Here is a 57,671-nt window from a genome sequence, read left to right on the forward strand (position 1 = left end):
CTGGCTGGCTGGCTGGCTGGCTGGCTGGCTGGCTGGCTGGCTGGCTGGCTGGCTGGCTGGCTGGCTGGCTGGCTGGCTGGCTGGCTGGCTGGCTGAGTGATTGATTGATTTTTTTCGACCGTATACATTAATTGTTCTCCAAACGAATTACCTCGCGGCCCAGCGCTTTCATGCATTGCATAAAAAAAGCAAAACTGAAAGCGCCACGGTTGATTTTATTGGCAATGCCTTTATAACTCTCTTCTACATCGATCTCATTTAATCGACGTATCAATTCTTCGTAGCCGACACCCGATCGGGCCATTTCTGACTTCAGCAAATTGGTGGCAATCTGGTTCCATTGATCGTGCTGCATCGCAAACCTCCTGGCGCTCTATAACAACGAGGAACATTCTACATATAAATGGATTAATCCACAAATATACATTGCGTCATTCCACAAATAAGGTATAATTTCCACATTAATGTGGAATATTGGATGATCAACATGACCCAGCACTTCTTACTTTCAGCAAAAGCCCGTACCCTGTCGGTTCGCCGCGTCTTCGAGATGAACGACGAACAGGCATTCAAAGTCTTCAAGAAAGTACGTTGGGGCGACAGCAAAGCCGTCACTTGTCCTGCTTGCGGTATCGTCCATGAGCACTATTTCATCGCCACCCGCCGCCAATGGCGCTGCAAGGATTGCAGTCATACGTTTAGTGTGACATCGGGAACCATCTTTGCTTTTCACAAGCTGCCGCTCAAGATGTACCTGGCGGCAATTGCGATTTACACCAACGCCGTCAAAGGGATTTCAGCCCTGCAAATGGGGCGTGATTTAGATGTGCAATACAAAACCGCCTTCGTGCTCACCCATAAGATCCGCGAATCCTTGATGGAGCAGCGCGATACATCGCAACTCTCCGGTGAGATCCACATGGACGGTGCCTACGTCAACGGCCATGTCCGTCCAAAGAATAAGAAAGAAGATCGGGTTGATCGCCGCCTAGTTGAGAATCAACGCCCTGACAAGCGCTGCGTGTTCGTGATGCGCCAAAAGGTCAGCATCATTGGCGATACGATCCAGGGCGCGAACAAAACCATTTCATTTGTGATTAAGGCAGAGAACCAAGCCGATGTCGGTAAGCTGGCCGAGTTGTATGTACAGAAGGGTTCTGTCATTTGTGCCGATGAATCTACGGCCTACGATGGCCTGCATGCAAAATTCGATACGCGCCGGGTGAATCATGCCATTGAATACCGTAGCGACGCCGGAACCACGAACAATCTGGCAGAATCTTATTTCTCACGTTTCCGTCGCATGCAGTACGGCCAATGCCACAAGTTCGGCAATCTGTACCTGAACAACTATGCGAATGAAGCGGCGTACCGTGAGGACACCCGCCGCATGAGTAATGGCGATATTTTTGATGATATTTGCACGAAGTGCGTAGCGACACCGACCAGCCGGGACTGGTGCGGATATTGGCAAGGGAATAAGCGCGTGGCCGAACGGCTTGCGGCTTGAATCAAACGACTCAAACAATCATCCAGTTCATCACGCCGTGTTCGCCGCTGGTTTCGACCTGTTCCACCAATTGACCATCCTGGCGGTGCAGTACGGCGATGACGTTCTTTTGAATTCGTGCGATTAACTCGGCACTGGATGCAATACCTTTGCGTTTGAGTAGTCGGTCGGTAATTTCACGGCTATTTAACGGCTTACCAGCTTCGCGTATGGCGTCTAGTACCATACGCTGCGCTTCTCCCTTCGCGAAATACTGATTGCGCTTGTTGGTGCGCTTGGCCTTGACAGTGCGCAGGTCAAATTCCGGCGCAAATAGCTTGATGCTGCCATCGAGGTGCGACAATGCGCCTTGCAGTCGGAGGATTTCTGTTTTGAATGAGGCGATTTGTCCAGCGACTTCGGCACGCTTTGAGACCAGCCCGGATACAACCATTGATTCTGCCATTTGACGCTCCTAGAAAATGATGATTTACTAGGGCGATTGTAGGTTTTTAACTTAGAAAAAGCTTTGTGCGGTTGCTACATAATTCCGAAAAATAAGACTTATTCCTAATAAGTTTTGTGGATAACTAAGGGGATATCCAGTGAACAGGATGTGGCTAAATCACTTTAGTTAATCAAGTAAAAAACTTGTCCAATAACTGTCCTGTTTTAATACAAGCCTTTTTAATCTGCTTATCTTTTCTGTAAAGCATTGATTATGAAAATAAAAACCTAGTTATCCACAGAAAACACCTAACGTTAACTATTACTACTATTTATATATATAAACTTATTGTTGTAAACCAAGAAAGCACGTCAAATCAAAATTCGCTTAAAGACATTGCTGATTAAACAATCCAACCGTAAAATTCGAGCTCGTTTTTGCAGTAACCCACTTTCAATTTGCCTGGAACTTAAAATGATTAAATTTAAATCTCTGCTGCTGGTTTCTTTATTTACTGTTTTTGCTACGATTAATCCAGCCTCTGCTCAAGACAACAAACCTAGCGCAGAGTCAATCCGGCAGTTATTTGTGTTAACCAACACTCCATCCATGCTGAACAATTTGACCCAGCAGTTAGACGGCATGATGAAAAATGTTATGGAAGAGGCATTAAAAGGTCAGCCAGCAACAGAGGCGCAGCAAAAGCAACTAGATAAATTTAGAATGAAAATCGTAGCGATTCAAACCGAAGAAATGAAATGGGAGAAGTTGGAACCAGTGTTCATCAACATTTATAGCGAGAGCCTGACGCAAGATGACGTCAACGGAATTATTGCGTTTTATAAATCAGATGCTGGTCAGGCTTACATTAAAAAAATGCCTGTTATGATGCAAAACACGATGGCTGCCATGCAAAAAATGATAGTACCTATGATGGCAAAAATAAGTGAAGCTTCTAAGGAATTAGCAACAGATTTAGAAAAAACAAAAAAATGAGCTAAAAAAAGAATAAAAAAAAGCGGCTAAGTGTTTTAGCCGCTTTTTTTACATCTACTTTTTACTTAATTACTTAGCTTTGCAAAGTCATCAAACTGGCATTGCCACCCGCTGCCGTGGTATTCACACACAAGGCACGTTCAGCCACCAACCGCCATAAAGGTGCCTCGGTCTCTTCATGCATCTCGATTACAGAGACGATAGCGCCGCCCAGAGCTGCAAAAACAGACTTGTAGTGTGCCAACTGGTTACCTTCAACCAAAGCGAACTGAAGCTCATCCTGACCCGCCTCTGACTGTTTAATCAAATCACGCACGACTGCAGGCAAACCGGATGGCAATAAAGCAATTGTCTGTGCTGGCATGACCGGCGTATTACCCGTGGCGAGCAAAGCCGCGATTTGGTTTAACAGACAATTAACGGTGCTTGCTGCACAAAATACTTTACCGCGTGGCGCAAATGACAAAGTATTCCGTTCACCAGTCGGGCCTGGCAATACCAAAGTCATTTTGTAAGGACTGTTGTGAGCGTAACGATCTGCCAGTTCGGCAATTTTTTCATGACCATGTGTTTTTGCCCACACCAGCAAAGCTTCCAGTGCTTCTGGCGACTGGCGCTCATACACGGTATGCCCGCCCAAACTACCAGACGGATTTTTCTGCAGACGTTTTAAGTACAAAGGACCGCCAGCTTTAGGACCTGTGCCAGATTTACCCTCGCCACCAAATGGTTGTACTCCAACAACTGCGCCAACGATGTTGCGATTGACATAAATATTGCCGACGTGAGCACGACTGGTAATGAAATCAATGGTTTCATCAATCCGGGAGTGAATGCCCAAGGTCAAACCAAAACCAGACGCATTGATATTATCGATAATGCTTGCTAGCTGATCGCGCTGATAACGCAAAATATGCAAGACAGGACCAAAGACTTCTTTCGTCAACTCTGAGAGTGATTTGATTTCAATCACGGTAGGTGCAATAAAGGTACCGTTTTTGCAAGAATCACTTAAGGCTAATGAATAACTGGTAGTCGCCTTTTGTTTGATCTGATCAATATGCGTCTGTAAAGCTTTTTGCGCATCCGCATCAATCACAGGACCAATATCAATCGCCAGCTGATCGGGTTTGCCTATGCGTAATTCTTGCATGGCTCCTTTTAACATCTCTATTGTTTTGTCAGCGATGTCTTCTTGCAGGCATAAAACGCGTAAAGCAGAACAACGCTGACCTGCGCTGTCGAAAGCCGATGACAACACATCATTCACAACCTGTTCCGGCAAGGCGCTGCTATCAACGATCATGGCATTTTGACCGCCGGTTTCTGCGATTAAAGGAAGATCGATATTTTCTGTAACCGCACGCTGAGTCAAAGTACGATTGATGATTTGTGCGACTTCAGTAGAGCCGGTAAAAATCACACCTTTGACACGGTGATCAGCAACCAGTTGCGCGCCGACGATTTCACCGGTGCCTGGTAAAAATTGTAGGGCAGCGCGTGGCACGCCAGCTTCATGCAACAACTGAATCGCACGATAAGCGATGATTGGTGTTTGTTCTGCAGGCTTGGCCAAGACGACATTACCGACGGCTAAAGCAGCACTTACTTCACCGATAAAAATCGCGAGAGGAAAATTCCATGGACTAATACAAACCACGGGACCAAGCGCTAGCGTATTCGGTAAAAACTCAACTTGCGCGGCGTAGTAACGTAAAAAATCCACTGCTTCACGCACTTCAGCCAAGGCGTTTGGTAAAGATTTTCCTGCTTCACGAATCGCCAGAGCCATAAAATCTAAAGTTTGTGCTTCTAACAAATCGGCTGCTTTTTTCAATATGCCGGCGCGCTCTGACGGTGCTACTGTTTGCCAGTCAAGTGCATAGGCTTCCGCTTGCTCTAAGGCTGTTTGCACATCTTGCTGATTCGCTTCAATCACCTTACCTACTATATCGCTGTGATCCGCAGGATTATTAATTGATTTTGCCAAAGTGGCAGAAACTTGTCCGTGTAAAAGAGGTTGAGCAATCCATTCTTGTTGGCTGATTTCTGCAAAATACTGACTGATTTTTTGTAGCTCAATCTCGTTACTAAAATCCAGACCAGCAGAATTTTTTCTCTCAGTTCCAAATAAATCCTTAGGCAAAGCAATACCCGGATGTGGCGTGCCTGTGAGTTCTTTCGCTACCTGAACTGGATCAGCAATCAAAGATTCAATCGATACGGCTTCATCAACAATCTGATTAACGAAAGAAGAATTAGCGCCATTTTCCAACAGACGGCGCACCAGATAAGCTAGCAAAGTTTGATGTGAACCTACTGGCGCATAGATGCGGCAAGGTTTATTCAATTTATCTTTGCCGACCACTTGATCGTACAAAGTTTCACCCATACCGTGCAGACATTGAAACTCATAATCCGTGATATTGGCTTTTTGTGCCCAGGTATAAATAGCCGACAAGGTCAGCGCATTATGCGTCGCAAATTGCGGATAAATTACATCGGTCGCCAACAACAATTTTTGTGCGCAAAACAGATAAGAGACATCGGTATATACCTTGCGTGTATAGACCGGAAAGCCGCTCATACCATCGACTTGCGCACGCTTGATTTCTGCGTCCCAATACGCACCTTTGACCAGACGAACCATAAACTTGCGGCCACTGCGACGCGCCAGATCAATCAGATAATCGATTACAAACGGGCAGCGTTTTTGATAGGCTTGTACTACAAAACCCAAACCGTCAAAACCTGCCAGGTCAGGATCAAATGCCAATGCTTCCATCAAATCTAAAGACAGTTCTAAGCGATCGGTCTCTTCTGCATCAATATTCAAACCTATGTTGTATTGCTTTGCCAGTACCAGGAGATTTTTTAGAATTGGCAGCAATTCAGTCATCGTGCGGGTTTTTTGCGCACGCGAATAGCGTGGATGCAATGCCGATAATTTGACTGAAATACCCGGGCCATCTTTGATACCACGTCCGTTAGATGCTTTGCCTATGGCGTGGATTGCTGTCTCATACGACTTTAAATAATATGCAGCGTCATGCGCAGTCAGCGCTGCTTCACCTAACATATCGTAGGAATAACGATATCCGCGCTTTTCATTATCCTGACTATTCTTAATCGCCTCTTGTATCGTTTGTCCAGTCACAAACTGGTTACCCAACATACGCATCGCCAGATCAACACCTTTGCGTATCAGTGGCTCACCACCTTTGGCAATCAATCGGGTTAAAGCAGAACCTAAACCTTGTTCGCTGTTGGTCGACACTAATTTACCCGTTACCAGCAAGCCCCAGGTCGCCGCATTGACAAATAGTGATGGTGACTCGCCCAGATGTTTTGCCCAGTCACCTTTACTGATTTTGTCAGCGATCAGGCGATCTGCGGTCTGGTGATCTGGAATGCGCAGCAAGGCCTCGGCCAGACACATTAAAGCGACACCTTCTTCCGACGATAAAGAGAACTCATGCATCAGCGCATCAACACCAGATGCCCGGGTACGCTGCTGACGCACAGAACTCACCAATTGATGGGCTAATTGATGTACAGTCTGCTCCGAACCAGAATGTGGATTAATATTGGCGAGCAGCCATTGCACAGCGTCAGCTTCATCACGACGATATACTTCTGTAATCGCTGTTCTTAAAGCGGTTTGTTGAGGGACAATTTCGGCTTGAAGTTGAAGAAAAGGCATGGAAAAAGGCGTCGGGTTCATATAGTTTTTATCAGATTTGCATTGGAAGAGGTGTAAAGCGAATTTGATTTGATTGTATAGATGAAGCCAGATGATTAATTCTGGAAATATGCATCTATATCGGAATTTTCTATTTTGTGAGAAAATTACACCGAATTTTATTAACTTCACTTTGACTTCTTATGCTCGACAAAATCAGTAAAAGAATTCTGGCCGAATTACAAAACGATGGCCGTATCAGTAATGTAGAGTTAGCGACGAGAGTCAACCTCTCCCCCGCCGCTTGTCTGGAACGCGTACGCAAGTTACAAGAGTCCGGCTACATCCTGGGATACACAGCACAACTCAATCCGCATTTGCTTGATGTTGCCCTGCTGGTCTTCATTGAAGTCGTGCTGGATAGAACCACACCCGATGTGTTTGACGCCTTTAAACGCGGTGTACAAGCAATTCCGGAAGTATTGGAATGCCACATGGTCGCAGGCGGTTTTGATTATCTGGTCAAAGCCCGTGTCAAAGACATGAACGCCTATCGCGATTTTTTAGGTAAATCCCTGCTGCAATTAAACGGTGTGCGCGAAACCCACACCTATGCTGTGATGGAAGAAGTCAAAAATACGACTAGCTTACCGATACGCTAAACCTAAGTTCGCCAGGATTTTCGCGACTATTTAATTTTTGCATTTATGTGATTAACACTGCCGGCTTATTCCGGCAGTGTTGTATTTGCTTTGCTCAAAATAGCGTGTCAGCCATCTTAGATGGCAAGTAAATTCATTTAAAAATGAGTAAACTCAATGTCGTGCGGTCACGGGTAACACAAGAGCAACGGAAAAGCAGCCTATGACTTTTTTAGTTCAGCGTCGTCGCCGTCACCACCATCACCATTCACTACCTCTTGTTTCAGCAAAAATATCAGCCCAATTTTGATAGGAAAAACATGAAACTATATTATTCTCCCGGTACCTGCTCTCTGTCTGCTCACATCGCCTTGCGCGAAGCAGAAATCGACTTCGAGCCCGTATTTGCCAGCACTAAAACGCACAAGCTAAAAGATGGCACCGACTACTACACCATCAATCCTCTGGGCTACGTGCCCTTGCTAGAATTGGATGACGGCACACGTCTGACAGAGGGCGCCGCAATCGTCCAATACATCGCCGATCTCGCACCTGAAAAAAATTTAGCACCCGCCAATGGCAGCTTACCGCGCTATCAGATGCAATCATGGCTAAGCTTTATCACATCCGAAGTACACAAAAATTTTGCACCATTGTTTAACCCGGACGCTGCTGAAGAAGTGAAAGCCGCATCAAGAGCACGCATCTTAACTAACCTGAAATGGGTCGATGATCAGCTGGCAGGAAAACAGTTTTTGCTGGGTGATCAATTTAGCGTCGCCGATGGCTATTTATTTACCGTCACGAACTGGGCTAAGTTCGTTAAACTGGATATTTCGCACTTAGAGAATATCGCCGCCCTGCGCGGTCGCGTTGCCAGCCGCCCAGCAGTTCATGCAGCGCTAAAAGCAGAAGGCTTAGCTTAAAAACTTATTTTAAAAATTAACTAGCCTTGGGCTAATCATTTGTTAACTGTAAATGGCTAGAAAATGGACTGAGAAATCAGTCCATTTTTTTTGTCATTCAATAATCGATAGGAAGTAGCATCAATGCAGTAAAAGAGACTTTTATACGATATTGCTTAGTCAATTTTTATATGGCAGGATGATTCAAATTTTTGCTATGTTTAATCCGGCTTTAGGAATAAGTAATGAGCGTCAATCCAAAAAGAAAAGCAGCATTAAAACTCCTTAAATCTACCGGCATGTGGCCTAGTAACTACGCTCCGCCGATTTTCCGGATGCTCTGGAGTTTAGGACTCGACCTGCGCCCACCACATTTTGCTAATTTTTTTGTCAACACGATACTCATGGGAACATTTTTCGCGGCGACTTGGGGATTCTTTATGTGGGTGCTTATTTGGTCACACCGAACAATGTCGCCCACAAAGGCATTACTCGTAGCTGCTTGCGCAGGTTTATTTTTTGGCTTGGTCATGAGTGGGTATTACGCCTATGGTAAACGTAAGTACAAATTGCCTTCTTGGGGTGAATTTTAAACAGCAAGCTAGGTTTAGCGACTAATTTTTATCTGGCCTTACTTTTACATTATTCGCTTTTGTTCATTATGTCGATCACAAGCAGTTCAAATTACAAATAAGGAGCTTCGATGCCACAGAATTACCAGATAACCATTGAATCCGAACCCAAACCAGCTGAGATGGGTTTAGTCATCAAAGGACTTACCGCTTATAACGCATCGAAAGCCAATGGAGAGACGCCAAATTATCTCTTTATCAGTGTGCGTAGTGAAGATGGAAGCATTGAGGGAGGCGTCGTTGCTGCCACCTATCTTGGTTGGATGCAAGTGCAAGCGGTATGGGTTTCTGATGATCTGCGCGGTCTTGGTCTTGGGACGAAACTCATGCAAGAGGTAGAAGACGAAGCGATCCGCCGTGGATGCCCGCGTGTGTTTCTCGAAACACTTAGCTTTCAGGCTTTACCGTTTTACGAGAAACTCGGATATGTAATTTTCAGTCAGCTTACGGATTTTCCACCCGGCGGCGCTCGTTATGCTCTTACCAAACAACTTGAAGTTCATAATTAAAATTCTTATCCCGTTTGAGTACTATGGCTAAATTATCAATCAGAGTGTCCAATCATTCTGCGGCTTCTGGCATGATATGGGTCTGTAAGCCGCAGAATCATTGGACGTTTAATTTTAAGAATTTTAGTTTTTAACTAATCTTAATAAGATTTGTACGGTAAAAATTTACCACTCAAAACCACGTTCACCTGATCGCCTTTAGGATCGGCCTCACGCTGGATGTCCATTGAAAAATTGATCGCGCTCATGATGCCGTCGCCGAATTCTTCATGAATTAATTCTTTAATCGTCGTGCCATAGACGCTGACAATTTCGTACCAGCGGTAGATTAGTGGATCGGTTGGAACTAGCGTTGGTAGTGAGCCTTTATATGGAACAATTTGCAGCCATGCAGTTTCTTCATCGGTCAGGTCAAATAGATCTTTGGCGACAGTTGCTTGCGTTAGATTGAGCGTCATTTGCCCAAGCATGGCAGCGGTTGTCCATTCTTTGCTGCAACCGATTTTGCTAGCGATATCAGCCCAGGTCATTTTGTTTTTGACTTTGGCAGAAATGATTTTTTTAGTAACGTCGTTGCGGTCCATGTGCTTCTCCTGATTAAGTAAAAGGGCGAATTTCTGTATCGGTATTTGGACATCGTTTGAGTTGCACTGTTTAATGGCAACGACGATATTGAGCAAACTGGCAGCAAGCACTATGCCAGGCAACAAGGTGACTAATGAGCTAAGGAATGAGCTTACGAATACGCTGATGGTAGTAGCAATTATTTCGCTTTGCTTGACCTGTCACTATTTTTAATTTGTAATCAATAGCACTGACGCAAAACGTATCTTAAAAGAACAGGTTAATAAAATGAATCCGACCAAAGCCAAGGCAATCAATGTAGACGGTGTTACCGAGCCGTTTTTGATCAAAGATGTGGTGTGGGATGAGTACTCACACGGTAGTCGTTTTGGCACCCGATATCAGCAGCTTGCAGAGCATGGTGGCTGCCAGCGGATTGGTGTTTGTATAGAAGAACTAGCACCGGGCAAACAAGCTTGCCCTCATCATTATCATCATCTGGAAGAAGAACAATTAATGATGTTGGAAGGTAGCCTGACTTTACGTTTGGGTGATAAAACCTATGTCATGTCGGCGGGCAGTTACGTGGTTTTTCCAGCAGGGCAAAAGCAAGGCCACAGCATTTTTAATCATACCGAGTCGGTCTGTCGGTATTTACTGATTGGTGACCGCAGTCCGCATGATGTGATTGTATATCCAGACACCAATCGCGTCGGCGTGCGCCTCACTGGCGAGTCGTACAACAAAGGTGCGACGATGGAATATTGGGAGGGTGAAGCGGATTAAGTTGCTATTAAATATATAAAGCTGATATCGAAATTTCTAAATGAGAACTTCTAAAAACCGTAGCCTAGAAATATGGCATTGAGAGTAAAGCTATTTTTTTTCACTCCTGCGCAGGCAAGAATGACACGCGTGGACTTGTGCTTTATCAATAGCAATAGACTCGCTCATTAAAAAGAAATTTTTTAGAAATTCCCAAATAGAACGTCCAATCATTCTGCGGCTTCCAGGCTAAAAATGCTCTGGAAGCCGCAGAATGATTGGACGATGTTTTTAAAATTTCTTCCAGCGATTTATTTTTGAGTATTCGCAGGCTTGACCAAATCCTCCACCACAACGTCCTGTTGTTTGAGTAAAGCTTCCAGCGCTGGTAATAATGGCCCCAAGGTTTCTGCCAGCATATTGCGTACCGTATCGACCACCACTTGGGTTGCTCTTTCGATTTCTATGTTGAGCGTTGCGCCGGTTTTCTTTTCGGCGAAGACGGTCATGCGCAAGGTTTCCGGGATTAACCAGACTTCAAACCAGCCCTCTTGCCGGTTCACTTCTGCTACCGTCAGGCTGGCGCCGTTGATGGCGATATAGCCTTTGGCGAAGATGTAGCGCAGCCATTCTTGCGGTACCGCGATGCGGATGACGTAGTTATTTTCCAGCTCGCGGATTTGGGCGATGGTGGCTTTAAAATCAATATGCCCAGAGAGGGGATGTCCGCCAATTTCTGCACCATCTTTGGCGGCTCGTTCTACATTGATGCGTCCATCTTGCGCGTACTCACCAAGTGTGGTGATCGCCAGACTTTGCTGCATCACATCAAACTCGGCGCGGTGTTGGTCGTGCAAGCTGGTGACAGTCAGGCAAACACCGTCAACAGCGACGCTGGCGCCGATTTCTAAGCCTTCACAAAAACCATCCGGAAAATCCAGTGTAAAGGTGCGCAGACCGGGTTTGTCGGTGATGGATGCAATGCGGGCGATGCCTTGTACGATGCCAGTAAACATGGGAATAGTGTCGAAATAAAATGAGCTGAGGGTGGGGGCGGTATTATACGAGTACCGCTTTTAGTACTCAATATTGTAAGCGATCTGGCAATTACAGAATTGCTACCTCGTTGCCTTCGCTTTTACTCTTATCTATCAGCTTACGGTTACTGTGGTCTGCGGTTCATGGAAGACTATAAGTGGTAATCGAACCGTAAAACAGCAACCCTCACCGATCGCACTTTGACAATCGATGTCACCACCCATCGCCACGCTGAGTTTTTTGACGATAGAAAGTCCTAAACCACTAGAATGTTCACCCGCAGTTGGCTTGCTGGATAAGCGTGAGAATTTTTCAAACAAATGTTGCTGATCATCGACCGATAAACCTGGACCTTCGTCTTTAATCATGAAGCGACCAGCGCCATTCTCTGACGAAATATGTATCCAGATCTGTTTGCTTAAAGGAGAATATTTAATCGCGTTGGACAATAAATTATCCATAATCTGGCTCACCGCATCGGCGTCCGCTTTGACTAATACTGGCTGCTCGACAGACAGCACTAACTGCAAATCTTTAGCTTGCAGGCTGTCTTGATATCGCTGTGTGACCTCAGTTAAAACCTGCGCCAGATCCACCGCCTGCAAGTTAAAACGCGAGTGCCCGGTTTCTAAAGCATTGACATCCAGCAGGTTAGTGATGATGTGCATCATGCGTTGCCCGCTATTGCTAATGCGTTGTAAATAATCGTGTTTTTGGGCGACCGGCATCTGCTGATCTAGCCTGCGTAACAGGTCGCTCATCCCGATCACTGAGGTGAGCGGATTTTTTAAATCATGGGCAGCGATCCCCAGAAAATCATTTTTCTCTTGGTCGAGTTTTTGCAAGCGCGCCACGGCATCGGCTAATTCTGTCGTCCGTTGCTGAACCTTGATTTCTAATTCTTGCTCTGCACGTTGCGCCATTACCAGCAGTTGTTTTTGCGCTAGCGCGCGTTCTTGTTTAATAATATTGATACGATTAGTTTGTGCCACGGCGAGCAAAATTACTTCCAGCGCAGACCCGATCTGAAAGCCAAAATCAGATAGCCAGCTTGATTCGATTACCCCCAGATTCCGGAGCGACGTCATCATCGCTCCGGCCACCCAGGCGGCGGAAGCGATCAGTACAATCCAGCCCGGCCGATAACCACGCAGTGCACTCACCAAGCAGACCGGCAAAATCAAAAATACCTGAGTAAAGCCAACCAGTTGCACCAGCGGTGCAACTACATGGTTGTAGCCAGCCAGAACAATCACCGCCGTCGCTATCGCAAACACTTGAATCCCGCGGAATACCCAGGACACTTTGGGCATCTTTTTAGGCAGATGCAAAAAGTGGCTGATAAACAGTGAGTCCCACAAGATGATGAAGCACACTGTCAGCCCGGGCAAAATATCCACCAGCCAAGGCCAGTCACGCGCAAAATACAGACCTATATGGCCGTTCACGCTCATGCCAGCCAATAAAATACTAAACGATAGCAATAAGTAATACAGCATGGCTTTGTCGCGGAACGACATCATCAGCACCAGGTTGTACGCAATCATGGCAAACAGCAAACCGTAAAACAAACCCATTAGGCTAGACAATAAGTTGGAGGCTTCCGCAAACGCCTGTGGCGTCCATAATTTAGCGCGGAAAAAAAGCGAACTAGTGCTTTCTATCCGCACATAAAACACTTGTGGCGCGGTGTCCGACAAATGAAGACGGAATACCGGATAACGGTGCTGCATTTCTTGCGCAGAAAAAGGGTGACGATCACCAGCTTGATGCTCAATCAGTTGACCGTCGCTAGTGGTTTCGTACAGACGAATATCGTCCAGCATGACGGGTGTCATTTCTAACCACCAGTCTTGTGGGCTACGAATATCACTTCTTTGTAGGCTAAAACGTAGCCAGTAGGCTGAGCGCGTGTAAGCGGCATTCAAATTGCCCGCCAACGGCTTAAACTTGCCGGCGATGGTCGCTTGCTGAACGTCGTGGATAGACAGTCGCGCGCTTTTATCCTCAAAAACCTCAAACTCAGAATTGAGCGAACGTTGCGTGGTGGCAGAATCTAATTGCAGAGTGGCAGCGGCAGCGTGATTGAGCATGCCGGCTAGCAAGAGATAGCTGAGTAGGCAGCTGAAAAATATCCGCAGGCAAATGTTGAATTTTCTCCCTATCATCATGTGCTGACTTTGCTTATTTCCTTAAACACCTGCGTTGTCTGTTTTGGTCTTTTGCTCTGGTCGACGAAGAAACTTAAACGCCGGCTAGGTCTCGTTTAGTCTTGGCAAAGTAAGATTTCAGGCTAACAAGATTTAGTGCCGTACGCAACTGAAAAGTATCCCGGTTTGTGGTTAAAACAGAGGTTTTAATGAGTGCTTCAGCGCTTAGATTAGTGCTTAGATCTGTACTTAGTTCAGCGCCTAGATTTGAGGCAAAAACGTTACTGCAAGGCAAATTGTAGTGAGGCGTTTGCGTAAGCAGATTCGTTTTCAGTAAGGCCTAATTGCGACCGTTCTAAATATACTCCCCATCATTTTCATTAAAAATGCCATATTGTCCTTATATTACTTGGACAACTAATATATACATTGGGAGAGTATATTTAATCAGTCGTTATATTTAGATTGAAGCTTAAAAAAACCGGACGTCATTCCGGTGTGTTTTTAGCCGGAATCCAGCGGCGGTGCTTATGCCACATACTTGGTTTGGAAGTGGCGATGGCATAGAAGAAAAGCCCAACAAAGCCCGTCAATAACCATCAAAATGCTTCTCGTGAATTAATTCCGGCAACAAGGCATCGTTGGTCATCGTGATCAGATTATCGCGCAGCCATTTGTGCGCCGGATTGCGTGCGTCTCTCTCATGCCAGAGCATATCGATGTGGACTTCTGGCATTTCAAACGGTAATTCTTTCCATATCAGTGCATCGGTCATGCCGGTAGATTCAATCAGATGGCGTGGTAGCACCGTCAGCAAATCAGAATTGGCGACCACTTTGCCACCGGTAAAGAACTGATTTACCGTCAGCAAAATACGGCGCTCCAAACCCATCTGAGCCAGACTTTCATCGACAAGGCCATGCGCTCTGCCCGAAAAACTGACCAGCAAATGATTGCATTTACAGTATTTTTCTAAGGTCAATTCTTCCGACGCCATCGGGTGTCCTTTGCGCATCACGCAAACATAGTGGCCAGAATACAGACGCTCATGCCGTATCGGGCTGCCGGCAGCGCCTTGCCCGGCTATCATCTGTGCCACCACGCCGGGGAAAAAGCCAACCGCAATATCAATATCACCGCGGATCAGCAAAGGTCTTGGCTCACGCGTGGTCAGCGGTACCATACGGGCGTTGATGCCAGGGGCGTCACGCTCAATAAAGCGCACCAGATTTGGCATCCAGAGCGCTGCCGTCGCATCCGCCATCGCCATGCGGAAGGTCACTTGCGCCTTGAATACGTCAAAATGGGTGGGCGCAATCGCCGCCTCCAGGTTCGACAAGGCCTGGCGTATCGCTGGCCACAAAGTCTCGGCGCGCGGGGTTGGTTTTACACCATATGCCGTGCGGATTAGTAACTCATCGCCCAGCGAAAAGCGCAAACGCTTTAAGGCATTAGAGACCGCAGGTTGCGTCATCGCCAGCTTATCCGCAGCGCGAGTCAGGTTTTGCTCCACCATGACAGCATCAAATACCCGCAGCAGATTGAGGTCGAGAGTTAGAAAGTTCATCAAAGCCGCCTATGAGTGTGAATGTTGCAGGTAAAAGCCAGTTCAGTTTAAGAGAACACTACGCAAAACTGAGCAAAAACGCTTCAGAAAGCACCAGCCTAAATATCCTATCATTTCTACAATTATTCACAAATACCATAGTAGATATGAGAAATGATAATTAGATTTATATATTGCACTGCAATATAGTTCTATCATCGCAAATATAGACAGAAATGTGGAGAATAAAATGGCTTTCCTTGATATCGCTTTCCCAGTTACCAGCGCCATCCCAGTAGCACAAATGGCAATTTCAACCGTTGTTGGTGCAGCTCGCCCATTGTTGGGTTTAGGCATTTTGGCAACGATGGCAATCGTCTTCAAACCTATGCTGGTAGGCATGTTGCGCGCAGCATTGCTGGTTTTGAAGCCAAAGCTGACACGTGAAGAAAAAACCGCAAAACGCAATCTGCGCAACGTTATGACGATACACCGTATCGCTAGTGACTTTGATTCCAGTTCGCCAAACCTGGCAGCAGAACTGCGCGCAATGGCTGGTCGTAGCTAATAAATAGCCTTAGTTTTGATGCATATCAGCAACAGATTGCTGCAACACGGCAAAAATAGCAAAAACCAACAGCCTGCTGTTGTTGGTTCTAAGAGTCTGGCATCGATGCTGCCGACGATGATTAGCAGCGGGATTATTACCTTAGTTGTGACTGCAGTAATGCGCGTGGTTTGGTTGGGTGTAGATAGTAGTTTTTTGAGTGCCTGGATGGAAGCGTGGCTGATTACTTGGTCTATCGCCTTCCCGGTTGCTTATATGATTAAGCCGGTAGTCAATCAGCTGGCCCGGAAGCTAAGTAATTAAGCTTGCTTGATTAAGTTGAAAATTATAAAGCCGCAAGCATCTGCTTGCGGCTTTTGTCATTTTGCGTCTGTAGGCTATGAACATTGCGCCATATAATCCCGCATAATTTCGTCCTGAATATTTTTGATGACGCCATCTTTCTCCATATTTTTTAACACTAACTCAAGCGCAGGCGCGATTTGTTTATGTTTGATGTGCAGGACATGATAGCCATAGACCTTCTCCAACGATGGCTCCAGCATCGTAATATTGTGAAAGCCAAGCTTGTGCGTCAAGCACGATGAGAAGCGTGATTCAACCGCAATCTCGGTACGCCCTGCTTCTAGTTTTCGGAAAAGAGATTCCAGATTGGGCGCATGCTCCTTTCTGGGCGCGTTTTTCAGACGTTCCTCAAGATAAGGGAAGCCGCTGATATAACCAATCAGATACGGATTAAGGCTGTCATAACCATTCACAACAAATTTTTTATCGATGGCGTAGACCACGGATTCTTCCAGCACAATTGGAACCGAGATCTTGATCGAATCTGGCAGGCCGCCATCAATAACCCGCGCTGCGATCCCGTCCAGTTGCCCCGAGCTCCACATCGCCTGTGCACGTACGCCAGGGGTGGCAATAAAATCCAATTTAATACCTAGCCGTGCATAGGCATATTGCAAGATTTTTTGCGCAATCGTTGTGCTGGGGCGGTTAACGTCTGGGATAGAAATGGCAAACCGAATCTCTTCAGCAGCGGAAGAAGTGGCTGGCAGCTGAAGCATGCATGTCATGATCATGGCGAGCACAGTCTTGAATATGTGCATACAACTCCAAAAATGAATGCTTTAAGTATTAATTTTTACGCATTTGCAATTAAGTACGAATATTTATTTACGTATTTATACTTGAGTCTGATTTATACCCCCTTTTTCCTAAAAACAGAATACAAAAAAGCGCGACCTCGGCCGCGCTTTTTTATTACAACTCAAACCTGAAACTTTAGCGTGAAACCTATGCTGCCAAGCGTTTTTCCAGCGCAGCTTTGGTTGCTTGCAGTTCTGTTGGCAAGTGATATTTCAACTTATCAAACAATTCTGCATGCAAAGCCAGTTCTGCGATCCAGGCGTCTTTGTCGATCGAGGTAATGGTGTTGAATTGTTCTTGTGTAAAATCTAGGCCATCCCAAGTCAGATCGCTAAATTCTGGAGTCACGCCGAAGATGTTTTCTACGCCTTTAGCAGTACCGTCGATACGACCTAGCATCCACGACAGAACACGCATATTGTCGCCAAAACCGGGCCAGACAAATTTACCGTCGGCATCGGTACGGAACCAGTTGACGCAATAAATTTTTGGTTGTTGCGCGCCGGAAGCGGCAATTTTTTTGCCGATTTCTAACCAGTGTTGGAAGTAATCACTCATGTGATAACCCATAAAAGGCAACATCGCAAATGGGTCACGGCGCACAATCCCTTGCTGGCCGACAGCTGCTGCCGTGGTTTCTGATCCCATCGTCGCTGCCATATACACGCCTTCGACCCAGTCGCGGGCTTCGGTTACCAGCGGTACGGTAGTAGAACGACGACCACCAAAAATGAAGGCAGAAATCGGTACGCCAGCAGGATCGTCCCATGCTGCATCCAGCACCGGATTTTGTGTTGCCGCAACTGTGAAACGAGAATTTGGATGTGCTGCTTTACGACCTGTTTCTTTAGCGATGGCAGGTGTCCAGTCTTTACCTTGCCAGTCGATCAAATGGGCTGGCGCTTCTTTGGTCATGCCTTCCCACCAAACATCACCATCATCTGTTAAACCGACGTTAGTGAAAATCGTATCGCCGCGTACTGAGGCCATGCAATTAAAGTTGGTTTTATCGTTGGTACCAGGTGCCACGCCAAAATAACCCGCCTCAGGATTGATCGCGTATAAACGACCATCTTTACCCGGCTTGATCCAGGCAATGTCATCACCGATGGTTGTGACTTTCCAGCCGCCGAAACTGGCTGGCGGAATCAGCATGGAGAAATTAGTTTTACCGCAAGCAGACGGGAAAGCCGCTGCAACGTAATGCTTTTTGCCCTCTGGCGATTCCACACCAAGGATCAGCATATGTTCTGCCAGCCAGCCCTGATCACGACCCATGGTGGACGCGATACGTAAAGCGAAGCATTTTTTGCCCAGCAGTGCATTGCCACCGTAGCCAGAACCGTATGACCAGATTTCACGCGTCTCTGGATAATGCACGATGTATTTTGTCGCGTTACACGGCCATGCAACATCTTGCTGACCTTTGGCCAAAGGTGCGCCAACAGTATGCATACACGGGACAAAATCGCCATCAGTACCTAGTACGTCATACACGGCTTTGCCCATACGCGTCATGATGCGCATGTTGACTGCAACATAAGGCGAATCCGATAATTCCACACCGATATGCGCAATAGGAGAACCCAGCGGGCCCATCGAAAACGGCACCACATACATGGTGCGGCCACGCATACAACCATCAAACAAAGGATTTAAAGTTGCACGCATTTGATCTGGCGCCATCCAATTGTTGGTCGGACCTGCATCGACCTCATTGGCGCTGCAAATGTAAGTGCGGTCTTCTACCCGGGCCACGTCGGTAGGGTCAGAGCAAGCCAGATAGCTGTTAGGGCGCTTGGCTTCATTGAGTTTTTTCATGGTACCGCCAGCGACCATCTGGGCGCAGAGACGGTCGTATTCTTCGGTACTACCGTCGCACCAGTAGATGCTGTCCGGTTTTGTCAGTGCCGCCATGTCGGCGACCCAGTTGATTAATTTTTGTTGCTTTACGTATGCGGGTGCGTTGATTGCTGCCACGCCGCCCATGATAGGTTGATTCACGATACTACCTCCAATGCCATTTAATAGAAATCTGTGTAGCGGCACGGCAGGATCGTCGTTAGGGGATGCCGGCGGTGCGAACTTTGACTAAAGACATAAGTCAGCTCAAGCACAACGCGGACAGGCACGATGACGGCGGTTCTGTCGGATAAAAAATCAGTCTGGTGCGCTTTTGTTTTTAAATGCTCACCAAACAAACTCTTACGAAAGCAACAATGTAATATTGCATTCAGACTTACACACTGCACGATGCGGCAGGCGCAAGAATCAAAAAGCTACGTGGGCTGGTATTGTACACTCGCCACTCGCCAATCGCTAATTTGCTTCAGAAACGTTATTATTTAAATAATTTTTATGATGTTTAATTGAGAAAGCAACTCTCCAATTGGCGTCATAATTTTAGGAAAAAATCAGTATGAAAATCGCCATCCTCGATGATTATCAAGACGCCGTTCGCCACTTATCTTGCTTTGATTTACTACAAGGCCACGAGGTCAAAATCTTCAATAGCAGCGCGGTGGGTGTCGGTCAGTTAGCCATCCGGCTGGCACCGTTTGATGCGCTGGTATTGATACGTGAACGTACCGTTTTATCCAAAGCGTTGCTGGCAAAATTACCGAACCTGAAGCTGATTTCACAAACCGGCAAAGTCGCAGGACATATCGACATTGCCGCAGCTACAGAGCGAGGGATCAAGATTGTCGAGGGCATAGGCGACCCGACTGCGCCTGCCGAATTGACCTGGGCCTTGATCATGGCAGCCTCACGTCAGATCCCGCACTACGCCAATAATTTGCAGCACAGTCTATGGCAAACCGCCTCCATCGACCCGACCCGCAACCGCCTAGGACGGGTATTAAAAAACCGCACGCTGGGGATTTGGGGCTACGGCAAAATTGGCAAAATGATTGCCGGTTTTGGCAAAGCGTTTGGCATGCAAGTCATGGTCTGGGGGCGCGAGCCAAGTCGCCTTAAGGCACAACAAGATGGTTATCAGACTGCCATGTCTAAAGAAGCTTTTTTTGCCGAATGCGATGTGCTCAGCCTGCACCTGCGCTTAAACGATGCTACCCGCGGCATCGTCACCCCCGCCGACCTGGCATTGATGAAACCGGACGCCCTGTTCGTCAATACCAGCCGCGCAGAACTGGTCGCCAGCGGTGCGCTAGAGGCGGCTTTACCACTAGGTCGTCCAGGGGTTGCCGCCATTGATGTGTTTGAGACAGAACCGGTACCCGCCAAGCATCCTCTATTACAAATGGAAAACGTCCTCGCCACGCCGCATCTGGGTTATGTAGAGCAAGACAGCTACGAGATTTACTTCCGCGCTGCATTTCAAAATATCGTCGACTTTGCTAATGGCACGCCAAAGAATGTTTTAAATCCTTGAGTCATATGGGACATCAGCAAAATCGTCCAGTTACAACGACCTCGTCCGTCAACATACAAAACGTGATCTGGCATTGCGTTGTTACCAAGCAGGCGTTGGGTGTGTTTCACGCACTTGGTCAAGTAAACGAGGTTTTACAAAAGCGATGTTTTTGTCCATTTGGTTATACTGTGCATTTAATCAGTTTAACTAAAAATAGCTAATGTTCATCAGCGTTTCAAGATATGTAGAACGAGCTTGTTATTTTTCTTTCGACGGTTATTATTGCAAAATGAAAATTAAATCACGTTAAGTTCCATGTTAAACCGTCGACGTTCAGAAATTTCGAATCTATATGAGTGCCCTTGCTGCGGCTTCGCTGTTTTCCAAGGTATAGATAGATGCGAAATATGTGAAATATGTTATTGGGGAGACGACGGTTCTGATGATGCCATACCACCCGAAGATCCACTCAACAACTTGTCGCTCGAAGAAGTTAGATTGAATTTTATTCGTCACGGAGCAAGCGAATTGCGACGGAAAGATGTTGTCAGAAGTCCGAGCTCAGCCGATTACCAACTACGTGAATTCGAAATCGAAGATGGTGTTGCTATCGAAAAGAAGAAAACTTAACATGGTTTTCGAAAATGACGCGCGATCGAGCGCTTCTTGTAAAATTCCAAAGCAGCGTGCGCGCCTTTCAAATCAACGTTAAGACTCAAAAAATATGCTCACCGACATTCTCATTGCATCAAAGGACGAGGCTTCCACTATCTTCGATCAATACCCTCAGCGGAAAGACTGGTCGAGTCTCGAACTAAAAGGATTAGACAATTTTAAACTCGCGGCACTGCTGACCGTGCTTGGCTCAACAGCCGAGGCGGAGGCCCTAGAAGGCGAGGAATGCCTTGTTGCATCGAATGAAGATGGCCCTTGGTTGTTCCTCCTGCCGATCACGTTTCGGGACACATTAGCGGCTTTACCTATTTCTGAGTTCAGGGCAGTTGCAGAGCGTTGGGTTACTCAAGAAGATTTGGCTATTGATAGGTGGTCGGTTGCGGATGTCGAGCCATGTATTGGTATGCTTAATGACCACGCGAAAAAGAGTGTTGAAGCGGGTAAACATCTCTTACTATGGATGTCACTGTGAGTCTTACCAAAACATTCGAGTTCGCTCCACTTCGTTCCGCCGGACGCGCAAGCGCGTGCCGCTCAATTTTGCGTTAGGCGTCGAAGAATGCTCGTCTACCACGGTACAACGCCAGAGATCGCTAGTGAATTCGTCAAGCACGGGATCGACTGCCACATTCCATACGCGCGTAAGATTCACGGGCCACAAGACAACGTCGCAGGATTGTTCGTCACGCCCACGCGCTCCGTTGCAAGAAGGTTTGGTCTCTGCGTCTTAGAGATTGAAGTCAACGCAGGCGACCTACAAGCACCACCATCTATGGCGCAACTAGGCGTTTCAGTTGAAGATGCACTTGCGAATCAACTTGAGCCACAGGCGTTCATTGCCATTCGTATTGAATCAAGCCACATCAGAATCATCGAGTGCCACGAGAATGGCTACAGCATCAACCCATTTGAGTCAGACCGAGAGTTTGGCTAGTCACTCGCAGCGAATGTCGCCAGTGGGCAAGACGACGCCTAACCCTTCCTATATGGCCCCCCCAAAGTACAAGAAATTAATCAATAGTTCTGGCGCGAGGAATAAGCCTGCAGTCGACTATCCGGCATCTGATGTGGAATCTATTGTGTTCCATGCCGACATGGAATCTGCTTGATCATTGCGCCACTCGTTACGAGCGGCAGGCGTAAAGCTGCCGGAAGAGTTATCTGCGTTCAATGATCTGGTTGCGTTTCACGCACCATATTTTAGAAATACTCCCTATATGTATATTTGGCATGTCCATGTTTTATATGGACAATAGGCATATTTATACGAATTGTTAGAGGGAGTATAGATAAATACACTGATATTACTGAGTTTTTATTATCAAGTTTCGTAGCTACTGCAGTGCGTGTAACGTACCCTACGTTTGCTAAATATCGCTAACGTTCATCAGCGTTTCAAGAGATGTAGAGCAAGCTTGTTATTTTTCTTCGGTCGGTTATTATTGCAAAATGAAAATTAAATCACGTTAGGCATCATTCCTTATGCTCAAGATATTTCAGGCAGTCGTTCTATTTTTTACAGTCGTGACTGCTGCGGCACAGGGGAATCCAAAGCCCCCAGTGTTCACGCCTCTGTCCGCCGAGTCGAAGGCCGAGCTGGATGAATTTCGTCGTTTGGTGAACAGAATGGTTAGTAAGCGAAATCCGGGACAGATGCTTTCTCGAGCACCAAAGGATTTTAGAGTCCTTCAGACTCTTGCAGAAGATCCTTCAATAAAACACGCTGATCGAAATACTTGGATTGCTTTGGGTGTGGCTTATGGCGACGCGCTGATTGCATTCGTGCCAGGGCTATCCCGGTCGGAAGTTCACGATGAGTACGGCCCCGGTGTGGTTTTGCGTTATAAGCGAACAACATTGACGATAGCAGCGCCAGTAATGTTCGCCAAACGAGTTGAGCGAGGCGAAACATTTGACGTGCCATTCATGGCGAATGAGCTGAAGAAGTACGTACAAGAGAATGCTGGGAAAATTCAGTGATGCCTAACAAGATGGTCGATCGGACTGGCCGCAAAATGACGAAATATTTTATTAATTTGTGTGCGGCTATCCGCTCACCGTTACGTTAGCCATTTGTCCTTCGGGAGATCGCGTGTTTAATTCAAAGACAGGAAAGTTTCTGATTGATCATGAGCTCAGTTTCCTTATGTTCAAGAGAAACCACTTAGATCTAATGCAACATGCCAACATCAATGCGTACGCGATGCACATCAAGATGGACATGCCAGGAAATGGCGAAGACTACTGCATAGATGCAGTTAGATCTTTTTATAACTTCCTTATGTCCGCCGGAACGCTAATCGATCATTATCGCGTTGCAGTGCAAGCAGGATCGTTTCCGAAAGCCTTCAAGACTGACTACGACACTAAGGTAGCCTCAATTTTTCAGAACGATCTGCTTGCGGCGTGCGTAAAAAAACTCAGAAACTTCACCACACATCGGTCGTTACCAAGCACTTCCGTCGAATGGGACTTTGCAGGAACTAAGACCTATCGGCTATTACTCGACACCGTCGATCTCATGCGTTGGAGTGGATGGAATCAACAGGAAAAAGCGTATCTAACTAGCCTACAGCCAAAGGAAGATGCAATTCGTTTTTTCATGCCCTATTTCGTGAAAAGCGAGCAGCTCTACCATTGGTTCATGCGCGAATACTGCAACCATTTTCCCGCGGAACAAGCGGACCTTGCGGGTCTGTACGAAAAAATCCCGGGGACACCTTAATCGCAACGGTGCGAAATGGCTAACATTTCATTCCACCGGACCTGCGCGAAAAACCGCGCAGGCCGGTGAATTCAGACGTTAGCCCGAGTACGTAAGATTAGCGCAGCGTAATCGCACGCATGCAAAGCTGCCCGTTTACTTCAACATGGGTCTAAACGATGCACAACTATCGCCGTGTACTTGCTTCCTGCTGGACATGCTAGCGACTAACATGCTTACGATTACGCGGAGCTAATCGTACCTACTTCTTTCGGCAGGAACTTGGTCTTGCTGCAATTGATAACTAATAAGTCACTAAAGCTCAGCGCAAAGGCAAGGGATAGCTGGCGACGCTGGCATTACCTTTTTTATCCACTGCCTGCACTCCAAAAAACACATTGTCCTTCGACACATTTTTCATCGTGTAACTTGTGACGTTGCCGACGTCCAGGCTGTGTTGCCAGTTGGCTGCGGTGGTTTCGCGCCAGAGGATGCGGTAGCCTGCCAGGTCGGTTTCGACATTGGCTTGCCATACCAGGCTGGTGCTGTTTTCGAGTTGTGCGGTTTGTATTTTGACTTGCGTAGGTGATGCCGGTGCCAGTGCGAGTGTGGCTAAGGCTGCGGCGTTTACTCTGGCTACTTGCGCGGTGTAATTGACGTCGACAAATTCGGGCAGGTCGCCGATCTTGATGCCGTTTTCAGTACGTACATCTTGATGCTGATGATTGAAATCTTCATTCGGTTCGGTGAAGCGCAACGCGGCATAACCTTGTTCTAAAAACGGAATATGATCGCCGCCGCGCAGGTAGCGGTCGCGGCGGTTGACGATGGTGACTTTAAAATCGGGTACATAGGTTTCACCGATCTGCTTGACCTGTCGTGCCAGCTGGCGCGAGATAGAATCATTCTCGCCGCCGGTAGAAATCAAAGTGCGTAACGGTTCTGGCAATTCAGCGAGGGCTGGAATACCTTCTGCGAATAAACGTACCTGGGTATTGTCAATATGGCCGTTATCCGCGCGCGAGCTGCCGATGATGTCGTTGGTGAACATGCCGGCAATATTCATATTTTTTGCTCGCGCGGATTTTGCAAAATGTGCCGCGCCGAACAGACCTTGCTCTTCGCCTGCTACCGCCATAAAAATCAGATTGGCGTTGAACTTGTATTTGGACTGCGCCATGACACACGCCATTTCCATTACCGCCGCAGTGCCCGAGGCGTCGTCATTGGCGCCGGGTGCCACGGAGGTGGCATCCATCACATCGGTCGCGCGAGAGTCGTAATGTCCGCTGACGACGTAGTAGCGATCGCTGGGGACTGCACTTTTTAGCTCTGCCACTACATTGACGATGTCAGTCGCTTGCGTCAGCCTACGGCCAGCGGCTTCGGTATAGCTGTCAAAGCTGACATTGAGTTTGCCATTAGCGCCGCAGCGTTCCAATTCCGATTTAATCCAGCGCCGTGCCGCGCCGATGCCACGGGTATCGGACTTCGTGTCCGACATAGTGTGCCGCGTGCCAAAGCTCACTAGTTTGTTGATATAAGCGTCGATCCGTTTGGCTGAAATCTCTTGCACGATTTGCTCCACCATCGCTTGTTTGACGATCACTTTTTGTGGCGCATCGGTAGCCGATTCTTGTGCTTGTACCGGTAGGGTAGGGAGCAAAAAAGGCAGCAAAACTAATGTGCCAGTCAGGCTGGCGGATATCTTGTTGAGTTTCAAAATAGTGATCTCCAAAAAGCGAGTGAGCTAGTGAGTAAAGTAGCGAGTGAGGTCGAAGCCAGCAATCATAACAGCCTGATAAAAAAGTGTTTACGCACTGCGACTTATCGATTTCTATACGATTTTTATAGCAGATTTGTTTGCTGAGTTCACTCGGTATTTTCTATGTTATTAATACATACACCGCTATGTATATATTAAACGTCCAATTAAAGTATGGACAATTGGCTATTTTTGTAAAAATAATGGGGGAGTATAGGTAATTTAAGGTATAGAAATGATTGAGAATAAACGTTTCAGATCAAAATTTTACGATGGTAGTTTGTCGGATGAAAGTAAACCTGATAAAACTAGGTCTGATCAAATCTGTGGAGAGTAAGTGCTATGCAAGTTCCATTCAATCCCTTGGCATCGTTATGGGCTGACGCCAAATGTGATCCGCAAAGTCTCGCTAATTTGTCGTTCTTAAATGCAGAGTATCAGTTGCCGTCGTCTTTCCATGTTGGCGCGATTGCTGCCGCTACCTTGGGTGCGCAGGCGCTGGCGGCGGCGGATATCTGGCGTTTGCGATCGGGCCATAGTTCAGCTCGCAGCCAGCAAATTAGTATCGATATGAAACACGCCATGGCGATGTTTCGTAGCGAGCGGTATCTGACCGTTGACGGTAAGCCACCTGCGGATGTATGGAGCCCGATTGCTGGTTATTATCAGGCTGGTGATGGACGCTGGATACAATTGCATACTAACTTTCCGCACCATCGAGATGGTGTTTTACGGGTCTTGGAATGCGCAAATAATCGTGATGCGGTAGCCAAGGCAATTGGTGGTTGGCGCGCAGCCGATCTGGATCAGCGCCTGGCAGCAGAAGGATTATGCGCGGCGATGATACGCACGCCCAGCGAATGGAATGCGCATCCGCAAGCAGCAGCAATTGCCTCATTACCGTTACTAGAAATCATCCGGATTGGCGACGCGCCAGCAGAGCCGATTGGCAAAACAGCGCAGGCAAATCAACCTGTCGGAGCTACTGCTCAGCGCCCACTAAGCGGGGTTCGCGTACTCGATTTGTCGAGGGTAATCGCCGCACCAGTAGGCGCACGAACGCTCGCACAACACGGCGCAGACGTGCTCGCGGTGAGCGCTGCGCACCTCCCTAATATTATGCCGCTGGTGATCGACACCGGGCGCGGCAAACGTTCTGCCCAACTGGATTTGCGACAGGAAAAAGATGCCACGACCTTACGTGAACTGGTCAGCGGTGCCGACATTTTTATGCAAGCGTATCGCCCCGGAGCTTTGGCCGCACAAGGGTTTTCCACACAGGCTTTGAGTGAATTACGACCAGGCTTAATACAAGTCAGCTTGTCCGCCTATAGCCATGCAGGGCCTTGGGCAGAGCGCAGAGGATTTGATAGTCTGGTGCAATCGGCTACCGGCATTGCGTGGCAAGAAGGGCAGAGCAGCCATCTGGATTCGCCGGGGAAATTACCTTGCCAAGCCCTAGATCATGCAACAGGTTATCTCGCCGCATTCGGTGCCATGGTCGCATTGCAACGTCGGGCTGTAGAGGGCGGCAGTTGGCTAGTGCGGATATCGCTGGCACAAACTGGCCATTGGTTGCAAACACTAGGTATGGTTGACACTAGTGTGCGGCGGATAGAAAACCAGGCCGAATTAAGCCAAACAGAAGTCGCCGCTTACCTTCAAACGATGTCTTCAGATTTCGGGCAGATTAGGGCCATTGCTCCGGTCGAGCGCATGTCAGAAACAATGCCAGGGTTTGATTTGCCACCGTCGCCATTAGGCAGCCATGCTGCACGATGGAGCTGAGGGACGGTTCAGATGTCTTTAATTTATTGGCGAAAAATATATACTCTATCTATGTATATTTAAGTCGTCCAATCAAAGTCTGGACAATAAGCCATATTTATAAATTTATACGGGGAGTATATGGTTTTTGCTCATACCTCAGCGAGTAATTAACGTTAGCAGAGATCACGCGCCATGTTTTTAATCGTGCCGGAAAACACTTTTTTGACATCGCAAAATTGATATCAATAAACTATAATGCCATCATTGATATCAATTTATAGGAGTGAGCGCAATGGCATCCCTTACTGTTCGCAACTTGTCTGATGAAACGCATCGCGCCTTGCGCGTGCGTGCCGCTACGCATGGCCGCAGTACTGAGGCTGAAATTCGGGCGATCCTCGAATCTGCGGTTCGACCGGAGGGACGGATTAAGCTTGGTACACTCTTAGCCGACATTGGCCGAGAAGTGGGCGGCATTGATCTTGAGATCGAACGCGATAGGACACCAGCCGAACCAGTGAGTTTTGAATGATCTTGCTTGATACCAACATCATCTCAGAACCATTGAAAGTAGCAGGCAACGCCAACGTGCTTGCCTGGATAGACGCGCAGATCATCGAAACGCTGTATCTCTCGACCATCAGTCTTGCGGAATTACGCTTTGGTATCGCTGCGTTACCAGACGGCAAACGCCGGGATACGCTTGGTACCAGCCTTGAGCAGCGAGTCTTACCGCTGTTCGCGGGACGCGTCCTGGCGTTTGACGACGCTGCATCGCAATCCTATGCGACGTTGCGCTCCCGTGCTCGTGCCGCGGGACTGGCCATTGCGCCTGCAGACGGCTATATTGCCGCTATCGCGGCGACACATGGTTTTGCAGTAGCTACGCGCGATACATCGCCTTTTGATGCAGCTGGTTTAGCTGTTATCAACCCTTGGATGTGGCAGCCACATTGATGTCGATCACATCTGTAAAAAATCATACTCCCTATATGTATATTTAAGTCGTCCAATCAAAGTCTGGGCAATAAGCCATATTTACAAATTTATACGGGGAGTATATGGTTTTTGCTATGGCGTTAGCGATAAGTTAAAGCTGCTTGGAATCACGTCATGTCGCACCATGGCACGCATTTGATGGCGGCGGCTTAAGCTGTCGGCGCTCCAAGTTTGTTCCCAGCCGGGCGGGTAACTGAGTCGCAGGTCGGCGCGTTCTGGCAAACGTTGACGTACCGGCATGGTTGGCAGATACAGAGGTAGCGGATTGTCGGGCGTATCGGCTCCCAGACTGTATGCATAGTCAGGGAGCAAAACTTCACAGATTTGGGCAAACCAGATGGTATGGTCTTCGTCGCGGCCCAAGGCTTGCGCTAGTCCGGCGGGGTCAAACCGGGCGAAAGCGTCGACTAATTCTGTCGTGCTCGCGCCCGGAGCATCGCCCCACCCCATGACCGGATTGAAGTTGTAATCCGCGCCAGAGCCATACCAGCCCTCGCGCCACGGTCTTTGCATCCATTGCCGCGGTCCTGTGAATAATTGCCAGCGCCAATGCAGGCCAGAGGGTTTCGGCCAGCTGTACAAATACAATTTTTGGTAGCCAGCCTGATGCAAGTCACGCACCATCACCATCAGGCGCGCATGTGGCATGCGCTCTGGCGGCTGGCGGCGGAATAAAATCGCTTCGCCATCGGCATGTTGCACATCATCAGTAGATAAATTTAAATCCAGCGTGCGCGATTCATCGCCAAACCGTGCTGCCACCCAACCCGTGAGTAAATTAACGGACGTCAGCACGCCATAGCCGCGATGACGATGGAAAATGACAGTGCCGGGAGCGATCGGTTTCATGCTGATATGTATCTGTGTTAGAGGTTTGTTTTAAAGGTCTATTTTAAAGGTAACAGCGACGTTGCCGCTGCCGGACTAATCAACAAAGTTAGTACAAAAGTAGTGAGAAGTCTAATCCAATTTCGCTGCGAGTAAACTTCAGCGCTACAATATACCCACCAGATCAACCTTCTCATGACAAAACCATTATGACATTACGCATCATTGGCACCGGCGGCACTTTCGATAAACATTATGATGAGCTGGCAGGGAAGTTAAGTTTTGCACACAGCCATTTACCCGACGTTCTTAAGCGTGCGCGCATCACTGTGCCTGTGGCTTTGGAAGCGGATCAATTAATGGACTCACTCGATATGGTGGACGCGGATCGTCAGCGGATTTTGGCATCATGTCAGCAAGCACCGGAGCACGCGATTGTGATCATCCACGGCACAGACACCATGCGCGAAACAGCTGAGGTATTGGGCGCAGCCAATTTGGATAAAGCTATCGTTTTTACCGGCGCGATGATCCCTTACGAAATCGCCAATTCAGACGCCTTGTTTAATCTCGGCTTTGCCTGCGGTGTAGCACAGCTATTGCCAGCAGGTGTCTACGTTGCCATGAATGGCCAGGTGTTTAACTGGAATAATGTACAAAAAAATCGTGCTGCCGGCGTTTTTGTGACCAACTGATTTAGCGTATTGATTGGCTCAAACATGAAACTACTGCTATCAATTTTCTTGCTGTTATTGTCGGTGCTGGCTAGTCCAGGTCAGGCGGCAGAAACGCGCTTTGACAGCCTGTATTTCTTCCAGTCTGAAGATGTATTGAAGTCCAAACAAATCAAACCCGACGAGATGGCACGCTTCTCTAACAAAGTGCAGTCGCAGATTTGGAAAGCCTTAAAAAAAGCATCGATCCCCTCCACCAGCGGTTATCTGGTGATCGCCGTGCGGTCCGATGGCAAGGTAGCGACATGGCTGGATATGGAACCTGCTTTGCATGAATTTTATGAGAATGCAATTAGTGACGCTGTCAAAAAAATCAGTCCATTTTCTGTCGACCGGGGTCTGGTGGTATTTGGTATCAAGATGAATATCGACACACCCAAAATGTTTGATTTTAAACGGGCTAATGAAATGCCCAAATTCACTACCCGTGCCAAGCCCTCTCCTCAAGAATGGCAAAGCGTATTAAAAAAAGTCAATAATCCTGACGACATTGAAGAAGTCGTAATGGCTGCCTGGCCAGAAGAGTAAGCAAAGTAATTGCAAAAAGTGAGTCATAAGTAATACGCAATGTCAGTCCGCCAACAATGCAAACAATAGAACTGATCCCCGCAACAGAAGCCGATTTTGAGGCGCTGTTAGCTCTGCGCATCCGCGCTATGCAAGCCAGTCTGGAGCGCATAGGCAGATTTAGCCCGCAACGTGCGCGTGAACGATTACGTGCCAGTTATGACCCTACAGTGACACGCCATATTGTGATTGATGGCGATCAGCGAATTGGTTTTGTGGCGGTCAAACCCTGTGATGCCGGGCTGATGCTAGACCATTTATATCTTGATCCTCTGCATCATGGGCAAGGCATCGGTAGTAAGGTATTGCAACAAATTTTTAGCGAAACAGATCAGCTTGGGTTGAGTTTACATGTCGGTGCTTTACGTCAAAGCGACGCTAACTTGTTTTATCTTAAACATGGATTTGTATTTAGTCACGAGACGGAATGGGATATCTACTATGTCCGTCCGCTACGCCTGCAAAATTGAGTATTTTTACTGACGCAAAACTGTTAGCAGGCTCAGCCAATCCTGATTAAAATTCTTCTTCGCCCTCTTCATTATCCAATTCAAATCTTTCGGTCACTCAAATGCAAAACGGTATTCTGCAACACATCACTCCGCACGCGACTTATCTTAGCTTTACGATCAAACCTGCAGCCGATATCGCAGCTATCCGCAGCGCGCTCATTGCATTGTCTTCGCTAGTCGATGGCGACCATGTCGTGCTGGGTTTAGGCGCGTCCCTAGTCGCCGCTTTAGGCAAGACGATCGACGGGCTATATGAATTTGTCGGCATCGAAGGCAGCCGTGTCGGCTTGCCTGCGACTCCCGCAGCCGTATGGTGCTGGTTGCGAGAAACCGAGCGTGGCGAACTGGCGCACCAGACTCGCCGCGTGCGACTTGCATTAAATCCCGCCTTCGATTTGCAACAGGCAATTGATGGCTTTAAGTACGATACTGATCGCGACCTCACCGGCTATGAAGACGGCACCGAAAACCCGAAAGACGAAGCCGCCTTCAGCGCCGCCATCGTACAAGGACAGGGCGCAGGCTTAGACGGCAGTAGCATGGTCGCCGTCCAGCAATGGTTACACTATTTCGATAAATTTGACGCTATGCCCAGCCAAGACCAAGACAACGCCGTTGGCCGTCGCAGAAGCGATAACGAAGAGCTGGAAGATGCACCGGAATCTGCTCACGTCAAACGCACAGCACAAGAAGATTTCGAACCCGAAGCATTCTCGCTGCGTCGTTCCATGCCATGGGCAGAACAAGGCAAAGCAGGTTTAATTTTCGTCTCCTTCGGCAGCTCGTTTTACCCATTCGCCGCACAATTGCGCCGCATGTCCGGAGCAGAAGACGGCATCGTCGACGCAATCTTCAAATTCAGCCAGCCAGTCACCGGCAGTTATTTCTGGTGCCCGCCCATGAAGGACGGCCGGATTGATTTGTCTGCGATAGGTTTATAAAGTTAGAGTTTACTTGATCAGCAGGCGACGCTGTCATTCGCAATATTTCGTTTTTTAACCGCACGCAGGCAGCGTTTGCTGCTGGTGGTCAGGGTGAGCACCAGAGCTTCGTCGTCTTCTGCCAGTAGCCCTGCTTTTTGTAGCAGACAAATCTGGCTGACTTGGCTGGCCTGATACAGAATTTGCCCCATCGCGCTGCGTGGGACTTTATCGCTGCTGTTAATCTTGTCTTTGGTATTTTGGGCATTGTGGTTGTGTTGCTCATCAATGGCGTTGATGACGTTTGCTGGAAATCCCCAATGCTCTCCAACTCTCGCTGCCAGGTGATGGGCATCTTTTACTAATCTTGCCCTGAACCGTGCATCGTCTGGAAACCTTTGCCGCCTGCCGGTGCGGTCAGCAATCCGTAAGGCGACGATCATGCCGACGCTTTGTAATAGGCCGGCTAAAAATGCGGGGAAGGGATCTTCGCCTCGCTCTATGGCGAATAGCCGGGCAGCGTTGGCGCAGGCTTCGGATTGTTCCCAGATGACGGGCGCCAAGAGCTTGCTCAGGCTGCCCGATTGTAGTTGGATGATGGGGCGGAAAGAGACTTTTGCTAATAACATCCGTAAGCCGTTTTGCCCTAGCAGTAGCAGTGCGCTTTCCAGATTATTGATTTTGTTACTGGTGCCGTAAAAAGAGCTATTCGCTTCATTCAAGACCTCGGCGACCAGCACCACGTCTTTTGCGATGATGTCAGCAAGGTTTTTACCTGAGGCGTTTTCATCGCGCAAACTTTTGAAAAGTTGTGGCAACACCGCGGGCACACGTGGAATTAAATCCTGGCCTGCAAATTTACTCCGGCTTAATTCTTGTAGTTGTTGCAGTAATTGCAGCGCACTGAGATTGGAGGCGGCAGTGGCTGGACCCAAACCAGCTTCAACCAGCAAATCTTCTAATAGCCAAAGCAGATAATCTGCCTGCCAATCGATGTCGGTACTGATGGTGGTATTGTTAGCGGTGAGGTCGTCTATTTGCATTAATGACGCTGCCGATTTTTCCACTGACTCTGTTGGATTTATTTGTCCGTTATTGACGTAAGACGTGTCTGTTGAGCTGAGCGGAGTCCGAACTGCTATTGGTGTCGTTCGTATAAAAATTTGTTTGATCCAAGCCATCAGACTAGCCACATTTGATCCTTATATTTCTGATTTTTCAATTTGATATAAATTAGTACTTACGCAAAACCGCCCTAACTTGTTATCGATCGCATTCGGACTAAAGTCCTGCCATACGTCACTCTATTTTTACGTAGGATTTTTAGAGCTGTCTAACGCCAGCAATTTTAAAAATCCGTCCAGCGGCAAGGGTTTAGAGAACAAATAACCTTGGAAGGCGAGACAATTATGCTGTATCAAAAAGCTACGTTGTGCGTCGGTTTCTACACCCTCCGCAATCACGTTTAAGCCAAGATTGACACCCAGCGAAATGATCGCGCGCACGATGGTTGCGTCGTTCTCGTCGTCGCTTAAATCACGTACAAATGATTGATCGATTTTGAGTTGATTGAGCGGCAGTCGTTGCAAGTACGCGAGTGAAGAATAGCCAGTACCAAAATCATCCATAGAAAAAGAAATACCTAGTTTTTTAAGTTGATGCATTTTCTCGGTCGTGGCATCAACATTATCCAGCACCGTGCTTTCGGTCAGTTCAATTTTTAAGCGTGTCGGATCGATCCCGTGCCGATGGACTATCTCGGTAAAAGCCTCGACAAAATCGGCCTGTTTAAATTGTTTGGCACTGACGTTGACGGCTAGACTAAGGTGGCGACTATCTTCATGTGCCTCCCATAGTTTGATTTGCGCGCAGGCGGTTTCCATCACCCAAAGACCAATCGGAATAATTAATCCGGTTTCTTCTGCCAGTGGAATAAAATCGGCTGGCGATATAAAGCCGCGGTCAGGATGTATCCAGCGGAGCAGTGCTTCGGCACCGATCAATTTGCCATCGGAATTGACTTGTACCTGGTAATACAACTGGAACTGGTTTTGCGCCAATGCCAGACGTAAATTAGACTCCAGCATCATGCGCACGACTAGGATTGCTTGCATGGCCGGATCAAAGAAACGTACGGCATTACGCCCAGAAGTTTTTGCCTCGTACATCGCGGTATCGGCACGTTTGAATAAGTCTTTGACGGTGACGTCATTTCCCTGGAACAGACAAGCGCCGATACTGCTAGAGCCGTGGTGTTCAAAATCCATAATCGCGTAACGCTGACTTAATACTTGCCGGATTTTTTCTGCAATACGGTCAGTTTGCTGGATCGCCTCATTGCGTGTATGGCTTAGTTCTTCCAGCACCACCACAAATTCATCACCGCCAAGACGTGCCACGGTATCGCATTCACGCATACAAGTTTGTAACCGGCGGGCAGTTTCTACCAACAAAATATCCCCGGCATCATGGCCGCGGGTGTCATTCAGCGTTTTAAAATTATCCAGATCGATGAACAAAATCGCGCTGTGACTTTCATTGCGTTTGCTAATGCTAATCAGATGTTGCAGCCGGTCCATCAGCAAGCGGCGGTTCGGTAATTGGGTGAGCGGATCGTAAAAAGCCAGGTTGCGGATTTCTGCCTCATAACCTTTATGGCGGCTAATATCGGTAAATGATCCAACGTAATTTGTGATGTCGCCACGGCTATCTGTGATGGCAGTCACGGTGATCATTTGTGGATAAATTTCCCCGTTTTTACGACGATTCCATAACTCACCTTGCCAGAAATGGTGTTCTTTTAAGTAGTCCATGAGGACATCGTAAAAAGCTTTATCTTGCTGCTTATCGTAGTGACGCCGGATTTTTTGACCAATTAACTCATTGCTGTCGTAGCCCGCGATTTTTGAAAACGCATGGTTGACGCGCAATATCTGCCAATCAGCATCAGTGACAAAAATCCCTTCTTGCGACTCAAAAGTAAAAGCCGCGATACGTAAATCTTTTTCAGCCTGTTTGCGCTCGGTAATGTCGCTCACAAAACAATGCCATAGCATGGCGCCGTCGGCTTCGCGCTCTGGTAATGCGTCAACCATTAACCAGCGCACGGTGCCATCCGCACGGCGGAAGCGGAATTCATTTTGCCAGGGCGACATGGTTCTGGTCGCTTCGCGCAGGCTGATGTTGCCCTTTTCTACATCGCCGCTATCGATTTTCTGTAATACATGCAGAGCATCGCTCACCACCTGTTCTTGCGTCACCTCAAATATCCCCAAAATAGCGTCGCTGGCATAAGGGACACTGACGCTGCGGTCAGCGCGTATGCGGTATTGCATGATTAAACCGGGTAAGCGGGATGCCACTTTGTTGATGCGTTCTAAGGCATCTTGTATCTCACGCGCTGCTTGCAAACTTTCTGCTTGCAAGGCGGTAATCACCAAAGCTACGATCGTCATAGTGAACATATAGGCCCACAGAACCAATAAGCTGCTCTCTGATTGCAAGTCAGTAAACGGCCCTCTGCCGCTGGCCGTTGCCAATGCCGCGATTGCAGATGAGGCCAGGGCTATTGCCGTCGCACCCGTCACGCCAAACCGCAATGCAGACCAGATTGTAGTGGCGACTACGATAAACGTCAGATCAATCTGGCGCTCGGTCACCATAAAGATAAACCAGTTAATCGTGCAAAAAATCAGCAGGAAAATGATGATTTCTTCCCGGCGCTTGATCAGGTCTTTAACTGAACTGGCAGACAGTGACAGTAACAAAGGAGCCATCAACAAAGTCCCGACCAGATCGCCTGCCCACCAGGTAGACCAGGTCAAGGGAAGATTTTCTACCCAGCCGTGCCAGCCAAGTACTAAGGTGCCAATACTGGCAGACATCGTCATACCCAACATGGCGGCAATGGTGAACCAGACTACATCTTTACGTTGTAAAAACTGCGGGTGTACCTCTTTGTAGCGCAAGACCATGCAACATACAAAGGCCGCCAAGGTGTTGCCAAATGAAACCAGAGCAGCAGTTGCTGGCGATAAGCCTGCCGACAAATCTTGTAAAAAAGCGGCGAGATAAATCACGCCCAGCATGCGGTTACCATAGCGCATTAGCCCAGCCACGGCGACACCCGCAGGCAACCATAACAAGCTAATGTGAGGGGAGAGATAGGTTACAGCTAAGCCCAGATGCCCGGTACCCAGGTACAGCAATACCAATAGCGCAGCACGCGCAAGAAATGCGTTGGGATGTAAATGGACAGTAGGGAAGACTTTGTGAGATCTGGACATGAAATAGGAAGCCTAAAATGACCTTCAGCGCGCACAACGCCTAGCCATTATGCGTTATACCGCTAGAGTTTGAAAACGGTATGTCGCTTTCTCGTAGAGAAAGGTCTGGTCTGCTGATTAATATTGTTGTACCAATTGTCACCTATATAATTTTTGTACTGGATTGCGTTGCTTGGCGCGGATATAAAGCTTATGTAAGTCGAGATACAATTTTTACAGATCATTTTTTAAGCCGCCTCCACAAAAAAAGCCTTTCGCTCCTATACTGGCAGATCCAATTTTTTGTCTTTTATCACCACGGATGAAGTCTGATGACACCATTGATTTTGCAAGCTAAAGATGGCGCCCGCGCCACTATCACTCCGCATGGTGCGCATGCGTACTCGTGGATACCTGCTGGTGGTCGTGAGCAGTTATTTTTGAGTAAGGCCTCATCAACCTCGGATGGCACTGCCATTCGCGGCGGCGTGCCTGTGATTTTTCCGCAATTTGCTAACGTCGGTGCCTTGCCTAAACATGGCTTTGCGCGCACATCCTTGTGGCGTTTAGTGGAAACTGGTTACAGGACAGAAAGCGCCGAAGACGCTGCATATGCAATTTTTGATCTGCAAGAAAATATCGCCCGCCTGCAAATCTGGCAGCATGTTTTTCGCGCAGAACTCGCCGTCAGCGTGGCGGGCAATCGCCTGACAATACAACTAAGCATCCACAATACTGGCGACACCAGTTTTAGTTTTACCAGCGCTTTACACACCTATCTGGCGGTGGATCAGATTGCCGATGTGAGCGTGCATGGCTTGGCGGGTTTGCGTTATCGGGACTCGGTCAGCGGCGTCAGCGAGTGTCTGGAGCAAGACGCGAGTTTGCGGATTACAGGTGAGATCGACAGAATTTATGCCAATGTGCCACAACTCCCAGCACAACTAGTGATGTACCAGCCGCAGCAAATAACCCGCATTAGTCAAACAGGATTTACCGACGCCGTAGTCTGGAATCCAGGGGCAGAAAAAGCTGCAGCCTTAGCCGATATGGAAGCCGGCGGCGAGCAACACATGCTATGCATCGAAGCCGCCACCGTCATGCGTCCTGTCGTATTGGCACCCAGTGCTAGCTGGTCTGGTAGCCAGACGCTGAGTGTAGAAATACCGGCCTCAGCAGCGTAATTTTGTAGAGTAATTGCATATACTCCCCTAAAAATTAAACAAAATCGGCTAATTGTCCAGTAATCCTATGGACAACTAAAATATACTTATGACAGTATATTTTTTTGGATCGTTGGCCAGATAGTAGTTTTAACCACACAAATTTGTTTTGCGGTAAATGGAATTAAATTTGCCCGCAGCGTTCTAATCAGTGATTGTTAAAGTGAGCCTCTAAACTCATGCAGCAAAATACCCGCGTTATTTGATGAAGTGCCCACAAGGATTATCGATGTCGATTCTGTCCCCTGTATTTGAGTCATCCGCAGTTAAGTTGCCTGTGGTTACGTCAATGGCTCCAGCCCATGTTTTTTCCAGCAATCTAAAGTCAGCCCGGCAACGCATGCATAAAACTATGGCAAGTGGCATGCTGGTGTCTGGTCTGGTGCTGACCTTGAGCTTACTGTTCTCGCCGAAAACTAATGCGGCTGACCTTACTCATCTGGCCGCTTATGCCTTGCCAAAAGGCGTCAGCCAGATTACTAGCGTAGAAGGGATTACTGAATACCGTTTGCCAAACGGTTTAAAAGTATTGCTGATGCCAGATGCATCCAAGCCAACCATCACCGTCAATGTGACTTATCTGGTGGGATCGCGTTTTGAGAATTATGGCGAAACCGGCATGGCACATTTGTTAGAACACATGATGTTTAAGGGCACACCCAATAATCCAAAAATTACTGAACAATTTAACCAGCGCGGCATGCGCATGAACGGCACCACCTCGCTAGACCGCACCAATTATTACGAGCTATTCCAGGCCAGTGACGATAATCTGAAGTGGGCTTTGCAGATGGAAGCAGATCGTATGGTGCATTCCAATATCGCCAAAAAAGATTTGGATTCAGAAATGACCGTAGTACGCAATGAGTTTGAGGGGGATGAAAATTCTCCTAGCGGCGTAATGATGAAGCGTATGCAAAGCGTCGCCTTTGACTGGCACAATTACGGCAACGCTACTATCGGCAACCGCAGTGATATTGAGAACGTTAAGATAGAAAATCTGCAAGCGTTTTACCATCAGTATTACCAGCCCGATAATGCCGTTTTGTTAGTCGCCGGTAAATTTGATCAGGCCAAAACTCTGCAATGGATTGCTACGGATTTTGGCAAAATCGCCAAGCCGACACGAGTGCTGCCAACGTTCTGGACAGTAGAGCCTACGCAGGATGGCGAGCGTAATTTTGTAGTCCGGCGCAAAGGCGATATCCAACTGGTGATGGTGGCATATAAGACACCGGCTAACTTACATCCGGATAGTGACCCGCTTGGCTTTGCGGGCGATATTTTGACCGACTCACCCAATGGTCGGTTGCACAAACAACTGGTAGAAACAGGCAAGGTCGTCCAGGTATTTTCTAGCGATCTGGGCAGCGTGGCGCCAGGTCTTAAAATCATTGGTGCCGTGGTAAAAAAAGACGCGTCTATTGATGCGGCTAAAGATGCTTTACTAGCAGGGATAGAGGATTTTAAAGCGAACCCTCCCACCAAAGAAGAGATGGACAGAGTCAAACTCGACACTGCTAACGAGTATGAAAAAATCTTAAACAATCACGAGTCTATTGGCATCAGCATGTCGGAATATATTGCTCTGGGTGACTGGCGGTATTTGTTTAAGGACAGAGACAATAGCCAGCTAGTCACAGCAGAGCAAGTCACTGCCGCAGTCAAACGTTATTTTGTCCGTGACAACCGTACCATTGGCATGTTCATTCCTGAGGATGCACCACAACGCGCAGAGATCAGCGCTGCACCAAGCATGGCTAATGTCATGAAGGACTTTAAACCTAAGGCCGATACTTTAAGCGCAGAAGTATTTGATTCCACGCCAGCCAATATCGACAAGCGTACACAGCATGCCACCATCGGCGGTTTACATCTTGCGTTATTGCCTAAGAAAACTCGCGGTGAAACGGTCAACGTTTCGTTGAGTTTGCATTGGGGTGATGAGAAAAGTTTATTCGATAAAAAAACCGTTGCCGCATTCACTCGCGGTTTGCTTACTGCGGGCACCAGCAAATATAGCCGCGCGCAGTTAGCGGATGAAATGGCAAAACTTAAAATTACTGGCAATGCGTTTTCTTACCAGACCACCAAGGCAAATTTACCCGCTGCCATCGCATTGATGGCGCATGTACTGCGTGAACCAAGCTTCCCCGCCAGCGAATTTATACAAGCACGCGAGTCGCTGATTGTAGGAGTAGAGGGGAGTCGTAACGAGCCATCAACTGTCGCCAACCAGGCGTTGGCACAGCATTTTAACCGCTACCCCAAAGGCGATATTCGCGCCAGCCAAACCATAGACGAATCACTTGCCAGCGCCCGCAAGCTGAATCTGGAAGAGATAAAAGCCTATTACAAACAGTTTTACGGTGCCTCCAAAGGTGAGTTAGCGATTGTCGGCGATATGGATGTAGAGAGCACCAAACAAGCGGTGACAACTGCCTTTGCAGAGTGGAAAAGTGCCGCACCCTACGCACGTCTGGTCGATTACCAGGAGACGATTCCCGCAATACGTCAGACCTTTAATACGCCAGACAAAGAGAACGGCTATTTTGTAAGCCGGATGAATCTAGCTTTACGCCAAGACGATAGCGATTACCCGGCACTCAGTCTGGCAAATTACATCTTCGGTGCAGGCTCGGGATTGAACTCACGACTGATGGACCGGATTCGCCAAAAAGACGGTTTATCTTATGGCGGTGGTTCTGATTTATCTGCCGGTGATTTTGATCCGGTTGGTAGTTTCAGCATCAGTGCCACTGCGGCACCACAAAATTTAATCAAACTAGAAGCCGCCATTAAAGAAGAATTACAGCGCGCACTGAGCCAGGGATTTACGCAGGAAGAATTAAGCCGCGCCAAGTCCGGTTTACTACAACAACGCGCACAAAACCGTACCAGCGATGCGGCCATCGCTGGCGGTTGGGCTTACGATTTATATCTGAACCGTACCTGGGCATGGAGTCAGGCGCTGGACGATAAAATCAAAGCGGTGACTTTGGAGCAAATGAATGCCGCGTTTAAAAAATATATAGACCCGGCAAAGATGAGCACTTTTATCGCCGGTGACGAGGCTAAGGCAAAGGCGAGGTAATTTCGTAAAAACACTTGAGTAACGAGTAAAAAAAGCCAGGCAGTAAGCCTGGCTTTTTTCATTATCCAGTACGCGCCAACTTTTTAATCGCAGGCGAAGATGTTCACTCAAAATCAATGTTTAAATAAAACCATCGCTACAAATCATTTTTTACATTACTCAGTTTGAATAATCTTGTAGATCCTTCTTCAAGTGTCAGAAATTCATTTCTTACTATTTTTTTCTGATCTAGCACGGAATGTAAATCTTTTACAGGCCGGTCAATACTCTCATTGGTCAACTGAAAGGTTCCAAAATGTATTCCGATACTTTGTTTTGCCCCGAGGTCTACATGCGCTTGCACGGCCTCCTCTGGATCCATATGCACCTGCTTCATAAACCATCTTGGTTCATAGGCACCAATGGGCAGAAATGCGATGTCTGGTGAACCAAAGTGCTCTCGTATCGCTTTGAAATGAGAAGAGTACGCGGTGTCACCTCCAAAATACACAGTATGTCCGTTAAAGGAAATGACATAACTCCCCCATAAGCTTTGATTTTTATCAAATAACCAGCGATTTGAAAAATGCTCCGCTGGTGCCAAACTCAGCTTAAGCTTTTGCGGTGTCTCTACACTTTGCCACCAGTCGAGTTCAACAACCTGTTGTATTCCATTTTCTTCCAGTAGTTTCTTGTTTCCGAGAGGGACAATAAACATTGGATGAAAAGTAGTATTTAATTGCTTGAGTGTCTCTACATCTAAATGGTCATAATGATTGTGGCTGATGACAACGATATCAATCTCCGGCAGGTCAGAAAAAGCGATGCCGGGTTGTCGATGTCTCTTTGGACCAATCCAGCTAAATGGACTGACACGTTCTGCCCAAACAGGATCAGTCAATAAATTAAAGTGTTCAGTTTGAATCAGTACCGTCGCATGATTTACAAAGGTAATTGCTACCTCGTCCTTACCCCGATTTCTATGGAGATTAAGAGCCTGAGCATTTTTAACCGAGTCCGGCCAGCTTTCAAAATCAAACGAAAACAGTAATTTCAAACCATCCCAAAGTCCGTTACCTTTTGGATTATCAGGATTAAAGAAGCTGGTGCCATCATAGTGATCGGACTTGGGATAGCTTTGTACGGAAGAGCATCCCAGAACCTGGAGCAAGATAATTCCTAGAATAAAACGTACGAAAATCAGAGGCATTTTTTTGACATTTCCAGAAAATAACTAGTGTGTATTGAATACATTTTTCTTTAAAGTTTTGATGTTACTACGGCTTGTCTTTTACTCTCATTACGACCTCATCAGCCCTGCCCAAGTTAAACTTGCCCATGCCAGAAGGTAGCCTATCGTCATAGCACTAAACCCCACAAAAGCTGACTGTCCCAGAAACCGGTCAGCCAACAGACCAAAGGCGGGTATGAATTGCTGAGCGTGAACGCCGAGAAAGTGCGATGGCCGGATATCTTTATAAAAATGCCATCCGACTATTGGCAGCCCCATCCCTTGTGGGGGCTGATTACCCCCGAGAAGAAAGCCGCTCACCGTGGCAAGCACAAAGGTCAGTATCAAACCAACCGTAATCCCGATCAGCGTTACCGATGCGGTCGAATTGCTATTGTGAGTCCAGATCACCCAAGCGAGTATCGCTTGCGATGCAGTCAGACATACGGCGAACAATCCCATCAGAGCACACATGACGGTATGCAGTAAATCCGACGTATTGTAGTGAGATGCTTCTCCCATGATGGCTTGGAGGGTGATATATCCCACTTCAAAGGAAGAGGTACTGACTATTAATATAGCGATCCATTTGAGTGAGGAGTTAGCTTCTGAGCTCACTCCGGAAATCAACATCAGCCATGCGGAAGTGATGGCAAATAATGCCATTGCCGCCATGAATTTCATGGGCTTTACCCACACACCGACCTCACGAATTGTCCTTGAATCTAACTTCGACCAGATATACGTAGGTACCATCGCAAGTACCATGATTAAGCCATAAATGATCAGTGTCTTATGCGCTGTATTGAGTGAAGTCATAGAACTGCTCCCTTCTTAGAATTCTGAGTTTATTAGCATGCGACAGTTTTAAATATTCTGCGAATAACTGTCTCTCAGAGGGCGATAATTATTTTGCTAGCGGACACACCACTTCTTTGCATATCCAGGCCTGCCTGTACATGTTCTAGACCTTTGCCGATCACATACGGTGCTGGTGCCGCAAGGAATTTTCCTGCTGCTAATGCTTGCGGTAAGAAATCGACATAGACAATTTTACTCACCTCGTTTGCAATCAACGAGCTGCCAAAGACGGCCTTCGTCCGAATGCCTCTTAAGCGCGACTTCAGTAGCATCGAGATCACGAAAGCGATGAGTTTGGGTAATTGACGGAAAAACTGTAGCCGCAGGTTGGAGTCCTTTTTCATCTTCTGAAAACTGACCGGAAACGTCGCCATAGAGATGAACTTATTCCCCTTGCATGCGTGAATAATATCCAGACACGCTTCCATAGAACCTGCTCCAATGGCTAAGGCACCTGCAGTAGTTTTGCCATTAAAAGCGTTGATGATATCGGTGATCACAGTTTTACTTTTATAGTCAAATACTTGGCTAGCGCCGAGTTTTCTGACGTAATCAAAATTGTGGGGCGAGGCAGTTGTGATCACTTCGTAGCCAGCGGCAACCGCGAGCTGAATAGCGTTGCTACCAACACTGGTTGAACCTCCCCAAACGAGTAGCGTTTTTCTTGTTCGTTTGGGAGTCACCGAGGGATGTTGTAGCGCCAGCTGGTCTTTTTCAAACAAGCTGCAAGCGGCGGTCGATAGTCCCAGCGGAAGAACGGCAGCACTCTCATAAGGCATATGGTCAGGGATCGGTGATGCCATGTGTTCGAGGACGACGGTATAGGTTTGAAAAGCACCTTCCGCCGCACTGTTTCGCTTTGGATCGCTTCCAACCGCGTGAGCCAGGACGCGCTGACCCGGTTGGAAGCGAGTCACATTTTTGCCAACCTCGACTACCTCCCCCGCGAGGTCTGAGCCAAGAATAAACGGATATTTGATCCAGGAAAATACCAATTCGCCTGCACTTTGGAGTATCCAATCCAGCGGATTGATGGCGATAGCCCGGTTCTTGACAACAATTTCGTTGTCTTTCGGTGGAGTGTACGGTGCAGGCTTTACATCAAGATTAGCTCGTTTCGTTGATATCCACGCAGCGGTATTTGTCGTCATTTGAAACTCTCTGTGATTAATAGCTCGTATTAGCTCGTATCCACCTGCATCAGTCTGTGCTGGGCTGCATAAGGTTTTGATAGACAAATGATAGATGGTTGTCTTAAGACGATCCATGCTCTATAGTCTGAGTCATCTTTTCAATCGTCCGGGAATGACCATGGATCCGCTCTCTGATGTTCTATCTTTGCTCAAGCCACGCAGCTATATGTTCCGTGGACTGGATGCGGGCGGACAATGGTCGATACGGATTCCGGAACAGCAAGGTATCAAGTGTTATGCCGTACTTTGCGGACAGTGCACGCTGAGTGTTGAAGGCGTCGCGGAATCGATACCTCTCAAGCAGGGTGACTGCGTTTTATTACCGAAGGGATATGCAGTTCGTCTCGGCAGTGATCCTAACTTGCTACCGGTTGATGCAGGAGAGGTGTTCCCCCTTGTACCTGAAGGCGATACTGTTACCGTTAACGGCGGAGGCGATTGCTACGGCTGGGGAGGGTTTTTCGAATTTACGGGTAGGCACGCTGGCATGCTATTGGGAGCTTTGCCAGCAATCATCCACATACGAAAAGAGTCAGACAAAGAAGCACTGCGCGGTTCGATAGAACAGATCATGCGGGAGCTAAGAGAGCCGCAACCGGGTGGCTTTTTGATGGCGCAACATCTTGCACACCTGATGCTGGTGCAGGCGCTGCGACTCTTCCTTGCTGAAGGATCGGAAGGGTCGAGTGGTGGTGTGGGATGGCTTTATGCATTGACCGACAAGCAGATCAGCGCTGCTATCAACGAGATGCATCGTCATCCGGCGCATAAATGGACTATACAAAGCCTGGCGGATCGTGTGCATATGTCCCGTTCGACCTTCGCGCTGAGATTTAAAAAGACAGTAGGAGAGTCGCCAATGGAGTATCTGACACGATGGAGAATGCTACTTGCCGGAGACAGATTGTTGAACTCGAATGAGTCGATCGCAGTGATTGCCCCCTCACTCGGCTATGAATCTGAGAGCGCGTTCAGCACCGCTTTCAAGCGTGTCATGCAATGCTCTCCCCGGGAATATAGCCGTAGTCAAAATACGAACACCAGCATCTGAGCTGCTTCCGAATTCCTAGACACTCAGCAATAAAATAATCTCATCGATGAGGGTGAACATGAGTATGTCCTACCAGTGAATATTTCTCTTTTTTGATGTCTACCGGTACCACATGTACATTGCCATGCCGAACCCCGGTTTGTGAAATGATGGCATCAGCGCAGGCGCGCACCTCGGCCATTTTTCCTTTCAGCACGACGGTTTCTAAACAATTGTCATGATCCAGATGGATGTGTTGCGAGGCGATAGCAATATCGTGGTGCTCATGCTGCATGTGGGTCAGACGATTGGCTAATTGGCGTTCGTGATGGTCATAGACATAGCTGACGGTTGCTACGCACCATTTGGCTTTTCCGGTGGCGACATCGGCTTCGCCCAATTCTTTACGCACCAGATCACGAAAAGCCTCGGAGCGATTTAAATAGCCTCTGCTTTCTACCAACTGATCAAAAGCATCTGCCAGATCGTCATCGACTGAAATGGTTAAGCGTCGCATGGTGTTCCTTCATGATGAAAAATAGAATGGGGATGATGACGGATTCGGATTAAAAATTATGTACTAAGCTCAACCGCATCGTACGAGGTTCTACCGGATGGAAATGGACATCATTAACACCATCTGGCGATTCGCCCTTCAAGCGGGATTGATAGTAATAATCGATGTCACTAGCTTGCTTGTCAAACAGGTTGAATACATCTAGTGTAAGTTTTGTTTTAGGTGATATTTTATAGCCGACGCGTGCATAGGCCAATGTGGTGGACGACGAGCGTACGCTGTTATCTTCGACCAGAGGGCGTGGACCAAAATAGCGTAGATCAAAGCCACCATACCAGCGGCCCACATCGGTAACGGTAACGCCAAAGGAGGCCACCCGGTCGATAGAGCCAGGGATATATGCACCAACCGGATCGTACTGTGTGTAGCGTGCGCGAGACGCTGCCAAGTCCAGATCAAGCAACAACCATGGCGCGGCGATGTAATGATTATTCCATTCAATTCCTGTGCGTCGGCTGGCGCGGCTAGGCTCAGTTTCTCCGGCGTCACCAACGAACAAAAGTTCTGAATCTATATCCAGACGCCAAAGCGCCAGTGAGCTTTGCAGGCCCGGAATAATTTCAGTCCGCATGCCTAATTCACCACCCTTGGTTTTGACTAAAGGTGTCACTGGTGTTGATGCGCCGCCATCAGGTAAGCGTGTTTGCGTAGTGCCACGCGCATCATTGCTATGGAAGCCGCTGCCATAATTGGCGAAGTATTCAGTCTTATCCCATGGCCCAAAAATCAGCGATAGTTTGGGCGAGATGATATGGTCGTTCACTTTGCCAGAGTCGCCTTGTATGCTGCTGTTCACATCAAAATGGTAGGCGTCGTAACGCACGCCAGCGATGCTTCTCAACTTGGGCAGCCACTGTATGGTGTTCTCGGCATACAAGCCAGCGCTGGCTTCTTTTACCTCATCCTGGCGTATGGTGGAGACACGTTGTTGCGCGATGGTGTTGTAGATACCGACCGGCGATACATTATCGTAACGGGTTTGCAAACCTACTTTGTTGCGCATATCCAGTCCGCCGATATTGCTAAACCAGCTCTGACTCACGTTAAAGCCCAGCATACGCCGACGCTCGCTTTGATTGAACTGATCGCCACCATCTGGATTGTCCAGAAAATAAGTGAAATTGCTGAACAGATCGAGCGAAGATTGCACCGCGTAGGCATCCATTTCAAACAAAGAATCCTGAGTACGTTTACGCATGGAGTACGACAAACTATAGCGCGAGGTTTGCCCGCCGTCGCTAGGATCGATCGCGCCAAAACGGTCGATCAAACCCGATTGCACAGCGCGTAAGGGAACCTGATCAGTCGAGTTCCAGCTATTTTTATATGCCATCGCAGTAACATTAAAACCGTCATCTTGCGTGCCTTGGCTGTATCGCAATATGCCGCTGTATTTACGAACATTTTCTGGTGTGTCCCATGGACCGTTGTTACGGTTTAATTCCAGACCATATAGCAGCGTGCCGTTTGCCGCAGCGAGAGAATTCGCCAGCACGGCACGTTGATAACCGTAACTACCTAAAGATAGACTCGCAATCCCTTGAGGTAACTTATCTACCAGCCGGATATGTGCTGCGCCCGCTGAAGCAAAATCGCCTTCGTCGGCAAAATAAGGTCCCTTTTTATAATCGATGCGCTGTACCAGTTCGGGCATTAAAAAGTTCAGATCCGAATAGCCCTGACCATGTGCATGGCTACGCATATTCACCGGCATGCCATCCACATAGGTCGCAAAATCAGTACCGTGATCCAGATTAAAGCCGCGTAAAAAATATTGGTTTGCCTTGCCATCGCCGCTATGCTGAGTCACGATCATGCCGGGTACAAATTCCAATAATTCACCGGCGCGCAGCGCAGGCCGGTTGCTGATCAGATTGGCAGTAACGGAACCCTGACTGGCTGCGTTGGAAGTACCGATCGCATTATCGTAATTGCCCGCTACCGTGACGGTCTGGATAGCATCGCCATCTTTGCTATTTTTTGTATTATCAGCGTCCTTAGTAGCGCTCGTTTGAGCTTGTGTCGCTTGCATACAAAGTAGCGCAAGTGTAGTAAGGACGGCGATATTTTTCTTCTTTAGCATGTGTTGCTCCCAATAATGGTTTTACGCTTTTTGTATGATAAAAAATTAAATAATCATACGTTATTTCAATTTTTCCGCAATTAGTAAAGATTTTTTCCGTACGAACGGGCTATTAGTTACTTAATAAAAATACTACAAATTCTATAACTCAGATACTTATAAATCACATCATCATACTTTTGCTATTTTCTTAATACGGCAAATAATCGTCATTGGATTCAATTAATTCAAAATACTTAGAAGTTATAAATAGAGATGTAAAAGTTCTTCTTTTGTATGAGGAATCTGATAATCTTCATACAAAAATATGGCACTCATATTGAGACCGGTTTAACTAAATTTTTAAGCCTGACGAGGCCATCGATTATTGTCATCAATCCAAAAAAGGTGATTGGCTTCATGGATGATCTTGATATTGCTGAAATTGGTCGCGTACTAGGCTACGACTTGTTCCAGTTCGGAAAACGACAGCCTTGCACCGATTGGCCGCAGAGTGTGGTCGAAGGATTTTTGCATGCAGCGTCGATCAATGTGGTTAAAAAACTAGGCAATCGATATATCAACAAATATCTGCAATTACGCTTAAACGCATTGCGCCGACACAGAATTGTCGATCCACAAATTAACCCTGATTTGATTCAGCAGATTGACGTAGAGCAATGCCCGGTAACTCGTCGTGCACTTACGCATGGAGAGTTAAAAGATACCGATTGGTCGGTTGACCGCTTAAACAACGACGCAGCCTACGCACCGCATAATTTAGCGGTTGTGAGTACCTTGGCCAATCGTGCAAAAGCTGATCGCACTTACGAAGAGGTCTACGCCTTATCGCAACAGACAGATGCGACCGATGGTCTGCAACCGCAAGAATGGTTAAGACTGGCTGCTCTGATGCTGGGGTCTTGTTTTGCTACGCGTCCACGGCTAGCCCCAGTAATACCACTCACTGCACCGATACCAAAACAAACCGTGCGTCTTACCATGCAACAAGTGCAATACGTCATGACGATCATGGCAAAGCGGTCTGCTGGCAAAAATGCCCTGCTTAAAAATTTTAAGACTGTCTCTGACAACAACCAGGCCAGATTATGCTTACACCGGTTGGTAGATGCAGTACATCAGGGTTTGAAGCATGATGAGTCGCCGTGGGACGTTTGGCTACAGGCAGGTGTAATGGATGCCTTGTTAGCATGGCGACTAAGTTTAGACCTTAGGTCTTGGGCTATCGCAGGCCAAGTCTCTATGCAACTAGCTGGCGCACGACCAGTTGAAAAGAACCGTTTGCAATCTTGGCAGTTGAAGACAAGCGGTTATTTTCCCTTCCCTAGCAATACAAGGAAAATCAAACCAGCAGCGAACGTAGGTAGTCAAAAGCAGTATTAAAAATACTCAGTAAATAATTCTAAAATCACATTTGCTTAAATTGATGCTGAAACGCCTGTGATACAGCTATCCATCCGGCATCACCGTGGATACGAAAAGCTAAGCCGCCATCGACTCTTTGTACCGCATCAATTGCGGCGACATTCACAATCGTACTGCGTGAGATTTGCCAGAATTTTTCTGTATCCAATTGCAGTGCCAGGTCTTTAATCGGGGTGCGGATAGTGGTCTTGATAACCCGTATTCACGTTCCAGGTTTTGGGTATGCCAAGTTGTACATCCCAGCAAATGATAAGTTCATCGCGGCGGCGATCAGTGCTGCGGCCAGGATTGTTTTTCCGTATTTCATTTGGTACTCCGAAGTAGTTGATAACGATGCCTATGTTAGTCAGCGCACCATTGACTAACAAGACGGTTGCGATGGAGGACGGAATTTGGGTGACGGAGGCTGAGGATGTGTGCGACAAGCACGAAAATCGATACCTACTTTACGCGACGTGCTGGGGCATCAGCTCACTGAGATTGATACTGATATTTACGTTCAATCGCGGACACGGTGCCGTCCTTCTCCATGTCTCTCAGGATTTTGTTGTAAAGGTCGATATTGCTTTGCGCCGTAAGCGGATTGCAGGCAAGGTATAACTCGACCTGATTAAATTGGAACAGCGGCACAATTTTGCCCGTATATCCTTTGGCTTTGATCAGTCTGTTACCAAGTTTTTCGCCGGTGGCCCAAAAATCAAAACGCTTATACATCAGCTTGCGTGGGTTTTCTTCATCATAGTTGGCGATATCGATTTGTATGCCCCCGTTGTAACTAAAAAACTCACTCACCGCACCCTGGCGATATACCCCAATGATATAGCCACGTAAATCGTCGATATTTTTAGGCTTGCGCGTATCATCTGCCCGCCCAAAAATGACCCAGTTATTTTTAACCAGCGGCCCTACCCATTTGAATAAAGCTTCGCGTTGCGGGGTACGGGTAGTAGAAAAAACGCAGGTATCAGTATCCCGTTGCGCCATCAGGTAGGAGCGCGCCCAAGGGTAAGCTTGGATGCTGATCGCGACCCCGGCACGGCGCATGATTTCAGTTACTTTTTCTGTGGAGATGCCGTTTATCTTGCGGGTTTCAGGATCGACGATATTGAATGAGGGATAGTCTTCCGTCGTCAGGATCAGGCTTTTTTGTTGGGCAATAGCGGCATTGCTAAAAGGGGACAAAACCAGATAGAGCAGAGTGATAAAGCTTAAGCGGCTGATCAACATACTACAACGGTGCATACCCACTCCAGAATGAAGGTTCAGAAATTAATTCCCTGGACATGATCATAATGCATTGCAATATATTCGTTTTGTAAAAAACGCATTTTTACGGTTTTTGTGACTTTCTACGCTTACAATAAGTCCAATTTTTTTCACTAGGGATGGCAAGATGCAAATTGATCAGTTGTCGTATGGATCAGATTTGTCCGGATTGATTTGTGGCTATGTATTTGTGCAGGGACAAGCCGGGCAAGTGGTACACACGCCAGAAGCCTTGGCATGGCTGCAAAAGCCCGTCGCTGAGAAGGCAGATGCGTTTATTTGGCTGCACTTTAATCTGAGTAATGTCGCGGCAGAAAAATGGCTGCATGAGCATACCGACTTGCCCGAAGAGTTTTATGAAACGCTGCATGAGGGGTCGCGTTCAACCCGGATCGAGCATGCCGATAATGGTCTGATTGCGGTGGTCAACGACGTCTTGCATGATTTTGCGTTCGATGTTTCTGATATCGCTACGTTATGGCTTAGTTTAACCAACAAGGTCCTGATCAGTGCAAGGCGCAAGCCTTTGCAATCGGTAGATCGCCTGCGGAATGCGGTGAATCATGGCGAGTTATTTCATTCGCCGACAGAATTACTGACGCATTTATTCCGCGATCAGGCCGATGTGCTGATCGGTATCGTACGCAACGCGATTACCAAAGTGGATGAGATTGAAGACAAATTATTGGCTGAACGACTCAATCACAAACGCGCCAGATTAGGCGAACTGCGCCGCGTCCTGGTGCGCCTGCAAAGACTGCTGGCACCAGAGCCAGCGGCGCTCTTCCGTCTGCTACAAAAGCCACCAGTCTGGGTCGCAGAGAGTGATGTACAAGAGTTGCGGCAATCAACAGAAGAGTTTGCGGTAGTGCTAAGCGATATGGCATCGCTACAAGAGCGGATTAAGTTGCTGCAAGAAGAAATCGCTGCCGGCGTGAACGAACAAAATAATCGCTCACTATTTGTTTTAACCATCGTCACCGTGCTGGCACTACCGATCAACATCATCGCTGGTTTATTCGGGATGAATGTCGGCGGTATTCCGTTAGCGCAGCATGAAGACGGCTTTTGGATCGTGGTGGCGATTGTGGCGACGTTTACGGTGATTGCAGGTTGGCTGGCGTTTCGTAACCGGGATTGAGCTAGATGGTTCTAATGATATTGGTAAGGTGTGCGATGCGCACCCTATCAATCAATATACTCCCCTTATTTTTTATAGAATATGCCGTATTGTCCAGACTTTATATGGACAATTAATTAATACTCATCGGGAGTATTAATATTAAGTTGCATACCAAATACGCCAAACAATCTTATAGTTTTAGTCGCGTTCAGAAAAATTAAGCGAAATTTAGCAAGGCCAGGTAAAAAAATCACATCGCTTTAAAACGCCATGCATAGGCTTGGCTGACTTTGAGCTTCTCTTTGGAACCGCGCAGTTCTACGGTAAATTTGCCCATCTCATCGCGGTGCGCGCGGGTGATGGCGTCGGCACGGATGACGATGCTGCGGTGGATTTGCCAGAATAATTCTGGGTCCAGACCATCAATAATTTCTTTGAGTGATTTGCGGACGTGCGCCTCGTCCTCGCTGCTGACGACACGGGTGTATTTTTCGTCCGAACTAAAGAACAGGATTTTTTCTACCGGGAACATCTTGATCGTATCGCCCACGCTGGCACTGATCCAACGTATGCGTTCTGCGGCGGGAGTACGCAAGCGCTTGTCCAGTTCTAGCATCAGCTGGCTGATATCTGGCGCAGTTTGTTGGGTGGCGAAGCGTTGTTTTAAACGATCAATCGCTTCTTGCAAACGCAATGGCGAAATCGGTTTGAGCAAATAATCAATCGCACCAGCCGAAAACGCTTCTAAGGCATGGTTATCGTATGCGGTAGTAAACACCGCATGGCAGCGACCTTTGACGGCGTTGGCAACATCGAGGCCGCTCAAGCCCGGCATACGGATATCTAAGAAAGCGATATCGGGTGCATGTTCTTGTATCGCCTCCAACGCATCGGCACCATGTTCGCACTCGGCGAGAATACGCAGCTCCGGCCACTGGTCGGCCAGCATGCGGCGCAACTCTTTGCGGGGTAAATCTTCGTCGTCGGCAATGATGGCGGTGGTGGTCATAATCGTAGTCGTCTATAGAATGATGGCGAGATGTTGAGCGTAGCGAATAGTCAGAATTTATGCGGACAAAGGTAAAACAATACTGGCGATCACGCCACCCTCAGGGCGGGCTTTGATTGTCAGGCTGGCGTGCTTGCCGTACATGGATTGCAAACGCTCCTGAATATTGGCCAGACCAATGCCGCTGCCCGATGTGGTGCCGCCAAAACCGACGCCATTATCGGCGACGGACAATTCTAAATACTCCGCGTCGTCCTCATGCTCTAACACTTTTGCGGTAACCGTAATATGTGCCGGCCCTATCTTTGGTTCTATGCCGTGTTTGATCGCGTTTTCGACCAGAGAGATCAGCATCAGCGGCGGTAAGGCAGCATCGACCACATCCGACTCCACCGAAAAACTCAGGCGTGGAATCCGCGCCTGCATCAAAGACAGATAAGCCCGCACGGCTTCTAGTTGTTTGGATAAGCGTGCCTGCTCAGCGCTGCCGTCGTTACGCATTTGTGGAATAGTCGCCCGTAAATAATCGACTAGATGATCCACAATTGCGGTGGCTCTGCCGGGTTCCGTCAGAATCGCTGAACGCACGCCGGCCAGTGTATTAAACAAAAAGTGCGGTTCCACTTGCGCTACCAAAACCGATAAGCGCAACTCAGCCTCACGACGTGCCTCTTGCTCGCGCCGCAGTTCTTGCAAACGCAAGGCTTCAACCAGACGTTTGCGCTGGCGGAAGAACAGCCACAGATCAACGCCGCCGCCTGCGTAGATCAGAAAACCAGCCGCGGTTAAATTTCCCACAATATCGCCTGCCATGATGGTGGATGAATTGCTGATCCGATCGCTGCTATCTTTTGGTTTGCCAGTAGTTGCACCAGCCGCACCAGCCGCCGCACCATCGCTTACGCCAGCAGAAAAAGCAGAAGATGTACTTGCAGGTTTATTTTTCGGATGCTCTTTGTCGGTATCTATTTTTGCGTTGGCATCGAGGTAAATGGTGATGTTTCCATCGCCATAGGCAACATATTTTGTCGCGTAGCGTGTGCCATTAAAGACGCCGTAGCTGAAAGCAGCGCCCAACAACAAGGCAAGAATTAATAGGACTACCTCTTTTCTCTCTCGGTAGTTGCGTTGCCTGACCCAGACCGCGGCTAAAGTACCGACCAGATGCAAGCTAAAAAAACTAATCGTAATTGGTATTGCGGCTGTTAAAAATTTGCGCATATCTGAATTGATCATTAAGCCAATCAGAGCGCAAAACAGTAAGGTAGGGATTAACACGCCGAAGCAAGCTTGCATGCGGTAGCGATACCAGGTGCGGGAAAAAACCGGATAGTTACGGGCGCGGGTCAACCAGGTATCACTTTGCAGCGAGACTTCTGACGGCAGCGGTTGGTCTATTTGTCGCTGATGTAAAGCGGATGGAGTTGGTGTCATGGCAGATCCTTACGTAGTGACTGCACTGTAAGGTTAACCCAGAAAAATGGGGAAGAATGCGACAAAACGGGTTTCAGCCGGATGAGTTAGTACTGGGCTGTGACGAACGCGACAGGCGCTATCCCTTTTTTGCACTATCTTGAGAGTCCGCATTAGGAACAGGACTAGTAACAGAACTAGTAACGGCGTCAGAAGCAGCGTTGGACGCAGTATCGGAAGCAATATCGACAGCAGCATCAGTTGGCTTGCTAGCTTGTTGCTTAGCGATCCGGATAATCGTATTGCGGATCGATGCCAGTACCGCGACTGAGTTAAATGGCTTCACAATAAAGCCTTGCACGCCGCGTTCTTGCGCTGCTTGCAAGGTCGGCGCATCAATTTTTGCTGACACCAAAAAAATTAAGGCTTTTGGTAATTCTGACCGCAAGGTATCGAGCAGAGTTAAGCCTTCTTGATTGGTTTCGCCAATATCAACGCAGACGATTTGTGGTTTGAGTTTGACTATCCGCGCTAACACCGCCGGACTGGTATTGCCGTCCCCCACGATTTCGTGGCCGCCAGTGGTCAATACGGAACTGAGCAAGTTGCGCGCAACTGCCTGGTTATCGAGGATGACGGCTTTTAACATAAAGAGTTTTAGCTTAGATGAGGGAGTAGAAGTAGCATAAATGAAAACCTCTGCTTTGTGCCAAGAGAATATTGCTGATATATATTGCCGTCAAATATTTCTTCTTCATACTAGATAGGAGTACCATAATTCTAAGCCCTATCGTCCATACTTTATTTGGACAACTGACTATAAATTATAGATACTCCCCGATAATGCTATATTTCGCCTGGGACTGCATCTCGGCTAAAGCATTTTTAGACGCTCCCGGGCGTGGGCCTAATTGGACTTGGCGTTCTTCACATACTTATCCAGCCATTGATCCTGCTCATATAACATTTGCAAAATCGATTCGCGGGCGCGATAAGCGTGGCTCTCGTTTGGCAGCGTCACCAATTTAGTCACTGCGCCCAGACCTTGCAATGCCTGATACATGCGCTCACTTTGTATCGGGAATGTACCCGGATTATTGTCCTGCTCGCCATGGATAAACAGAATAGGGTCTTTGATCTGGTCTGCAAAATTAAATGGTGCCATCGCCTGATAGACCTCTTTCGCATCCCAGAAATTGCGGTCTTCGGATTGGAAACCAAATGGCGTTAGGCTACGGTTGTAAGCGCCAGAACGCGCAATCCCGGCGCGGAACAGTCGGGTATGCGCCAGCAAATTCGCGGTCATAAATGCACCGTAGCTATGGCCGCCAATCGCAATCTTGCTGCGATCTGCCACACCCAGACGCACGACTTCATCCACAGCGGCCTCGGCATCCATCTTCAGTTGCGGCAGGTAGGTATCGTTCGGCTCTTGTTTGCCTTCGCCTACAATCGGCATCGCCGGATGATCCAGTACGGTGTAGCCGCGTGCCAGCATGACCTGCGGCCCCCAATAGCTAATCCGGTTGAACTTGTAAGGAGAATCCTTGACCTGCCCCGCCGCTGCCGCAGATTTAAATTCCTCCGGATATGCCCACATCAGCATTGGTCGCGGACCGTCGCGTTTAGCATCGTAGCCAGGCGGTAAATACAGCGTCGCAGACAATGCTACGCCATCGGCACGCTTGTAGTTGATCTGCTGTTTTTGCACCCCTTTAAATTGCGGTGTCGGGTGCGAAAACTGCGTCAATGCGCGTGGTTCGGCAGTCGTGCTCAGATCGCGCAGATAAAAATTTGGCCGCTCGTCGGCGCTTTCGCGGCTAGTAATTAGATGTTTGCCAGCGTCGTCTAATACGGTCAGCACTTGTTCATAAAACGGTGCGGCAGAGCGCCATAAGCGAGTGGTTTTTTTGCTCGTTAAATCAAAGGCATCCAAAAAGGGACGATCACCTTCAGGGCTGGCACCGGTACCCAGCAAGAACAAGGTGTTGCCGTCAGCTGCAGTGCGTAAGACCGAGCGGCCAAAATCGTTAATGCGTTTGGACGGATTGCCGGGGTCGGCATAACGGTCTTCGGATTTGTACGAGAAGATCAGCTCAGGTTTTGTTTGCTCTGCCTGTCCTGGCTGGATGCGCCAGACGTGCACATCGCGGGTCTTCCACCAATACTCGGTGACCAGCGCCAGATCATCGCGCCCCCATTCCACATCGGCAAAACGGCTTGCAAGATCTAGTAATTTTTTTGGAGCGCTTTCAGGATTTGTCCCGTCGAATGGTGCCGCTTGCTGAAAAACCGTATCGCGTACCGCAGCCTCTTTATTCGGATCACCATCATCTTGCGCTTCCGCCCAATATAAGGTCGCTGGTTTATCACTACGCCAGCCATAGTCGCGCGGTCCGGTTGCTACCGCATCATTGCCCGGCGGCAGACGGTCACGCAATGGACGCTCCGTCATCGTTTTTAGCTTCTTGCCTTGCATATCCCACATTTCTACCAATTGCGGAAAGCGGGAAATCGGCAACATATTGGAATACGGACGGCGCAATTGCGTCGCCAGGATGTATTTACCATCGGGTGATGGTTGCGCGGCTAGCAAAGTCGTGGCGACGCCGATGCGTTGCAGCTCGCCTTTGGTCGTGACGATAGCGAGCTGGCTTTGCAATTGCCAATCCAGCATATCGGCGTCGGCAGGAGATTTCAACATGTCGGGATAAGTCCGGTTTTGTGTGACCTTACCGCCCAAACTTTCTTGAACATTCGGCCCCGTTGGCGCAGTAGGTGCGACAGGTGCTGCAGCTTGCTTGAGCGGATTGACCCGCACTAGCAGTTTTTGCGGCGTATTTGGCGTTGATAAGGATAAGCCACTTAGCCAAGTAAAACCACCACCGGCAACTGCATTTAAGGGTTCTTTAATCAGGCGATGCGCGCTGGCTTTTTCTACATCCAGCAACCAGAGTTCCACACCACTATCGCTCCAGCGGCTAAAGGCAATCCAGCGTTCGTCTGCTGACCAGGCAGTATCCGCAATCCGCGGATTAGTAGGCAAGCCAGTAACATTACGGGTTTTGCCCGTCGCCACGTCGAGCAGCGACATACCGTCACCAAATTCAAACCGGCTGGCAGCACGCATTTTGCTATTAATACGCAAACCTGCCAGCTTAAGCTCGGGTTGCGCCACATCGGCGATAGACGGCAAACCAGGCAAACTCACCAGCAAGGCCACTTTACGCTGCGGTCCCATTTGGAGAGATGGCCCACGCGGGGCGTCGACTACAGCTTGCAATTCAGCCGCAGGCATTTGATAAGTATTGTTCACGGCAGGACTTTCGGCAGCGCTGACAGCAGACATCATAGTCAGACTCATCAGCGAGGCAAAGATTTTGATCGGTGTAGTACGCATGATGCCCTTAAATAAAACGACTGATTCAAAAAAGATCGTACAAAGGAGGCGAGAACAAAAAAATCAGTCAGGAAATTGTCTGTAGATTTTTTCTGTTGTGATCAATGACGATTGATTATGCCGTCAGCCCTATCGCTATGCAATCTCAGAGATTGATAGCATCTTAAGAAAATGACCGCTGCTGAAGTAATAGTGACATAAAAGAGTGTCGCAAATAGCGCGCCATTAAGCGTCTAGCGCTGACAGTTGACCAAAACAGAAATGACACATAAAACAACGCCAGACGAATTGATTTATACAAAATACCGAAAAAAATAATGTCTATCTTCAATTTCAGCAAACAAATATCGGTTCTGGCATTAGCCAGACTTTGCCAGACTAGGCACATGGTAAGCTAGCCGCCGAATTGATACCATTCGCTTAAAAAATAAGCAAACCAGGGCCAGCAGATATTTGTCAGGGTTAAACAATATTGAGTGACGGTAGCATGCGAGCTTACTCCCAATCGCATTGAGCAAAATTCAAAAAAGAGCAGGACAAAATCCCTTTTTATCCAAAAACTGATTACGG

General features: G+C 47.8%; 53 protein-coding genes. 28 read left to right on the forward strand and 25 right to left on the reverse strand.

Translation table 11 applies throughout. From position 1 onward, the window contains the following. Window positions 1–127 precede the first annotated feature (127 nt). The gene (locus AAKU61_RS11235) at window positions 128–355 is read right to left on the reverse strand and encodes a DUF6471 domain-containing protein (protein ID WP_354332239.1); all 228 of its coding nucleotides are present in this window, start codon (window positions 353–355) and stop codon (window positions 128–130) included. A gap of 132 nt (window positions 356–487) precedes the next feature. On the opposite strand from AAKU61_RS11235, the gene AAKU61_RS11240 reads away from it, so the two are divergent. After that, entirely contained in the window at window positions 488–1,510 is a 1,023-nt protein-coding gene (locus tag AAKU61_RS11240) for an IS1595 family transposase (RefSeq protein WP_354332241.1), read from the forward strand. Between the two features lie 10 nt (window positions 1,511–1,520). On the opposite strand, the gene AAKU61_RS11245 is transcribed toward AAKU61_RS11240, so the two are convergent. Then, window positions 1,521–1,955, reverse strand: a complete 435-nt coding sequence (locus AAKU61_RS11245; RefSeq protein WP_354332243.1) for a hypothetical protein — start codon at window positions 1,953–1,955, stop codon at window positions 1,521–1,523. Between the two features lie 456 nt (window positions 1,956–2,411). On the opposite strand from AAKU61_RS11245, the gene AAKU61_RS11250 reads away from it, so the two are divergent. Continuing rightward, the gene (locus AAKU61_RS11250; RefSeq protein WP_354332245.1) at window positions 2,412–2,933 is read left to right on the forward strand and encodes a DUF2059 domain-containing protein; all 522 of its coding nucleotides are present in this window, start codon (window positions 2,412–2,414) and stop codon (window positions 2,931–2,933) included. Between the two features lie 73 nt (window positions 2,934–3,006). Here AAKU61_RS11250 and putA read toward each other — a convergent pair whose 3' ends face one another. Next, window positions 3,007–6,657: a trifunctional transcriptional regulator/proline dehydrogenase/L-glutamate gamma-semialdehyde dehydrogenase gene (gene putA, locus AAKU61_RS11255; RefSeq protein WP_354332247.1), complete on the reverse strand. Its 3,651-nt coding sequence runs from the start codon at window positions 6,655–6,657 to the stop codon at window positions 3,007–3,009. A gap of 161 nt (window positions 6,658–6,818) precedes the next feature. On the opposite strand from putA, the gene AAKU61_RS11260 reads away from it, so the two are divergent. From AAKU61_RS11260 to AAKU61_RS11275, 4 genes are all read left to right on the forward strand, one after another. Next, window positions 6,819–7,277 carry an Lrp/AsnC ligand binding domain-containing protein gene (locus AAKU61_RS11260; protein WP_322120659.1) on the forward strand — a complete coding sequence of 153 codons (459 nt, stop codon included), beginning with the start codon at window positions 6,819–6,821 and terminating at the stop codon, window positions 7,275–7,277. A gap of 299 nt (window positions 7,278–7,576) precedes the next feature. Beyond that, window positions 7,577–8,182 carry a glutathione transferase GstA gene (gstA, locus tag AAKU61_RS11265; protein WP_354332248.1) on the forward strand — a complete coding sequence of 202 codons (606 nt, stop codon included), beginning with the start codon at window positions 7,577–7,579 and terminating at the stop codon, window positions 8,180–8,182. A 224-nt stretch (window positions 8,183–8,406) separates the two neighbouring features. Beyond that, entirely contained in the window at window positions 8,407–8,754 is a 348-nt protein-coding gene (locus AAKU61_RS11270; RefSeq protein WP_354332250.1) for a DUF6404 family protein, read from the forward strand. A 110-nt stretch (window positions 8,755–8,864) separates the two neighbouring features. Beyond that, the gene (locus AAKU61_RS11275) at window positions 8,865–9,302 is read left to right on the forward strand and encodes a GNAT family N-acetyltransferase (RefSeq protein WP_354332252.1); all 438 of its coding nucleotides are present in this window, start codon (window positions 8,865–8,867) and stop codon (window positions 9,300–9,302) included. 140 nt (window positions 9,303–9,442) lie between these two features. On the opposite strand, the gene cynS is transcribed toward AAKU61_RS11275, so the two are convergent. After that, complete coding sequence (gene cynS, locus AAKU61_RS11280; RefSeq protein WP_354332254.1) at window positions 9,443–9,886, reverse strand: cyanase; 444 nt, start codon at window positions 9,884–9,886, stop codon at window positions 9,443–9,445. A 268-nt stretch (window positions 9,887–10,154) separates the two neighbouring features. Between cynS and AAKU61_RS11285 the strand changes: the two genes are divergently transcribed. Continuing rightward, window positions 10,155–10,652, forward strand: coding sequence for a cupin domain-containing protein (locus AAKU61_RS11285; protein WP_354332256.1), 498 nt, complete (start codon window positions 10,155–10,157; stop codon window positions 10,650–10,652). Between the two features lie 290 nt (window positions 10,653–10,942). Here the strand turns inward: AAKU61_RS11285 and AAKU61_RS11290 are convergent, their stop codons facing one another. The 3 genes from AAKU61_RS11290 to AAKU61_RS11300 all read right to left on the reverse strand — a co-directional run bounded on the left by AAKU61_RS11290 (window position 10,943) and on the right by AAKU61_RS11300 (window position 15,386). Continuing rightward, window positions 10,943–11,647 carry a riboflavin synthase subunit alpha gene (locus tag AAKU61_RS11290; protein WP_354332258.1) on the reverse strand — a complete coding sequence of 235 codons (705 nt, stop codon included), beginning with the start codon at window positions 11,645–11,647 and terminating at the stop codon, window positions 10,943–10,945. Between the two features lie 135 nt (window positions 11,648–11,782). Beyond that, window positions 11,783–13,762 carry a sensor histidine kinase gene (locus tag AAKU61_RS11295; RefSeq protein WP_354332260.1) on the reverse strand — a complete coding sequence of 660 codons (1,980 nt, stop codon included), beginning with the start codon at window positions 13,760–13,762 and terminating at the stop codon, window positions 11,783–11,785. 646 nt (window positions 13,763–14,408) lie between these two features. Further along, window positions 14,409–15,386: a LysR family transcriptional regulator gene (locus AAKU61_RS11300; RefSeq protein WP_354332262.1), complete on the reverse strand. Its 978-nt coding sequence runs from the start codon at window positions 15,384–15,386 to the stop codon at window positions 14,409–14,411. 229 nt (window positions 15,387–15,615) lie between these two features. Between AAKU61_RS11300 and AAKU61_RS11305 the strand changes: the two genes are divergently transcribed. Continuing rightward, window positions 15,616–15,933 (forward strand): hypothetical protein, encoded by a 318-nt coding sequence (locus AAKU61_RS11305; RefSeq protein ID WP_354332264.1) that lies wholly within the window; start codon window positions 15,616–15,618, stop codon window positions 15,931–15,933. Between the two features lie 18 nt (window positions 15,934–15,951). Further along, window positions 15,952–16,236, forward strand: coding sequence for a DUF2798 domain-containing protein (locus AAKU61_RS11310; protein WP_354332266.1), 285 nt, complete (start codon window positions 15,952–15,954; stop codon window positions 16,234–16,236). A gap of 74 nt (window positions 16,237–16,310) precedes the next feature. On the opposite strand, the gene AAKU61_RS11315 is transcribed toward AAKU61_RS11310, so the two are convergent. Both AAKU61_RS11315 and AAKU61_RS11320 read right to left on the reverse strand, forming a co-directional pair. Beyond that, window positions 16,311–16,997 (reverse strand): transporter substrate-binding domain-containing protein, encoded by a 687-nt coding sequence (locus AAKU61_RS11315; protein ID WP_354332268.1) that lies wholly within the window; start codon window positions 16,995–16,997, stop codon window positions 16,311–16,313. Between the two features lie 229 nt (window positions 16,998–17,226). After that, window positions 17,227–19,083, reverse strand: a complete 1,857-nt coding sequence (locus AAKU61_RS11320; RefSeq protein ID WP_354332270.1) for a phosphoenolpyruvate carboxykinase (GTP) — start codon at window positions 19,081–19,083, stop codon at window positions 17,227–17,229. A gap of 415 nt (window positions 19,084–19,498) precedes the next feature. Between AAKU61_RS11320 and AAKU61_RS11325 the strand changes: the two genes are divergently transcribed. From AAKU61_RS11325 to AAKU61_RS11355, 7 genes are all read left to right on the forward strand, one after another. Continuing rightward, entirely contained in the window at window positions 19,499–20,473 is a 975-nt protein-coding gene (locus AAKU61_RS11325; protein WP_354332272.1) for a D-2-hydroxyacid dehydrogenase family protein, read from the forward strand. 297 nt (window positions 20,474–20,770) lie between these two features. Further along, complete coding sequence (locus AAKU61_RS11330; protein ID WP_354332274.1) at window positions 20,771–21,085, forward strand: CPCC family cysteine-rich protein; 315 nt, start codon at window positions 20,771–20,773, stop codon at window positions 21,083–21,085. Window positions 21,086–21,179: 94 nt separating this feature from the next. After that, on the forward strand, window positions 21,180–21,602 hold the full coding sequence (locus AAKU61_RS11335) for a hypothetical protein (protein WP_354332276.1): 423 nt from the start codon (window positions 21,180–21,182) through the stop codon (window positions 21,600–21,602). 87 nt (window positions 21,603–21,689) lie between these two features. Further along, entirely contained in the window at window positions 21,690–22,064 is a 375-nt protein-coding gene (locus AAKU61_RS11340; protein ID WP_354332278.1) for a hypothetical protein, read from the forward strand. A gap of 52 nt (window positions 22,065–22,116) precedes the next feature. Next, window positions 22,117–22,239 (forward strand): hypothetical protein, encoded by a 123-nt coding sequence (locus AAKU61_RS11345; RefSeq protein ID WP_354332280.1) that lies wholly within the window; start codon window positions 22,117–22,119, stop codon window positions 22,237–22,239. Window positions 22,240–22,612: 373 nt separating this feature from the next. Further along, complete coding sequence (locus tag AAKU61_RS11350; RefSeq protein WP_354332282.1) at window positions 22,613–23,110, forward strand: DUF3806 domain-containing protein; 498 nt, start codon at window positions 22,613–22,615, stop codon at window positions 23,108–23,110. A 193-nt stretch (window positions 23,111–23,303) separates the two neighbouring features. Then, window positions 23,304–23,855, forward strand: a complete 552-nt coding sequence (locus tag AAKU61_RS11355) for a hypothetical protein (RefSeq protein WP_354332284.1) — start codon at window positions 23,304–23,306, stop codon at window positions 23,853–23,855. A gap of 301 nt (window positions 23,856–24,156) precedes the next feature. Here the strand turns inward: AAKU61_RS11355 and AAKU61_RS11360 are convergent, their stop codons facing one another. Further along, window positions 24,157–25,557 (reverse strand): M20/M25/M40 family metallo-hydrolase, encoded by a 1,401-nt coding sequence (locus AAKU61_RS11360; RefSeq protein WP_354332285.1) that lies wholly within the window; start codon window positions 25,555–25,557, stop codon window positions 24,157–24,159. A gap of 384 nt (window positions 25,558–25,941) precedes the next feature. Between AAKU61_RS11360 and AAKU61_RS11365 the strand changes: the two genes are divergently transcribed. The 3 genes from AAKU61_RS11365 (at window position 25,942) to AAKU61_RS11375 (ending at window position 28,326) form a co-directional block, all read left to right on the forward strand. Beyond that, the gene (locus AAKU61_RS11365) at window positions 25,942–27,387 is read left to right on the forward strand and encodes a CoA transferase (RefSeq protein WP_354332287.1); all 1,446 of its coding nucleotides are present in this window, start codon (window positions 25,942–25,944) and stop codon (window positions 27,385–27,387) included. Window positions 27,388–27,661: 274 nt separating this feature from the next. Next, a complete protein-coding gene (locus AAKU61_RS11370; RefSeq protein ID WP_354332289.1) occupies window positions 27,662–27,901 on the forward strand; it encodes a FitA-like ribbon-helix-helix domain-containing protein in 240 nt (79 codons plus the stop codon). Then, a complete protein-coding gene (locus AAKU61_RS11375) occupies window positions 27,898–28,326 on the forward strand; it encodes a type II toxin-antitoxin system VapC family toxin (protein ID WP_354332291.1) in 429 nt (142 codons plus the stop codon). The genes AAKU61_RS11370 and AAKU61_RS11375 overlap by 4 nt, the downstream gene beginning before the upstream one ends. 114 nt (window positions 28,327–28,440) lie before the next feature. Here AAKU61_RS11375 and AAKU61_RS11380 read toward each other — a convergent pair whose 3' ends face one another. After that, the gene (locus tag AAKU61_RS11380) at window positions 28,441–29,217 is read right to left on the reverse strand and encodes an L-asparaginase (RefSeq protein ID WP_354332293.1); all 777 of its coding nucleotides are present in this window, start codon (window positions 29,215–29,217) and stop codon (window positions 28,441–28,443) included. Window positions 29,218–29,405: 188 nt separating this feature from the next. Here AAKU61_RS11380 and AAKU61_RS11385 point away from each other — a divergent pair, with 188 nt between their 5' ends. The 4 genes from AAKU61_RS11385 to AAKU61_RS11400 all read left to right on the forward strand — a co-directional run bounded on the left by AAKU61_RS11385 (window position 29,406) and on the right by AAKU61_RS11400 (window position 31,950). Then, window positions 29,406–29,891: an asparaginase domain-containing protein gene (locus AAKU61_RS11385; protein ID WP_354332295.1), complete on the forward strand. Its 486-nt coding sequence runs from the start codon at window positions 29,406–29,408 to the stop codon at window positions 29,889–29,891. Between the two features lie 24 nt (window positions 29,892–29,915). Next, window positions 29,916–30,458 (forward strand): hypothetical protein, encoded by a 543-nt coding sequence (locus AAKU61_RS11390; RefSeq protein ID WP_354332297.1) that lies wholly within the window; start codon window positions 29,916–29,918, stop codon window positions 30,456–30,458. A 56-nt stretch (window positions 30,459–30,514) separates the two neighbouring features. Then, a complete protein-coding gene (locus AAKU61_RS11395; protein ID WP_354332299.1) occupies window positions 30,515–30,967 on the forward strand; it encodes a GNAT family N-acetyltransferase in 453 nt (150 codons plus the stop codon). Between the two features lie 101 nt (window positions 30,968–31,068). After that, window positions 31,069–31,950, forward strand: a complete 882-nt coding sequence (locus AAKU61_RS11400; protein ID WP_354332300.1) for a Dyp-type peroxidase — start codon at window positions 31,069–31,071, stop codon at window positions 31,948–31,950. A gap of 17 nt (window positions 31,951–31,967) precedes the next feature. Here the strand turns inward: AAKU61_RS11400 and AAKU61_RS11405 are convergent, their stop codons facing one another. Then, window positions 31,968–33,122: an HDOD domain-containing protein gene (locus AAKU61_RS11405; protein ID WP_354332302.1), complete on the reverse strand. Its 1,155-nt coding sequence runs from the start codon at window positions 33,120–33,122 to the stop codon at window positions 31,968–31,970. 117 nt (window positions 33,123–33,239) lie between these two features. Beyond that, entirely contained in the window at window positions 33,240–36,215 is a 2,976-nt protein-coding gene (locus AAKU61_RS11410; protein WP_354332304.1) for a bifunctional diguanylate cyclase/phosphodiesterase, read from the reverse strand. A gap of 311 nt (window positions 36,216–36,526) precedes the next feature. Between AAKU61_RS11410 and AAKU61_RS11415 the strand changes: the two genes are divergently transcribed. Both AAKU61_RS11415 and AAKU61_RS11420 read left to right on the forward strand, forming a co-directional pair. Continuing rightward, a complete protein-coding gene (locus AAKU61_RS11415) occupies window positions 36,527–37,378 on the forward strand; it encodes a D-hexose-6-phosphate mutarotase (protein ID WP_354332306.1) in 852 nt (283 codons plus the stop codon). A gap of 268 nt (window positions 37,379–37,646) precedes the next feature. Beyond that, a complete protein-coding gene (locus tag AAKU61_RS11420) occupies window positions 37,647–40,511 on the forward strand; it encodes a M16 family metallopeptidase (protein ID WP_354332308.1) in 2,865 nt (954 codons plus the stop codon). A 136-nt stretch (window positions 40,512–40,647) separates the two neighbouring features. On the opposite strand, the gene AAKU61_RS11425 is transcribed toward AAKU61_RS11420, so the two are convergent. From AAKU61_RS11425 to AAKU61_RS11435, 3 genes are all read right to left on the reverse strand, one after another. Continuing rightward, entirely contained in the window at window positions 40,648–41,661 is a 1,014-nt protein-coding gene (locus AAKU61_RS11425) for an MBL fold metallo-hydrolase (RefSeq protein ID WP_354332309.1), read from the reverse strand. A 129-nt stretch (window positions 41,662–41,790) separates the two neighbouring features. After that, window positions 41,791–42,540 (reverse strand): hypothetical protein, encoded by a 750-nt coding sequence (locus AAKU61_RS11430; protein ID WP_354332311.1) that lies wholly within the window; start codon window positions 42,538–42,540, stop codon window positions 41,791–41,793. 74 nt (window positions 42,541–42,614) lie between these two features. Further along, window positions 42,615–43,733, reverse strand: a complete 1,119-nt coding sequence (locus AAKU61_RS11435) for a zinc-binding alcohol dehydrogenase family protein (protein WP_354332313.1) — start codon at window positions 43,731–43,733, stop codon at window positions 42,615–42,617. A gap of 160 nt (window positions 43,734–43,893) precedes the next feature. On the opposite strand from AAKU61_RS11435, the gene AAKU61_RS11440 reads away from it, so the two are divergent. Continuing rightward, complete coding sequence (locus tag AAKU61_RS11440) at window positions 43,894–44,826, forward strand: AraC family transcriptional regulator (RefSeq protein ID WP_354332315.1); 933 nt, start codon at window positions 43,894–43,896, stop codon at window positions 44,824–44,826. A gap of 40 nt (window positions 44,827–44,866) precedes the next feature. On the opposite strand, the gene nikR is transcribed toward AAKU61_RS11440, so the two are convergent. Both nikR and AAKU61_RS11450 read right to left on the reverse strand, forming a co-directional pair. Then, window positions 44,867–45,322: a nickel-responsive transcriptional regulator NikR gene (gene nikR, locus AAKU61_RS11445; protein ID WP_322120734.1), complete on the reverse strand. Its 456-nt coding sequence runs from the start codon at window positions 45,320–45,322 to the stop codon at window positions 44,867–44,869. Between the two features lie 49 nt (window positions 45,323–45,371). After that, the gene (locus AAKU61_RS11450) at window positions 45,372–47,465 is read right to left on the reverse strand and encodes a TonB-dependent receptor (protein WP_354332317.1); all 2,094 of its coding nucleotides are present in this window, start codon (window positions 47,463–47,465) and stop codon (window positions 45,372–45,374) included. 399 nt (window positions 47,466–47,864) lie between these two features. On the opposite strand from AAKU61_RS11450, the gene AAKU61_RS11455 reads away from it, so the two are divergent. Further along, on the forward strand, window positions 47,865–48,848 hold the full coding sequence (locus tag AAKU61_RS11455; RefSeq protein ID WP_354332319.1) for a hypothetical protein: 984 nt from the start codon (window positions 47,865–47,867) through the stop codon (window positions 48,846–48,848). Window positions 48,849–48,873: 25 nt separating this feature from the next. On the opposite strand, the gene AAKU61_RS11460 is transcribed toward AAKU61_RS11455, so the two are convergent. The 3 genes from AAKU61_RS11460 to AAKU61_RS11470 are packed head-to-tail and all read right to left on the reverse strand — an operon-like array spanning window position 48,874 to window position 50,132. After that, window positions 48,874–49,038, reverse strand: a complete 165-nt coding sequence (locus AAKU61_RS11460) for a LytTR family DNA-binding domain-containing protein (RefSeq protein ID WP_354332320.1) — start codon at window positions 49,036–49,038, stop codon at window positions 48,874–48,876. A gap of 16 nt (window positions 49,039–49,054) precedes the next feature. Next, on the reverse strand, window positions 49,055–49,315 hold the full coding sequence (locus AAKU61_RS11465) for a hypothetical protein (protein ID WP_354332322.1): 261 nt from the start codon (window positions 49,313–49,315) through the stop codon (window positions 49,055–49,057). A gap of 46 nt (window positions 49,316–49,361) precedes the next feature. Further along, window positions 49,362–50,132: a substrate-binding periplasmic protein gene (locus AAKU61_RS11470; RefSeq protein ID WP_354332324.1), complete on the reverse strand. Its 771-nt coding sequence runs from the start codon at window positions 50,130–50,132 to the stop codon at window positions 49,362–49,364. 151 nt (window positions 50,133–50,283) lie between these two features. On the opposite strand from AAKU61_RS11470, the gene AAKU61_RS11475 reads away from it, so the two are divergent. Further along, window positions 50,284–51,297, forward strand: a complete 1,014-nt coding sequence (locus tag AAKU61_RS11475; protein ID WP_354332326.1) for a transporter — start codon at window positions 50,284–50,286, stop codon at window positions 51,295–51,297. Between the two features lie 232 nt (window positions 51,298–51,529). Here the strand turns inward: AAKU61_RS11475 and AAKU61_RS11480 are convergent, their stop codons facing one another. The 4 genes from AAKU61_RS11480 to AAKU61_RS11495 form a co-directional block, all read right to left on the reverse strand. Further along, entirely contained in the window at window positions 51,530–52,288 is a 759-nt protein-coding gene (locus AAKU61_RS11480; protein WP_354332328.1) for a LytR/AlgR family response regulator transcription factor, read from the reverse strand. 57 nt (window positions 52,289–52,345) lie between these two features. Beyond that, window positions 52,346–53,722, reverse strand: coding sequence for a sensor histidine kinase (locus AAKU61_RS11485; RefSeq protein WP_354332330.1), 1,377 nt, complete (start codon window positions 53,720–53,722; stop codon window positions 52,346–52,348). Between the two features lie 118 nt (window positions 53,723–53,840). Further along, window positions 53,841–54,350, reverse strand: coding sequence for an ANTAR domain-containing response regulator (locus AAKU61_RS11490; protein ID WP_354332332.1), 510 nt, complete (start codon window positions 54,348–54,350; stop codon window positions 53,841–53,843). Window positions 54,351–54,608: 258 nt separating this feature from the next. Next, window positions 54,609–57,101: an alpha/beta hydrolase family protein gene (locus tag AAKU61_RS11495; RefSeq protein ID WP_354332334.1), complete on the reverse strand. Its 2,493-nt coding sequence runs from the start codon at window positions 57,099–57,101 to the stop codon at window positions 54,609–54,611. Between the last annotated feature and the right edge of the window lie 570 nt (window positions 57,102–57,671).

Source organism: Undibacterium sp. GrIS 1.2, from assembly GCF_040544435.1.
GTDB lineage: Bacteria > Pseudomonadota > Gammaproteobacteria > Burkholderiales > Burkholderiaceae_D > Undibacterium.

Excerpts from the sequence above, each read along its gene's own strand:
- AAKU61_RS11240 (WP_354332241.1), top strand. The coding sequence starts at position 488 with ATGACCCAGCACTTCTTACTTTCAGCAAAAGCCCGTACCCTGTCGGTT.
- AAKU61_RS11290 (WP_354332258.1), bottom strand. The coding sequence starts at position 11,647 with ATGTTTACTGGCATCGTACAAGGCATCGCCCGCATTGCATCCATCACC.
- AAKU61_RS11295 (WP_354332260.1), bottom strand. The coding sequence starts at position 13,762 with ATGCTCAATCACGCTGCCGCTGCCACTCTGCAATTAGATTCTGCCACC.
- AAKU61_RS11420 (WP_354332308.1), top strand. The coding sequence starts at position 37,647 with ATGTCGATTCTGTCCCCTGTATTTGAGTCATCCGCAGTTAAGTTGCCT.
- AAKU61_RS11435 (WP_354332313.1), bottom strand. The coding sequence starts at position 43,733 with ATGACGACAAATACCGCTGCGTGGATATCAACGAAACGAGCTAATCTT.
- AAKU61_RS11335 (WP_354332276.1), top strand. The coding sequence starts at position 21,180 with ATGCTCACCGACATTCTCATTGCATCAAAGGACGAGGCTTCCACTATC.
- AAKU61_RS11260 (WP_322120659.1), top strand. The coding sequence starts at position 6,819 with ATGCTCGACAAAATCAGTAAAAGAATTCTGGCCGAATTACAAAACGAT.
- AAKU61_RS11395 (WP_354332299.1), top strand. The coding sequence starts at position 30,515 with ATGCAAACAATAGAACTGATCCCCGCAACAGAAGCCGATTTTGAGGCG.
- AAKU61_RS11370 (WP_354332289.1), top strand. The coding sequence starts at position 27,662 with ATGGCATCCCTTACTGTTCGCAACTTGTCTGATGAAACGCATCGCGCC.
- cynS (WP_354332254.1), bottom strand. The coding sequence starts at position 9,886 with ATGGACCGCAACGACGTTACTAAAAAAATCATTTCTGCCAAAGTCAAA.
- AAKU61_RS11275 (WP_354332252.1), top strand. The coding sequence starts at position 8,865 with ATGCCACAGAATTACCAGATAACCATTGAATCCGAACCCAAACCAGCT.
- nikR (WP_322120734.1), bottom strand. The coding sequence starts at position 45,322 with ATGCGACGCTTAACCATTTCAGTCGATGACGATCTGGCAGATGCTTTT.
- AAKU61_RS11490 (WP_354332332.1), bottom strand. The coding sequence starts at position 54,350 with ATGTTAAAAGCCGTCATCCTCGATAACCAGGCAGTTGCGCGCAACTTG.
- AAKU61_RS11430 (WP_354332311.1), bottom strand. The coding sequence starts at position 42,540 with ATGACTTCACTCAATACAGCGCATAAGACACTGATCATTTATGGCTTA.
- AAKU61_RS11495 (WP_354332334.1), bottom strand. The coding sequence starts at position 57,101 with ATGCGTACTACACCGATCAAAATCTTTGCCTCGCTGATGAGTCTGACT.
- AAKU61_RS11235 (WP_354332239.1), bottom strand. The coding sequence starts at position 355 with ATGCAGCACGATCAATGGAACCAGATTGCCACCAATTTGCTGAAGTCA.
- AAKU61_RS11375 (WP_354332291.1), top strand. The coding sequence starts at position 27,898 with ATGATCTTGCTTGATACCAACATCATCTCAGAACCATTGAAAGTAGCA.
- AAKU61_RS11310 (WP_354332266.1), top strand. The coding sequence starts at position 15,952 with ATGCATATCAGCAACAGATTGCTGCAACACGGCAAAAATAGCAAAAAC.
- AAKU61_RS11440 (WP_354332315.1), top strand. The coding sequence starts at position 43,894 with ATGGATCCGCTCTCTGATGTTCTATCTTTGCTCAAGCCACGCAGCTAT.
- AAKU61_RS11410 (WP_354332304.1), bottom strand. The coding sequence starts at position 36,215 with ATGTCCAGATCTCACAAAGTCTTCCCTACTGTCCATTTACATCCCAAC.
- AAKU61_RS11415 (WP_354332306.1), top strand. The coding sequence starts at position 36,527 with ATGACACCATTGATTTTGCAAGCTAAAGATGGCGCCCGCGCCACTATC.
- AAKU61_RS11245 (WP_354332243.1), bottom strand. The coding sequence starts at position 1,955 with ATGGCAGAATCAATGGTTGTATCCGGGCTGGTCTCAAAGCGTGCCGAA.
- AAKU61_RS11350 (WP_354332282.1), top strand. The coding sequence starts at position 22,613 with ATGCTCAAGATATTTCAGGCAGTCGTTCTATTTTTTACAGTCGTGACT.
- AAKU61_RS11365 (WP_354332287.1), top strand. The coding sequence starts at position 25,942 with ATGCAAGTTCCATTCAATCCCTTGGCATCGTTATGGGCTGACGCCAAA.
- AAKU61_RS11480 (WP_354332328.1), bottom strand. The coding sequence starts at position 52,288 with ATGACCACCACCGCCATCATTGCCGACGACGAAGATTTACCCCGCAAA.
- AAKU61_RS11270 (WP_354332250.1), top strand. The coding sequence starts at position 8,407 with ATGAGCGTCAATCCAAAAAGAAAAGCAGCATTAAAACTCCTTAAATCT.
- AAKU61_RS11355 (WP_354332284.1), top strand. The coding sequence starts at position 23,304 with ATGCAACATGCCAACATCAATGCGTACGCGATGCACATCAAGATGGAC.
- AAKU61_RS11285 (WP_354332256.1), top strand. The coding sequence starts at position 10,155 with ATGAATCCGACCAAAGCCAAGGCAATCAATGTAGACGGTGTTACCGAG.
- AAKU61_RS11345 (WP_354332280.1), top strand. The coding sequence starts at position 22,117 with ATGGCCCCCCCAAAGTACAAGAAATTAATCAATAGTTCTGGCGCGAGG.
- AAKU61_RS11475 (WP_354332326.1), top strand. The coding sequence starts at position 50,284 with ATGCAAATTGATCAGTTGTCGTATGGATCAGATTTGTCCGGATTGATT.
- AAKU61_RS11450 (WP_354332317.1), bottom strand. The coding sequence starts at position 47,465 with ATGCTAAAGAAGAAAAATATCGCCGTCCTTACTACACTTGCGCTACTT.
- AAKU61_RS11400 (WP_354332300.1), top strand. The coding sequence starts at position 31,069 with ATGCAAAACGGTATTCTGCAACACATCACTCCGCACGCGACTTATCTT.
- gstA (WP_354332248.1), top strand. The coding sequence starts at position 7,577 with ATGAAACTATATTATTCTCCCGGTACCTGCTCTCTGTCTGCTCACATC.
- AAKU61_RS11385 (WP_354332295.1), top strand. The coding sequence starts at position 29,406 with ATGACATTACGCATCATTGGCACCGGCGGCACTTTCGATAAACATTAT.
- AAKU61_RS11330 (WP_354332274.1), top strand. The coding sequence starts at position 20,771 with ATGTTAAACCGTCGACGTTCAGAAATTTCGAATCTATATGAGTGCCCT.
- AAKU61_RS11340 (WP_354332278.1), top strand. The coding sequence starts at position 21,690 with ATGCTCGTCTACCACGGTACAACGCCAGAGATCGCTAGTGAATTCGTC.
- AAKU61_RS11470 (WP_354332324.1), bottom strand. The coding sequence starts at position 50,132 with ATGCACCGTTGTAGTATGTTGATCAGCCGCTTAAGCTTTATCACTCTG.
- AAKU61_RS11485 (WP_354332330.1), bottom strand. The coding sequence starts at position 53,722 with ATGACACCAACTCCATCCGCTTTACATCAGCGACAAATAGACCAACCG.
- AAKU61_RS11325 (WP_354332272.1), top strand. The coding sequence starts at position 19,499 with ATGAAAATCGCCATCCTCGATGATTATCAAGACGCCGTTCGCCACTTA.
- AAKU61_RS11390 (WP_354332297.1), top strand. The coding sequence starts at position 29,916 with ATGAAACTACTGCTATCAATTTTCTTGCTGTTATTGTCGGTGCTGGCT.
- AAKU61_RS11315 (WP_354332268.1), bottom strand. The coding sequence starts at position 16,997 with ATGCTTCAGCTGCCAGCCACTTCTTCCGCTGCTGAAGAGATTCGGTTT.
- AAKU61_RS11250 (WP_354332245.1), top strand. The coding sequence starts at position 2,412 with ATGATTAAATTTAAATCTCTGCTGCTGGTTTCTTTATTTACTGTTTTT.
- putA (WP_354332247.1), bottom strand. The coding sequence starts at position 6,657 with ATGAACCCGACGCCTTTTTCCATGCCTTTTCTTCAACTTCAAGCCGAA.
- AAKU61_RS11380 (WP_354332293.1), bottom strand. The coding sequence starts at position 29,217 with ATGAAACCGATCGCTCCCGGCACTGTCATTTTCCATCGTCATCGCGGC.
- AAKU61_RS11305 (WP_354332264.1), top strand. The coding sequence starts at position 15,616 with ATGGCTTTCCTTGATATCGCTTTCCCAGTTACCAGCGCCATCCCAGTA.
- AAKU61_RS11455 (WP_354332319.1), top strand. The coding sequence starts at position 47,865 with ATGGATGATCTTGATATTGCTGAAATTGGTCGCGTACTAGGCTACGAC.
- AAKU61_RS11300 (WP_354332262.1), bottom strand. The coding sequence starts at position 15,386 with ATGAACTTTCTAACTCTCGACCTCAATCTGCTGCGGGTATTTGATGCT.